60 protein-coding genes and 1 riboswitch (1 of these 61 running past the window's edge) are annotated in these 57671 nt (G+C 39.9%); of the genes, 31 read left to right on the top strand and 29 right to left on the bottom strand.

Annotation, left to right across the window (positions count from 1 at the left end):
• Positions 1-1945: the 5' portion of a heavy metal translocating P-type ATPase gene (locus tag LY11_RS14085; RefSeq protein WP_111634307.1), read on the bottom strand. It extends 446 nt beyond the left edge of the window; only the first 1945 of its 2391 coding nucleotides appear in the window; its start codon is at positions 1943-1945; the stop codon falls past the left edge of the window.
• Positions 1946-2196: 251 nt separating this feature from the next.
• On the opposite strand from LY11_RS14085, the gene LY11_RS14080 reads away from it, so the two are divergent.
• Both LY11_RS14080 and ribB read left to right on the top strand, forming a co-directional pair.
• Entirely contained in the window at positions 2197-3513 is a 1317-nt protein-coding gene (locus tag LY11_RS14080; protein WP_111634306.1) for a sensor histidine kinase, read from the top strand.
• A gap of 44 nt (positions 3514-3557) precedes the next feature.
• Positions 3558-4208, top strand: a complete 651-nt coding sequence (gene ribB / locus LY11_RS14075; RefSeq protein ID WP_111634305.1) for a 3,4-dihydroxy-2-butanone-4-phosphate synthase — start codon at positions 3558-3560, stop codon at positions 4206-4208.
• A 294-nt stretch (positions 4209-4502) separates the two neighbouring features.
• On the opposite strand, the gene LY11_RS14070 is transcribed toward ribB, so the two are convergent.
• Positions 4503-5375 (bottom strand): LysR substrate-binding domain-containing protein, encoded by an 873-nt coding sequence (locus tag LY11_RS14070; protein WP_111634304.1) that lies wholly within the window; start codon positions 5373-5375, stop codon positions 4503-4505.
• A gap of 156 nt (positions 5376-5531) precedes the next feature.
• On the opposite strand from LY11_RS14070, the gene LY11_RS14065 reads away from it, so the two are divergent.
• The gene (locus LY11_RS14065) at positions 5532-6746 is read left to right on the top strand and encodes an MFS transporter (protein WP_111634303.1); all 1215 of its coding nucleotides are present in this window, start codon (positions 5532-5534) and stop codon (positions 6744-6746) included.
• A gap of 42 nt (positions 6747-6788) precedes the next feature.
• Here LY11_RS14065 and LY11_RS14060 read toward each other — a convergent pair whose 3' ends face one another.
• From LY11_RS14060 to LY11_RS14050, 3 genes are read right to left on the bottom strand one after another with little or no spacing between them, the layout of a single operon-like run.
• Entirely contained in the window at positions 6789-7187 is a 399-nt protein-coding gene (locus LY11_RS14060; protein ID WP_111634302.1) for a DUF1634 domain-containing protein, read from the bottom strand.
• Between the two features lie 5 nt (positions 7188-7192).
• Positions 7193-8026 carry a sulfite exporter TauE/SafE family protein gene (locus LY11_RS14055; protein ID WP_111634301.1) on the bottom strand — a complete coding sequence of 278 codons (834 nt, stop codon included), beginning with the start codon at positions 8024-8026 and terminating at the stop codon, positions 7193-7195.
• Positions 8027-8050: 24 nt separating this feature from the next.
• A complete protein-coding gene (locus LY11_RS14050; protein WP_111634300.1) occupies positions 8051-8701 on the bottom strand; it encodes a FadR/GntR family transcriptional regulator in 651 nt (216 codons plus the stop codon).
• 143 nt (positions 8702-8844) lie between these two features.
• Positions 8845-8932, top strand: a riboswitch (TPP riboswitch).
• A 60-nt stretch (positions 8933-8992) separates the two neighbouring features.
• Between LY11_RS14050 and thiS the strand changes: the two genes are divergently transcribed.
• From thiS to thiH, 6 genes are read left to right on the top strand one after another with little or no spacing between them, the layout of a single operon-like run.
• The gene (thiS, locus tag LY11_RS14045; protein ID WP_111634353.1) at positions 8993-9196 is read left to right on the top strand and encodes a sulfur carrier protein ThiS; all 204 of its coding nucleotides are present in this window, start codon (positions 8993-8995) and stop codon (positions 9194-9196) included.
• 40 nt (positions 9197-9236) lie between these two features.
• The gene (gene thiC / locus LY11_RS14040; protein ID WP_111634299.1) at positions 9237-11120 is read left to right on the top strand and encodes a phosphomethylpyrimidine synthase ThiC; all 1884 of its coding nucleotides are present in this window, start codon (positions 9237-9239) and stop codon (positions 11118-11120) included.
• Positions 11121-11714 (top strand): thiamine phosphate synthase, encoded by a 594-nt coding sequence (locus LY11_RS14035; RefSeq protein WP_111634298.1) that lies wholly within the window; start codon positions 11121-11123, stop codon positions 11712-11714. It abuts the gene before it with no gap.
• A gap of 3 nt (positions 11715-11717) precedes the next feature.
• Entirely contained in the window at positions 11718-12368 is a 651-nt protein-coding gene (locus LY11_RS14030) for a thiamine phosphate synthase (RefSeq protein ID WP_111634297.1), read from the top strand.
• Complete coding sequence (locus tag LY11_RS14025) at positions 12362-13126, top strand: thiazole synthase (RefSeq protein WP_111634296.1); 765 nt, start codon at positions 12362-12364, stop codon at positions 13124-13126. Before LY11_RS14030 ends, LY11_RS14025 begins: the two co-directional genes overlap by 7 nt.
• The gene (gene thiH / locus LY11_RS14020; protein ID WP_111634295.1) at positions 13119-14234 is read left to right on the top strand and encodes a 2-iminoacetate synthase ThiH; all 1116 of its coding nucleotides are present in this window, start codon (positions 13119-13121) and stop codon (positions 14232-14234) included. The genes LY11_RS14025 and thiH overlap by 8 nt, the downstream gene beginning before the upstream one ends.
• Positions 14235-14329: 95 nt before the next feature.
• Here the strand turns inward: thiH and LY11_RS26915 are convergent, their stop codons facing one another.
• Positions 14330-14533, bottom strand: coding sequence for a hypothetical protein (locus tag LY11_RS26915; protein ID WP_211321553.1), 204 nt, complete (start codon positions 14531-14533; stop codon positions 14330-14332).
• A 37-nt stretch (positions 14534-14570) separates the two neighbouring features.
• On the opposite strand from LY11_RS26915, the gene LY11_RS14010 reads away from it, so the two are divergent.
• Positions 14571-14756, top strand: a complete 186-nt coding sequence (locus LY11_RS14010; RefSeq protein WP_111634294.1) for a hypothetical protein — start codon at positions 14571-14573, stop codon at positions 14754-14756.
• Positions 14757-14770: 14 nt separating this feature from the next.
• Here the strand turns inward: LY11_RS14010 and LY11_RS14005 are convergent, their stop codons facing one another.
• Positions 14771-14950 (bottom strand): hypothetical protein, encoded by a 180-nt coding sequence (locus LY11_RS14005; RefSeq protein WP_111634293.1) that lies wholly within the window; start codon positions 14948-14950, stop codon positions 14771-14773.
• A 100-nt stretch (positions 14951-15050) separates the two neighbouring features.
• Here LY11_RS14005 and LY11_RS14000 point away from each other — a divergent pair, with 100 nt between their 5' ends.
• Entirely contained in the window at positions 15051-15392 is a 342-nt protein-coding gene (locus LY11_RS14000; RefSeq protein ID WP_111634292.1) for a hypothetical protein, read from the top strand.
• A 9-nt stretch (positions 15393-15401) separates the two neighbouring features.
• Here LY11_RS14000 and LY11_RS13995 read toward each other — a convergent pair whose 3' ends face one another.
• The 3 genes from LY11_RS13995 to LY11_RS13985 all read right to left on the bottom strand — a co-directional run bounded on the left by LY11_RS13995 (position 15402) and on the right by LY11_RS13985 (position 19113).
• On the bottom strand, positions 15402-18068 hold the full coding sequence (locus LY11_RS13995) for a carboxypeptidase-like regulatory domain-containing protein (RefSeq protein ID WP_170132685.1): 2667 nt from the start codon (positions 18066-18068) through the stop codon (positions 15402-15404).
• Positions 18058-18858, bottom strand: a complete 801-nt coding sequence (locus tag LY11_RS13990; protein WP_170132684.1) for a GLPGLI family protein — start codon at positions 18856-18858, stop codon at positions 18058-18060. Before LY11_RS13990 ends, LY11_RS13995 begins: the two co-directional genes overlap by 11 nt.
• Before the next feature lie 69 nt (positions 18859-18927).
• The gene (locus tag LY11_RS13985; protein ID WP_111634289.1) at positions 18928-19113 is read right to left on the bottom strand and encodes a hypothetical protein; all 186 of its coding nucleotides are present in this window, start codon (positions 19111-19113) and stop codon (positions 18928-18930) included.
• 381 nt (positions 19114-19494) lie between these two features.
• On the opposite strand from LY11_RS13985, the gene LY11_RS13980 reads away from it, so the two are divergent.
• Complete coding sequence (locus LY11_RS13980) at positions 19495-22191, top strand: alpha-L-rhamnosidase-related protein (RefSeq protein ID WP_211321552.1); 2697 nt, start codon at positions 19495-19497, stop codon at positions 22189-22191.
• Between the two features lie 31 nt (positions 22192-22222).
• Here the strand turns inward: LY11_RS13980 and LY11_RS13975 are convergent, their stop codons facing one another.
• The 3 genes from LY11_RS13975 to LY11_RS13965 all read right to left on the bottom strand — a co-directional run bounded on the left by LY11_RS13975 (position 22223) and on the right by LY11_RS13965 (position 25683).
• Positions 22223-23293 carry a hypothetical protein gene (locus LY11_RS13975; RefSeq protein ID WP_111634288.1) on the bottom strand — a complete coding sequence of 357 codons (1071 nt, stop codon included), beginning with the start codon at positions 23291-23293 and terminating at the stop codon, positions 22223-22225.
• Positions 23294-23298: 5 nt separating this feature from the next.
• Positions 23299-25086 carry an HSP90 family protein gene (locus LY11_RS13970; protein ID WP_111634287.1) on the bottom strand — a complete coding sequence of 596 codons (1788 nt, stop codon included), beginning with the start codon at positions 25084-25086 and terminating at the stop codon, positions 23299-23301.
• Between the two features lie 87 nt (positions 25087-25173).
• Positions 25174-25683, bottom strand: coding sequence for a hypothetical protein (locus LY11_RS13965; RefSeq protein WP_111634286.1), 510 nt, complete (start codon positions 25681-25683; stop codon positions 25174-25176).
• 193 nt (positions 25684-25876) lie between these two features.
• On the opposite strand from LY11_RS13965, the gene LY11_RS13960 reads away from it, so the two are divergent.
• The 8 genes from LY11_RS13960 (at position 25877) to LY11_RS13925 (ending at position 34170) form a co-directional block, all read left to right on the top strand.
• Positions 25877-27145, top strand: a complete 1269-nt coding sequence (locus LY11_RS13960; protein WP_111634285.1) for an NAD(P)/FAD-dependent oxidoreductase — start codon at positions 25877-25879, stop codon at positions 27143-27145.
• A gap of 80 nt (positions 27146-27225) precedes the next feature.
• Entirely contained in the window at positions 27226-28554 is a 1329-nt protein-coding gene (locus LY11_RS13955) for a cytochrome ubiquinol oxidase subunit I (protein WP_111634284.1), read from the top strand.
• A 3-nt stretch (positions 28555-28557) separates the two neighbouring features.
• On the top strand, positions 28558-29577 hold the full coding sequence (locus tag LY11_RS13950) for a cytochrome d ubiquinol oxidase subunit II (protein WP_111634283.1): 1020 nt from the start codon (positions 28558-28560) through the stop codon (positions 29575-29577).
• A 30-nt stretch (positions 29578-29607) separates the two neighbouring features.
• On the top strand, positions 29608-30222 hold the full coding sequence (locus tag LY11_RS13945; RefSeq protein WP_111634282.1) for an HAD family hydrolase: 615 nt from the start codon (positions 29608-29610) through the stop codon (positions 30220-30222).
• A 7-nt stretch (positions 30223-30229) separates the two neighbouring features.
• Entirely contained in the window at positions 30230-31432 is a 1203-nt protein-coding gene (locus LY11_RS13940; RefSeq protein ID WP_111634281.1) for a DUF763 domain-containing protein, read from the top strand.
• A 187-nt stretch (positions 31433-31619) separates the two neighbouring features.
• Complete coding sequence (locus tag LY11_RS13935; RefSeq protein ID WP_170132683.1) at positions 31620-32315, top strand: AcvB/VirJ family lysyl-phosphatidylglycerol hydrolase; 696 nt, start codon at positions 31620-31622, stop codon at positions 32313-32315.
• Complete coding sequence (locus LY11_RS13930) at positions 32303-33271, top strand: NAD(P)H-quinone oxidoreductase (RefSeq protein ID WP_111634279.1); 969 nt, start codon at positions 32303-32305, stop codon at positions 33269-33271. The genes LY11_RS13935 and LY11_RS13930 overlap by 13 nt, the downstream gene beginning before the upstream one ends.
• 122 nt (positions 33272-33393) lie before the next feature.
• The gene (locus LY11_RS13925) at positions 33394-34170 is read left to right on the top strand and encodes a DUF3050 domain-containing protein (protein ID WP_111634278.1); all 777 of its coding nucleotides are present in this window, start codon (positions 33394-33396) and stop codon (positions 34168-34170) included.
• A gap of 12 nt (positions 34171-34182) precedes the next feature.
• Here the strand turns inward: LY11_RS13925 and LY11_RS13920 are convergent, their stop codons facing one another.
• Positions 34183-34773, bottom strand: a complete 591-nt coding sequence (locus LY11_RS13920) for a hypothetical protein (protein WP_111634277.1) — start codon at positions 34771-34773, stop codon at positions 34183-34185.
• 114 nt (positions 34774-34887) lie between these two features.
• Here LY11_RS13920 and LY11_RS13915 point away from each other — a divergent pair, with 114 nt between their 5' ends.
• The 3 genes from LY11_RS13915 to LY11_RS26910 all read left to right on the top strand — a co-directional run bounded on the left by LY11_RS13915 (position 34888) and on the right by LY11_RS26910 (position 37450).
• On the top strand, positions 34888-35379 hold the full coding sequence (locus LY11_RS13915) for a GNAT family N-acetyltransferase (protein ID WP_111634276.1): 492 nt from the start codon (positions 34888-34890) through the stop codon (positions 35377-35379).
• Between the two features lie 276 nt (positions 35380-35655).
• Positions 35656-36273: an RNA polymerase sigma factor gene (locus LY11_RS13910; RefSeq protein WP_111634275.1), complete on the top strand. Its 618-nt coding sequence runs from the start codon at positions 35656-35658 to the stop codon at positions 36271-36273.
• Between the two features lie 118 nt (positions 36274-36391).
• Complete coding sequence (locus tag LY11_RS26910; protein WP_211321551.1) at positions 36392-37450, top strand: YXWGXW repeat-containing protein; 1059 nt, start codon at positions 36392-36394, stop codon at positions 37448-37450.
• A gap of 82 nt (positions 37451-37532) precedes the next feature.
• Here the strand turns inward: LY11_RS26910 and LY11_RS13900 are convergent, their stop codons facing one another.
• Positions 37533-38366 carry a CvfB family protein gene (locus LY11_RS13900; protein ID WP_111634274.1) on the bottom strand — a complete coding sequence of 278 codons (834 nt, stop codon included), beginning with the start codon at positions 38364-38366 and terminating at the stop codon, positions 37533-37535.
• Positions 38367-38484: 118 nt separating this feature from the next.
• Between LY11_RS13900 and LY11_RS13895 the strand changes: the two genes are divergently transcribed.
• From LY11_RS13895 to trxA, 4 genes are all read left to right on the top strand, one after another.
• On the top strand, positions 38485-38997 hold the full coding sequence (locus LY11_RS13895; protein WP_111634273.1) for a DNA-deoxyinosine glycosylase: 513 nt from the start codon (positions 38485-38487) through the stop codon (positions 38995-38997).
• A gap of 54 nt (positions 38998-39051) precedes the next feature.
• Positions 39052-40221 carry an MFS transporter gene (locus tag LY11_RS13890; RefSeq protein WP_111634272.1) on the top strand — a complete coding sequence of 390 codons (1170 nt, stop codon included), beginning with the start codon at positions 39052-39054 and terminating at the stop codon, positions 40219-40221.
• 25 nt (positions 40222-40246) lie between these two features.
• On the top strand, positions 40247-40714 hold the full coding sequence (locus LY11_RS13885; protein WP_111634271.1) for a DinB family protein: 468 nt from the start codon (positions 40247-40249) through the stop codon (positions 40712-40714).
• Positions 40715-40828: 114 nt separating this feature from the next.
• Complete coding sequence (gene trxA, locus LY11_RS13880; protein WP_111634270.1) at positions 40829-41125, top strand: thioredoxin; 297 nt, start codon at positions 40829-40831, stop codon at positions 41123-41125.
• Between the two features lie 118 nt (positions 41126-41243).
• On the opposite strand, the gene LY11_RS13875 is transcribed toward trxA, so the two are convergent.
• From LY11_RS13875 to LY11_RS13835, 9 genes are all read right to left on the bottom strand, one after another.
• On the bottom strand, positions 41244-42077 hold the full coding sequence (locus tag LY11_RS13875; RefSeq protein WP_111634269.1) for a hypothetical protein: 834 nt from the start codon (positions 42075-42077) through the stop codon (positions 41244-41246).
• Position 42078: 1 nt separating this feature from the next.
• Positions 42079-44619 (bottom strand): TonB-dependent receptor, encoded by a 2541-nt coding sequence (locus LY11_RS13870; RefSeq protein ID WP_111634268.1) that lies wholly within the window; start codon positions 44617-44619, stop codon positions 42079-42081.
• Positions 44620-44659: 40 nt separating this feature from the next.
• Positions 44660-45655 (bottom strand): FecR family protein, encoded by a 996-nt coding sequence (locus tag LY11_RS13865; RefSeq protein ID WP_111634267.1) that lies wholly within the window; start codon positions 45653-45655, stop codon positions 44660-44662.
• A gap of 20 nt (positions 45656-45675) precedes the next feature.
• On the bottom strand, positions 45676-46281 hold the full coding sequence (locus tag LY11_RS13860; RefSeq protein WP_111634266.1) for an RNA polymerase sigma factor: 606 nt from the start codon (positions 46279-46281) through the stop codon (positions 45676-45678).
• Positions 46282-46288: 7 nt separating this feature from the next.
• Positions 46289-46771, bottom strand: a complete 483-nt coding sequence (locus tag LY11_RS13855; protein WP_111634265.1) for a CHRD domain-containing protein — start codon at positions 46769-46771, stop codon at positions 46289-46291.
• Between the two features lie 49 nt (positions 46772-46820).
• Complete coding sequence (locus LY11_RS13850) at positions 46821-47849, bottom strand: glycosyl transferase (RefSeq protein ID WP_111634264.1); 1029 nt, start codon at positions 47847-47849, stop codon at positions 46821-46823.
• Positions 47842-48642 (bottom strand): methyltransferase, TIGR04325 family, encoded by an 801-nt coding sequence (locus LY11_RS13845; protein WP_111634263.1) that lies wholly within the window; start codon positions 48640-48642, stop codon positions 47842-47844. The genes LY11_RS13850 and LY11_RS13845 overlap by 8 nt, the downstream gene beginning before the upstream one ends.
• A 110-nt stretch (positions 48643-48752) precedes the next feature.
• Positions 48753-49970 (bottom strand): GAF domain-containing sensor histidine kinase, encoded by a 1218-nt coding sequence (locus tag LY11_RS13840; protein ID WP_111634262.1) that lies wholly within the window; start codon positions 49968-49970, stop codon positions 48753-48755.
• A 10-nt stretch (positions 49971-49980) separates the two neighbouring features.
• On the bottom strand, positions 49981-51243 hold the full coding sequence (locus LY11_RS13835; protein ID WP_111634261.1) for a prephenate dehydrogenase: 1263 nt from the start codon (positions 51241-51243) through the stop codon (positions 49981-49983).
• Between the two features lie 231 nt (positions 51244-51474).
• Between LY11_RS13835 and LY11_RS13830 the strand changes: the two genes are divergently transcribed.
• Positions 51475-51849: a YybH family protein gene (locus tag LY11_RS13830; RefSeq protein ID WP_111634260.1), complete on the top strand. Its 375-nt coding sequence runs from the start codon at positions 51475-51477 to the stop codon at positions 51847-51849.
• Positions 51850-51919: 70 nt separating this feature from the next.
• Here LY11_RS13830 and LY11_RS13825 read toward each other — a convergent pair whose 3' ends face one another.
• Together LY11_RS13825 and LY11_RS13820 are read right to left on the bottom strand one after the other, a co-directional pair.
• Complete coding sequence (locus LY11_RS13825) at positions 51920-52321, bottom strand: PIN domain-containing protein (protein WP_111634259.1); 402 nt, start codon at positions 52319-52321, stop codon at positions 51920-51922.
• A complete protein-coding gene (locus LY11_RS13820; protein ID WP_111634351.1) occupies positions 52321-52560 on the bottom strand; it encodes a hypothetical protein in 240 nt (79 codons plus the stop codon). Before LY11_RS13820 ends, LY11_RS13825 begins: the two co-directional genes overlap by 1 nt.
• A gap of 252 nt (positions 52561-52812) precedes the next feature.
• Here LY11_RS13820 and LY11_RS13815 point away from each other — a divergent pair, with 252 nt between their 5' ends.
• Together LY11_RS13815 and LY11_RS13810 are read left to right on the top strand one after the other, a co-directional pair.
• On the top strand, positions 52813-53652 hold the full coding sequence (locus LY11_RS13815) for a helix-turn-helix transcriptional regulator (protein ID WP_111634258.1): 840 nt from the start codon (positions 52813-52815) through the stop codon (positions 53650-53652).
• Between the two features lie 65 nt (positions 53653-53717).
• Entirely contained in the window at positions 53718-54485 is a 768-nt protein-coding gene (locus LY11_RS13810) for an MBL fold metallo-hydrolase (protein WP_111634257.1), read from the top strand.
• On the opposite strand, the gene LY11_RS13805 is transcribed toward LY11_RS13810, so the two are convergent.
• Both LY11_RS13805 and LY11_RS13800 read right to left on the bottom strand, forming a co-directional pair.
• A complete protein-coding gene (locus tag LY11_RS13805; protein WP_111634256.1) occupies positions 54482-55402 on the bottom strand; it encodes a glycosyltransferase family 2 protein in 921 nt (306 codons plus the stop codon). The genes LY11_RS13810 and LY11_RS13805 overlap by 4 nt on opposite strands.
• 29 nt (positions 55403-55431) lie before the next feature.
• Positions 55432-56073: a YceH family protein gene (locus LY11_RS13800; RefSeq protein WP_111634255.1), complete on the bottom strand. Its 642-nt coding sequence runs from the start codon at positions 56071-56073 to the stop codon at positions 55432-55434.
• A gap of 584 nt (positions 56074-56657) precedes the next feature.
• Here LY11_RS13800 and LY11_RS13795 point away from each other — a divergent pair.
• Positions 56658-57140 carry a hypothetical protein gene (locus LY11_RS13795; protein WP_111634254.1) on the top strand — a complete coding sequence of 161 codons (483 nt, stop codon included), beginning with the start codon at positions 56658-56660 and terminating at the stop codon, positions 57138-57140.
• A gap of 194 nt (positions 57141-57334) precedes the next feature.
• Here LY11_RS13795 and LY11_RS13790 read toward each other — a convergent pair.
• On the bottom strand, positions 57335-57671 hold a 337-nt coding region (locus LY11_RS13790; RefSeq protein ID WP_146610846.1), incomplete at its 5' end, for a transposase.

Here is a 57671-nt window from a genome sequence, read left to right as displayed (position 1 = left end):
GAGTTAGTGAATTCCGGTCATGGTCCTGATCTCCTGATAATAAATGGAGGTCAGCAGTCTGGCCTAACTTTAACGCTAAAGGCTTAAATCCTGTTCTCCAGCGCTGGGCAGAACGGAAATAGCCGCAATAACGCGTTTCTATTAAAATATGAACCACACTACCGTGATCCTCTGCTTTCAGACCCAGGTAGGCAGCACTGCCTAGCTTTACCTCATGGCCATCTACACAGCCACTAATTCCGCGGCCTACTTTTTCCATATAGTGCTCCACTTGAAATAATGGAGTTTCAGCTAACCACTTCACGAGTTCACGGCTCAAGGGATGTCCTGAATTTCTGGCCAGATCAAAGACTAATTGACGCTCATACTGATCAAGAGTCCCATCAAATTCAAAACCTGCTGATTCCGGATTGGTAATCGTACCTGTTTTATCAAAGACGATGGTATCTATCCGTGCAAGTTCTTCTATGACAGACGTATTTTTTAAATAGAATTTATTCTGATCAAATATGCTGAGTACTGCCGCCAGTGTAAAAGGGGAGCTTAGGGCTAATGCACAAGGACAGGCGATAATCAGTACTGCTGTAAATGCGGCCACAGCTTTGTTTACGTCCGTATTTATCCAATATAAACCTGCTGCCAGCGCTATAGCCACCAGCACGATGCTAAAGTAACGACTCGCCGTGTCACTGAAAGTTTTTATAGGATCTCTTTCTCCCGAAAAGGCTTCGTTATTCCATAATTTGGTTAAATAACTTTGAGAAACGGGCTTAACGACTTCTAATTCAATGGCACCATGGAGTTGTCTTCCTCCTGCATAAACGATCTCCCCTAAAACTTTTTCTACCGGAATAGATTCACCCGTTACAAAGCTGAAATCAAGTTTCGCATCCCCTTTTAACAGGATGGCATCGGCAGGAATAATTTCATTGCTGCGGATCAGAATGCGGTCACCGGTTTTCAGTTCATTTAATGGAAGTGGTTTTTCTTTGCCATCTTTTAACTGTGTTACTGCTACAGGGAAATAAGAACGGAAATCGCGTTCAAAGGAGAGGTAATGGTAGGTGCGCTTCTGCATCCATTTGCCAATCAGCAGGAAAAATACAAGAGAGCATAGGGTATCTACAAAACCAGCACCTGTTTGGGTAATGATTTCATAAGCAGAGCGGATAAACATGACTGCGATACCCAGTGCGAGTGGGAAATCGAGGTTCAGAATACCGTTTTTAAGATTTGTCCAGGCGGAGATAAAATAATCTCTGGCGCTATAGAGCAATACTGGAATGGCGAAAGCAAGATTGATCCAGCCGAAGAAGTTTTTAAAGTCTTGTTCCAGGCTGTTCAGGCCAAAATAATCTGGAAAACTTAACAACATCACATTGCCGAAACAGAATCCTGCAACTGCGATTTTAGTGAAAAGGTTGCGTTCGGAATGATCGGTTTGCTGTTTTTTGATCATATCCTGTAGACTAATCAGGGGTTCATAGCCGATTGCGTTTAAGTTTTCTACAACCTCACGGAGTGAAATTTGTTGATTTCTGAAAGTAATGCTGACTTGCTTTTTTAGAAAATCTACTCGCGACTGTGCGATAGCGGGATTGATTTTATGCAAATGTTCGAGCAGCCAGATGCAGGAGCTGCAGTGGATCACCGGGATGAAAAGTGTAATTACAGTAACTTTTGCATCGGTATAATCGACCAGTTCAGCGGCAATTCCGGGCTCGTCCAGATAGTCAAAATGTAACGTTTTCTTCTTTTGGGAGCTCCCAGGCACGTCATTGTAAAGATAATAGCTGGAAAGATTGTGTTTGGAAAGAATCTGATAAACACCTTTACAACCCAGGCAGCAAAATTGTTTATCGTCCGCAGGATAGGGCTTTTCCGGAAGATGATCACCGCAGTGAAAACATTGTGTTTCCACAGTTAAGCTATTTGTTTCTTTCATGCTGAAATTCTTTCCTCCAAAAATGGGGGCATAATCTCAGTTGTAAAATGATAGCAGAAACCTTAAAAAGTGACGCATGTCACTTTTATTTCCATAACTTTATATTTTATTTCGTGAAATTAAAAACTATTGCTCATCGTAGGCTCTTATTATAGGATGGAACTGGCATTTGCAACAGAATATATCGCGAAATGAGCAAAATCGTTAGCAAATGATAGCTTCATCACAACCGAGAAACAATTTTATTATTGATGAAAAAAGATAAAATGCAGTTATGGTCACAACTTATGGGTAGTCCTGATACCTATACGCTGGAAGCAATCATATTTCATACTGCCTGCATTTTTACTGGTTTGCTTTTTACTTGCAGCGTAGTCTTTAACTACCTGATTGGGTTATATACCTTGTCATTTTTGCTGGTGCCGGCGGTATTTGCTGTTGGTTTTGTTTACTATTTATCGAAATTTAAATACAAGCTTAATCTTGCGGTCACCATTTTTTGTGTATTGGGGAATTTGTTATTTATAGCTTTTTTCCTGAAGAATTCTGGTATTAATGGCCCTGGGTTAGTTATTTACTTGCTTTTCTTCTTCCTGGTGATCAGTATTGTACCTAAAATTCAGCGCTTTGCCTGGATGTCTGTTAATATTATTGTGGCACTCAGTCTTATTCTTTTTCAATACCGTTATCCTGAGTTGGTACCGGTTAATTATGAGGATAACCTGAGCAGACATCTGGATTTTGGCTATGTATATTTCTTTACTTTAATTATCATTTATTTCATTCTGACGAGTATTATCACAAGTTATAACCGGGAGAGGCTGTTGGCGGAAAAACGGGCTGAGCAGCTGGAGATTGCGAATCAGTCGAAGAATAAGTTATTTTCTATCCTGGCGCATGATCTGCGGTCACCGTTAAATTCTATCCAGAGTTTTCTGGAAATTTCTATGGAGGTTGAAATTGAGGAGGAGGAAAAGAGAAGTATAAATTCGAGTTTGCTGAAGGAGACGAAGTATACGGGGCAGATGTTAATTAATTTGCTTTCCTGGAGTAAGACGCAGATGGAGGGGGCGATTGTGAAAATGCTTGTGCTTAATTTGGAGTGGGCTTTGGAAACGACTTTGCTTTTACAGACGAGTCTTGCGGAGGAGAAGGGACTGATTTTGAACAATAAGTTATTGCAGAATTTGTATGTGATTGCAGATAATGATATGCTGGAATTGATTGTGCGCAATTTGCTGAATAATGCCATTAAATTTACTCCGCCTGGTGGACAGATCACGATTTCTTCTGAGGTTCATGGCAAGGAGTGCTGGATTAAGATACAGGATACAGGAATTGGAATTGATACGGTTGATTTTGATCGTATTTTCTCGTTAAATTCTCAGAGTACTTATGGGACGAATCAGGAAAAGGGTGTGGGTTTGGGTTTGGTTTTGTGTAAGGAGTTTATTGAGTTACAGGAGGGGAGGATCTGGGTGGAGAGTACGTTAAATGTGGGGACTACTTTTTTTGTGAGCCTCCAGATTTCTTCGCAGAATGATTTGTTTGCTTTGCATTTGAATTGAAAATTTAATTAGTCACCTTTGCACGGTCAAAAAAATTATAATATATGGAAGATCATTATGAGCTGTCCCGTTTCGGAAAAGGGTTTAAGGAAAGAGTTGAAAATGCGCTGGACTGCCTGAAAAAGGGTAAAGGGGTACTGGTTGTTGATGATGAGAGCAGAGAGAATGAGGGTGACCTGATTTTTCCTGCGGAGTCTATGACGGTATCGGATATGGCTTTAATGATCAGGGAGTGCAGCGGTATTATTTGCCTTTGTTTGAAGCCTGATAAAGTTGATGCTTTGGAGTTGCAGCCTATGGTACAGGTGAATACGAGTAAGTATCATACGCCGTTTACGGTTTCTATTGAGGCTAAGGAGGGGGTGACTACCGGGGTTTCTGCTGCGGATCGTTTACAGACGATCAGAACGGCAATTGCTGATCAGGCCAAGCCTGGGGATCTTTCCAGACCTGGTCATGTTTTCCCTTTAAGGGCTAATGAGGATGGGGTTTTCGGCAGACGTGGTCATACTGAGGGGAGCATTGATTTAGTGGTTCTTGCTGGGTTTAAGCCGGTAGCAGTTCTTTGTGAGCTGACTAATGAGGATGGTACGATGGCAAGGCTGGCTGAGATTTCTGTTTTTGCAGATAAGTATGAGTCTACTGTGGTTTCTATCGAAGATATTTTCCAGTATCGTTTATCATTGCTGAAGTAGATTTTTACGCATTCTATAAACGTAAAAAAAAGGAGTATACTATGTTCGGGCGACATTGCCTTCGCTGAAGAAGCCCGGAACGCATGCCCTTCACATTAGTACACTCCTTTTTTTTACAGTTTCTCCTGTTGCAGGATGGATAGCCGGAGAAACTGTATAGTTTAATACATAGCTTGATTCATAGCTTTTTGGATAACCAGGGTGAATAGCTTTTTGGATAACCCCGATGGATAGCTATTTGGATTACTTGTTATATGGCTTGATTCATAGCTTTTTGGATTACCTTTTACATCACTACACCACTTTCATAAATTCTTCGACGAACAGCATTGCTGATTTTTTACGGTAAACTCCTTTTTGCCAGAGGATGAAAGCCTGTTTGTAGAGTTTTTTATCTGAAATTGGTACGGCAGCAATGTTTTCCCACGTACTTATTGCCTTTTCATTAATGATGGTTGCCCAGTTTCCGGATTCAACCATGGATAGCAGGGAATGTACATCGTTCATTTCGATCCTGGTATTGGGCGTAATATTGTTTTTTCTAAAGATTTCATCGAATAGGTCCCGCGAGCTAAAACCTTTGCTTGGGAGAATCAGATCGAGTTTTCCGAGTTCTTTTAAGGAGATTTTTGGCAGTTTGGCCAGAGGGTTTTCTTTAGAAATCGCCATAATGATTTTGGAAGAGAATACGGGCTGCATTTCAAAGCCGCTGCTATCACGCTGTTCATGAAAGGCCAGGATGATGTCCAGATCTGCCATTTTTAGTTTGGTTTCCAGTTCACCGGCTGTTCCGTATTCGATGTGGATCATGATACCGGGGTATTTCTCAGAGAATGGGGTTAAGGCTGGCAGCAGGAGGGAGCTGAAAGCGTAGGTTACCCCGATTTTTAGCTCTCCGTTCACCATATTGGCGAGCTCAAAGATGGCTTGCCGGGATTTTTTGATGTCGAGTATAATTTGTTGGGCATGTACCAGGAATACATTACCGGCTTCTGTTAGTTTTACTTGTTTGCCCATCCGGTCGAACAGGAGCATGCCTAAGTCTTCTTCCAGTTGTTTGATTTGCTGGGACAAGGTAGACTGCGTAACAAAGCAGGCCGCTGCGGCATCTGTAAAGTGCAGGAGTTCTGCAGCTTTAATGAAGTAATTGATTTGTCTGATTTCCATAATCGATCGTTAAAACTAATCAATATCATTAAAACTATCAATTTTATAAATAGATAGTTTATGCCGAAATTTGTAATAGACTTTCTAAGGAAAAGCTGAGCGGCAAAATAAGCACAGCTAATCTGGTTCAGGTCTTCAAAATTGTAAAGTAATATCATGAATGTTTTTCGGTCACTAAAATCACGTAATTTCAAACTCTTCTTTTATGGACAATCAATTTCCCTTGTAGGCACATGGATGCAAAAGACGGCGGTCAGCTGGCTGGTTTATCAGCTTACAGGATCAGCAGTTTTATTAGGGGTAGTTGGTTTTGTAAGTTTGATTCCTTCGTTGATTTTATCACCTTATGCAGGTAGTCTGGTAGACAGACATAACCGGTACCGTATTCTGGTGATTACACAGGTAGTCTCCATGATCCAGGCAGGGGCACTGGCAGCAATTATCTATTTTGGGTATAATAATATCCTCTTTATTATCGGGCTGAGCCTGGTTCAGGGAATTGTCAATGCTTTTGATGTAACCTGTAGACAGTCACTGATGGTAGAAATGGTGAATGATAAAAATGATTTGCCAAATGCGATTGCACTGAATTCTTCTATGGCCAATTTTGCGCGTATTGCAGGGCCGGCTGTTGCAGGGATTATCCTGAGCACATTCGGTACTGATATTTGTTTTCTGGGGAACTTCCTGAGCTATATTCCGGTACTGATTTGTTTATTCATGATGCGTTTGCCTGCTCAGATTATTACGAAATCAACTAAAAGCATTTGGGTGGAACTGGAAGAAGGTTTCAGGTATGTATCGGGGGATAAAGAGCTAAGCAGCATGATTATGATGATCGGGATCAGCAGTCTTTTTGTAATTCCTTTCAATACACTGATGCCGATCTTTGCTAAAGATATATTCAATGGGGATGCTAAAACTTTCAGCTGGTTTGAAAGCGCAGCGGGTTTGGGATCAATTATCAGTGCGATTTACCTTGCCAATTTAAAAGACAGCAGCACCATGATCAAATTGACCACTATTGCAGGTGCAGTAATGGGAGGTAGTTTGTTATTTCTTGCTTACGCGCCGCAGCTGCCTATTGCACTTGTTTTTATGGGATTGTCAGGCGTGGGTATGATGGCACAGTCTTCAGCAATTAATACTTATATTCAAACACATGCCATTCCTGAAATGCGCGGACGTGCTATCAGCTACTATGTAATGGCTTACCAGGGATTGATCCCTGTAGGCAGTCTGCTGATTGGATGGGTGGCACATTTAATTGGCCCAAGACCAGCAGTATTGATTGAAGGTTTGATAGGAATAGCGGCTACTGGCATCTTTGCCTATTACAAAAGCAGACAAGCAGCAGTTAAAACTATATAATTATAGTAAATGCGCGTATCATTAAGATACGCGCATTTCGTTTTAAATACTCAATCCTCCGAAAGTACTGAACAGGATAATTGAAAGTACGATCAGCGTGATCAATACATACAACTTATCTCTTTCCAATCCGAATGCAACCAGGGAGAATACAATTCTTATAATCGGGGTCGCTATCAGAATGACAACACCCAACTGGATGATTTCTTTGGCACTGCCGTCCCCTAATCCTTTAAATATTCCGGTAAGGCTGGTATAACCTTCGCCTTCCCCATGGAAAGTACTGTAGTCAGGAAGACCCGAACCCTGCTGAAACAGGTACCAGATTCCTCCGATAATGGCCACAAGACCTGAGATTAATACCCCGTACCTTAAAACCTGACCGATCAGCTGCTGCATATCGTAGTCGGTTACCCTTTTAGTGTCTTTATTGTGATTCATGTTTCCTAGAATTTATGATTAAAACCATTGTAGATCATGTTGAGCGCGATGGCTGTGATCGCGAAACTGAAGATGATCTTCAACCATTTAACGTCGATCTTCATCAATAGCTTTGAGCCCGTGAAAGCGCCGGCAAGTACACCGATAATTACTGGAAAAGCAATTCCGGGATCAATGTAACCTCTTTGTAAATACACTACCGCACTCGCTGCAGCAGTTACCCCAACCATGAAATTACTGGTTGTTGTACTTACCCTGAACGGAACACGCATGGCACTGTCCATCGCCAATACTTTTAAAGCACCAGAGCCTATCCCTAATAATCCGGAAAGCATCCCCGCAAGGGCCATGATAGAGAACCCGCCACCTATGTTTTTTAGTTTATAGTCTACTACACCGTCTTTTGTAGGATAACTGCTGTTTAATTTAAGCACGTAGGAAAGCTTACTGCCTTCTGCCAGTGCACCTTCATGTTTCTTTCTCAGGGTCATTGCTGCCGAAAAGATCAAAGTCACACCAAATAAGATCGCTACGATGTTAACAGGCGTGTAGATCGCCAGTATCGCTCCCATAACGGCACCTGCGGTTGTCGCAATCTCCAGGAACATCCCAAGGCGGATATTGGTGATACCTTCTTTGACATAAGCACTTGCCGAGCCGGAAGAAGTAGCAATTGAAGCCACCAGTGCCGCACCGATAGCGTAACGGATGTCAACATGAAAGAACAGGGTCAGCAAGGGTATAATTACCACGCCGCCGCCAAGACCAGTCAGCGAACCAGCAAGTCCTGCAAGATAAGCCCCCAATAACAGGATCAGGGTAAAGGTTAAAATTGTCATGAGCTGTATAATTAATAAGAGTTTTTAATAATTGTTATCTAATAATGTTTTGATAAGCTGTTCCGCGGCTTCCTGATCTCTGTTCACAATCGCAGTTGCCAATTCTTCATGCCAGGCATGGCTTCTGGCAAAATAAGCCATGTTTTGCTCCTTGCGTTTAGTGAAGAAATCGCGGATTACTGCAGTGAAATTTTGATAAAGATCAATTAATACCTTGTTTTTTGAAGCTTTCGCAATGCTGATATGAAAAGCGATGTCTGCATCAGTGCATTTTTGCTGCTGATCGGTATCAATAGCTTTTTTTCGCTGCAAAAGATGATTTTGCATGGCAGTCAGATCTTCCTCAGTTCTGTTCAGACAAGCGAGTTTTACGATTTCTTTTTCGAGTAAAGAGCGGACCATATTAATTTCTTCGAAGTCTGCCCGGCGCAAACGCTGCGCAAGCGTTTCCTCTTTTACTTTTGAAGCGACAAAAGTACCTGAACCTTGCTGTACTTTAAGGATGCCGGAGATAGCCAGCGTTTTAATCGCTTCCCTGATGGTAGAGCGGCCAACCTCATAACGCTCCATCAGTTCAGGTTCTGATGGGATTTTTGTACCTCTTTTGAGTTTTCCAGACGCAATATCGCTTTTGAGCGCGGCGATTACTTTGTCTGATAAATTGATTCTCTTCATGATTTAAACATCTGATGTTTCAAAGGTATATAATCATAGTATACATCTGATGTTTGTAATGTAAAAGTGACAAGCATAACTGTTTTTTCGGAAGGTGATTTTTTAATAAATTTCTTTTCTTATTAAAAATGTTATAGGTTTACAAAAAACTTTAGGGGTGCCTTGTGCTGAGATATACCCTTTGAACCTGATGCAGTTAGTACTGCCGAAGGGAAAAGTGAAGCCACAACTATGTTGTAGGTTTTCCATTCCTTATACAGGTCATTCCTATCGTTATTAAAAATGAAAAGAATGGAAATTACTGTAAATCATCAAACTTATTCTATTGCCGGTTCGTGTTCTGTCATACAGCTGTTAACTGCTGTTTTACAGGTTTCAGGGAGCGGTATTGCGGTGGCTGTTAATCAGTCGGTCGTGTCTAAATCTGACTGGTCTGTATACCATCTTCAACCCGGAGATCAGGTCATGCTGATCAAGGCAACCCAGGGTGGATAATCATTAATTTCTGTTCGCAACCTCACAAAATCATATCACGATGAAAGTAGAAAAAATTCCAGATGGCCAGGTCATCAGCAGAAAGCCGTTCCCGGCCTCCCGTAAAGTTTTTGTAAAAGGTGAACTTCATAATATTGAAGTAGCCATGCGTGAAATCAGCCTTAGCGAAACCAAAATACATAATGGTTTTGGCCTGACAGAGAAAAACCCATCCGTAACAGTTTATGATACCAGCGGACCTTATACAGATCCGAATGCTCATATTGATGTTAAAGCAGGGTTGCCACGAATCAGAGAAAGTTGGGTAACCGATAGAGGTGACGTAGAAAAACTGGATCAGGTTACCTCTGCTTATGGTGCGCAGCGACTGGCAGATCCCTCTCTGGATCATTTGCGTTTCGCTTTTCAGCATCAGCCATACCGTGCAAAAGCAGGGCAGAATGTATCTCAGATGCACTATGCGAGAAAAGGGATCATTACTCCTGAAATGGAATATATCGCGATCAGAGAAAATCAAAGAATAGAACTCTGGAATAATGAAAAAGGAGAGCAGGCCGAAGCGATGAGTCAGCAGCATGCAGGAAATAGCTTTGGTGCAAATACACCTAAGGGGTTGATTACACCAGAATTTGTACGTCAGGAAGTGGCCTGCGGCAGAGCTGTTATTCCATCAAATATCAATCACCCTGAATCTGAACCTATGATTATTGGCCGGAATTTCCTGGTTAAGATCAACGCAAATATTGGTAATTCAGCAGTGACTTCCAGTATTGAAGAAGAGGTTGAAAAAGCAGTATGGGCATGCCGCTGGGGTGCAGATAATATTATGGATCTGTCAACAGGTAAGAATATCCATGAAACAAGAGAGTGGATTATCAGGAATTCACCAGTTCCGATCGGGACAGTCCCAATTTACCAGGCACTGGAAAAAGTGAATGGTAAAGCTGAGGACCTGACCTGGGAGCTGTTCAGGGATACCTTAATTGAGCAGGCCGAGCAGGGAGTTGATTACTTTACTATCCATGCCGGAGTATTGTTGAGATATATTCCATTAACTGCAAAAAGGATTACAGGTATAGTGTCAAGAGGTGGATCAATCATGGCGAAATGGTGTTTAGCGCACCATCAGGAGAGTTTTCTATATACCCATTTTGAAGAAATCTGTGAGATCATGAAAGCCTATGATGTTGCCTTTTCATTAGGTGACGGACTAAGACCAGGATGTCTGGCCGATGCCAATGACGCAGCACAGTTTGCAGAGTTGGAAACATTGGGTGAGCTGACCAAGATTGCCTGGAAACATGATGTACAGACCATTATTGAGGGGCCGGGCCACGTGCCGATGCACATGATTAAAGAAAATATGGAAAAACAGCTGGAACATTGCGGCGAAGCCCCATTTTATACTTTAGGGCCGCTGACAACTGATATTGCACCCGGATATGATCATATTACTTCAGCAATTGGAGCGGCGATGATTGGCTGGTACGGAACTGCCATGTTGTGTTATGTAACGCCAAAAGAACATTTGGGCTTGCCAAATAAGAAGGACGTAAAAGACGGCGTAATCACTTATAAAATTGCTGCACATGCGGCAGATCTGGCGAAGGGACATCCCGGAGCTCAATACCGCGACAATGCTTTAAGTAAAGCCAGGTTTGAGTTCAGATGGGAAGATCAGTTTAACCTTTCTCTTGATCCGGATACGGCAAAAGAATTTCATGATGAGACACTTCCTGCTGACGGTGCTAAAATCGCTCACTTTTGTTCCATGTGCGGCCCGAATTTCTGTTCGATGAAAATTACGCAGGATGTGAGGGAATATGCAGCTAAACAAGGTTTGGACGAAGCTGCGGCGCTGGCAAAAGGAATGGAAGATAAATCGCGTGAGTTCACCGAAAAAGGAAGTGAAATCTACTTATAAATGGAACTTATAGTCATCACGCGCCCGGATTATTTTGAAGGAGAGGGAGAATTGATTAATGCCTTGTTTGATGCCGGGCTTCAATTACTCCATCTTCGGAAACCGGAAAATGATGAAGCTAAATTTATGAAGCTGATGGAGGTGATCAATCCGGTTTATTACCCGGCAATTTCCATTCATCAGCAACATGAACTGGCAAACAGGTTTTCAATCCGCAGACTTCATTATCCTGAAAAACTATGGAAACATACGAGTGAACAGCAAAGAATAGCACTTTTTGCAGATGACTTTCATTTAAGCCGTTCTGTTCATGAATGGGGGCCACCAGCAGATACAGCCTTTCTGGATTATGTGCTGTTCGGGCCAGTATTTAACAGTATTTCTAAAGTGGGTTATCAAAGTATAGTGGATAGAGATTTTAGTTTGTCTGCAGTACCAGAAGGACTAAAGGTCTTTGGTATTGGAGGAGTCACAGCAGACTTGTTCCAGGAATTGCAGCGGATGAATTTTAACGGTGCAGCCGTTCTTGGTGCACTTTGGAATCACCCGTCCGGCGCAGTAAAAGAATTTGAAAAAATGATTAAATCATTATAAGACATGTTAATTGATCAGTTACATTATATATCACAGCCCCCTGAAAATGGGACACACCTTACTGCGATTGAGAAGGTATTACAGGCGGGTGGTCAATGGATACAACTGCGGGTTAAAGAGCAACCGGAAGATGTGGTGCTTGAACTCGCTGTTCAGGCCAGGCTTTTATGCGAACATTACGGTGCAAAGCTAATTGTCAATGACTATCCGGAACTGGCTTTAAAATCAGGCGCTTATGGAGTGCATCTTGGATTAAATGATATGCCAGTAGCACAGGCAAGGGCTATCCTGGGAAAGGATAAATGTATTGGTGGAACAGCTAACACTTTTGCAGATATATGCAGCAGGGTAGAAGAAGGTGCAGATTATATTGGATTAGGGCCTTTCCGTTTTACGACTACTAAGAAAAATTTAAGCCCGGTTCTTGGTCTTGAAGGTTATCAAAAGCTGATGGAACAAGTACGTGAAGCTGGTATACAACTGCCTATTATAGCTATTGGTGGCATCACAACTCAGGATATTACCAGTATTCTTCAAACAGGGATTTATGGGGTTGCAGTCTCTGGATTACTCACACAAGGGGTTGATCTGGCTGGGAATATGAGCTTGATCTATCAGAAATTAAACCTTCATTCAAAACAAACGATATGTTAACTATTGCAGATAAAGTATTTAACTCCCGTTTATTTACAGGGACGGGGAAGTTTAGCTCAGCAGAAATCATGGAGCAGGCATTACTGGCTTCTGGTTCGGAGCTGGTTACTGTAGCCTTAAAAAGAGTTGACCTGAAGGATCAGGAAGATGATATTTTAAGCCGTTTAAATTACCCGCAGTTTAATTTACTGCCCAATACTTCGGGTGTAAGAAATGCAAAGGAAGCTGTCTTTGCAGCACAGATGGCCAGGGAAGCATTAGAGACTAACTGGATTAAGCTGGAAATTCATCCCGATCCTAAATATTTAATGCCTGATCCGATTGAGACATTAAAAGCAACGGAAGAATTAGCGAAGCTGGGCTTTATTGTCTTGCCATATATTCATGCTGACCCGGTATTGTGCAAGCATTTAGAAAGTGCGGGAACTGCTGCGGTTATGCCTTTAGGATCACCAATTGGGAGTAATAAAGGATTGAAGACTATCGACTTTCTGGAAATTATTATCAGTCAGAGTAACGTTCCCGTGATTGTGGATGCCGGGATTGGTGCGCCTTCGGACGCTGCAAAGGCTATGGAAATTGGTGCGGACGCGGTATTGGTGAATACAGCAATTGCTGTTTCCCGAGATCCGGTTAAAATGGCTGAAGCCTTTAAAATTGCAGTCACTGCCGGAAGGATGGCTTTTGAAGCTAAACTGGGTTCTATCAATTCATATGCTGTATCAAGCAGCCCGTTAACTTCTTTTCTGGATGACTGATAACTTCACTACACTTTTTAATACTTATAGCTGGGAACGGACTAAACAGAGTATTTATGAAAAAACTTCGCAGGATGTAGAGCGGGCTTTGGGGAATAGTAAACGGACTTTGGAAGATTTTAAAGCGTTAATTTCTCCTGCGGCAGCTCCATATCTGGAACAGATGGCACAGTTGAGCAGAATGGCCACCTTGAAGCGTTTCGGGAAAGTGATGCAATTATATGTACCACTTTATCTTTCTAATGAATGTAATAATATTTGTACGTATTGCGGGTTTAGCCTGGACAACAAGGTAAGGCGCAAAACATTGTCTCCTTTAGAGATTATGCAGGAGGTTGCGGTGCTGAAAGAAATGGGTTATGATCATGTGCTTCTGGTTACTGGTGAAGCGAATCATACGGTTCATACCGAATATTTTAAAGGGATACTGGAACTTTTACGTCCGCATTTTGCGCTGATTTCAATGGAGGTACAGCCGCTGGATACGGAAGATTATGAGGTTTTGATTCCTTTGGGGTTGAATACGGTACTGGTTTATCAGGAGACTTATCACAGGGAGGATTATAAAAAGCATCATCCGAAAGGAAAGAAATCAAATTTTGAATATAGGTTGGAAACGCCCGACAGGTTAGGAAAAGCGGGGGTACATAAGATGGGATTGGGGGTACTGATCGGATTAGAGGATTGGCGCACGGATTCATTTTTTACAGCGCTTCATCTGGGTTATCTGGAAAAGAAGTATTGGCAGACGAAGTATAGTTTGTCTTTTCCGCGATTAAGGCCGTTTAGCGGAGGGTTAGAGCCTAAAGTTGAAATGTCAGACAGAGAGTTGGTGCAACTGATTTGTGCTTATAGGTTGCTGAATGAGGAGGTTGAACTTTCTATTTCTACAAGGGAGTCAGTTGTTTTTCGGGATCATGTTATTGGTTTGGGAATTACTTCTATGAGCGCGGGGTCCAAGACGAATCCGGGGGGGTATGCGGTAGAACCGGAGTCGCTGGAACAGTTCGAGATCAGTGATGAAAGGACACCGGGAGAGATTAAGGATATGTTGAAGGAAAAGGGGTATGAGACGGTGTGGAAGGATTGGGATAGGCTTCTCCAATAATAAAAAAACTTATACTATGTTCGGGCGACATTGCCTTCGCCGAAGAGGCTCGGAACGCATGCCCTTTACATTAGTATAAGTTTTTTTTTATTGGATCAGTGGGGGGAGTTGTTGGAAAAGAAAGAAAGAAAGAAAGAAAGAAAGAAAGAAAGAAAGAAAGAAAGAAAGAAAGAAAGAAAGAAAGAAAGAAAGAAAGAAATATTGGGCAGCGGTGTACGGGGTTGTTCTTCCTTTTCGATGAGCTTACTGAGGTAGGTAAACAATAGCTCAATTTCCTGATCATGTTTCATTAACGTCATTCTGTTTTTTGACCATGATCGGGGCGAGTATGAGACTATGGCAGATCTCCTGGATTTTAAACTTAATTTTTCTGAATTTATTCAATGTGCTTTCTTACTTCAGGAGTTGGAATCAATCCTTGATGAAGGGAAAAACAGTGAGGAATTAGAAGAGCTGGTTAAAAGGGGGATGGATTCTATTAATCCGCTGATTTTTGCGCTGTATCCATACGAATTATTCTAACACTATAGGTTGTTTTATCTCTTGGACGTATTGATCATAATCACCATAGTAATACCCAGTATCAGGACAATAATAATAAATATCCACATGGCTATGGTATCATTTCTGGTGTTTTTTCCTCTGATGTGATCTTTAGACCAATCGAAAAAATCTCCTTTTGAATTTTTGTCTTCTTTAATTGATTCATTGTCCATATTCAAAGCTATAAGAATAAATTTAGAGAAGTATGATAAAAGCCTTTTAAGGGAGTCGTCTGATTAGTTTTTTGTAACGTAAAATTCTTAGATTCGCGGCATGAATTTAATAGACTTTACACTTCCGGAAATAGTTTTTTTAGAGCCAAGTGAGCATCTTGAAGATGAAATGGGTGGACGCACAGTGATACAGCATACGGGCTCCCATACGATCATGGAAGTTATAGCAACGGATGAGGTTGAGGGACTTAATTTTAAAGCCGGGACTAAAACTTATGAATTTGAATATCTAAACCTGTATGGCGTAGTCGAAAATCATATTTTTGCAGTGCATTTTACTTTGAATGAAGGAGATCTGACTGACGTATTTAAGCAATGCGCAGAATGGTACAGGGCCTATTTGAGCTGGGAGGACAGAAACATCCTGGAAGATGAAGAATAAGAGGCGATTTTACCACCTGAAATAAACTCCTGCCATTACGTTCGCCGGTCTGATCATAGCGATGTTGGAAGTATATCCAGCTCCGTCATATAAGGTATAGGCGTAATTCTTTTTATTGAACAGATTGGTGCAATCTAAATTGATTTCTATGTTTTTGCCGGGCATATAACGCAGGCCTATATCTGCGAAAATTAAAGAGACAGATTTGTTGACTGATACCTGATTATAAAAATAATCAGTTCCGGCTTTCACATTCAATTTTTTGTTGATAATCAGTCCTATCCCAAGACGCTGGTTTATCCTGTCAAGTATTAAAGCAGTTGGCGCACTGGAAACGAACAGACTGTTTCTGGAGAAATCACCTGTGTAGGAGAAATTGCACCAGCTGGAAACTTCGGCGTTGAAACTTGGTGTGATTTGAAGAGTATTGGTCTTATTATTTAATAGTTTGTTTTGCTGGATCAGCTCTCCCTCTGTTGAAGTATAACTGACTGAAATAGCAGCAGTAGCCTTCCAGTCATCAATTCCCTTGCTCAAGCGGCCAGATAATCGCCAGAATGACTTTTGGTTGTTTTGAAGGATGATTTCACCTACACTTATGAAACCTGAAAAACTACGCTGACTTAACTGGTTCAGTAACGTAGGCGCGTAGATTCCGGATAAGTTTACAAATAAAGATTTGACCGGGTTACGGTAACTTAAACCTGCTGAATAAGATTGCCTTCTCTGGATTAAAGGTGTTCTGTTTCCGAGTTCTAAATAACGGTAGCTTCTAAAAATGAAACCCTGATTTAAGCGGTCAGCATTTCCCGGATCGTTTGATAAACTCGCCTTGAAATTAGCGGTCCAAAGAGGATTGAACTTGTAAAAAAGCAAAAACTCCGGATTGAAATATAGATAGTTTTCCTTTTCAGCATGTTCAGTTAACCTGTTATTGATTTTTGAATTGTAAAGGTTGATAGGCAGGGTCAGTGAGAGGTTGATCTTTTTAGCATTGTAACGGATGGTTGGTTTAATATAATAATCTGATAATTGCCATTGCAGTTCATTCCTTAATGAATCTTTTACTGGATACGACATCGGCAAATGCTGAATTTCAGTATTTAGATTTTGTATAGTCGCTTTAATCCCTGCCTGATAATCAATGACCCAACCTCTAAAACCGCGGCTATAAGAAATATTGGTATGACTGAAAAGTGTACTTGTACGGGCAAACTGAGTAAAAGGCATTGTCTCATCATCAGGAGAAACAACAAGTTCCTGTGGTAAGTAATTGTATTGGTTAAAAGAATTAAATTTAAGCGTGCTTTTACCAAGAGTTTTTAGCCAGTTAAGATCATTTTCAATTAAGTGATAAGGTGTTTTTCCTATCTGATTATTAGGACTTGTTCCCGTATTGCTTATTGCGCTTCTCTCCCAAAACAGCTGAGCTCTGAACTTATCTTTTAAATAAAAATTCTCTGTATTCTTATTTAATTCCGCAGAACCCTCAGCACGGTTTCTTTGGATAATAGTATTATTGTTTTCTTGAATACGGACAAAATTATTATCAGTTAAATAGTATGCTGTTTCAGATTGGTTATTACTTTTTAGCTGATCATTGATATAGCTTATGTTAGTTCTTAACTGATAATCGTGTTTTAACTTTCTTACTGTATTTATTGTACCAAGATAGCTTCGGTTGAAAAGAATACGGTCCTCATTAACCGGGGGAGCACTTTCAGATAACTGAATCAAGTTACTCTGTTCCGCATTATTATCCTGTCCGTTGATCAAATCTTCCAAAGTATGAGATTTTAATTCAGTACTTATATTCTGGCCTGTGTTATTACTTTTGAAAAGATTCAGGCTCTGACTTGCTCCAGCTATCTTCATGGCCATCAAATTGGCTTTCCATAATGGAAAAGGAAGTCCGGCTCCCAATTCCAAGGTACCTAACCATTTTCCTTTAGCAGAGTTTTTTAGTTTTAAGTTTAGCGCAGCTTTATCAGTGAAAGTTGTGGATCTTAAAGCTTTTATCGGCTGGTGGCCTTCCAGTACTTCAACACTGCTTACATCTTTAAATGAGATATTGTTTGCAGCCAGACTGTATTTACTATCAAGCAGATCAAGCCCTTCTATATAAAACTTGTTGATTGCTTTTCCGTTATATAATATCGTTCCGTCTGCCTGTACATCTATGCCAGGCATTTTTTTAAGGACATCAGCAATACTCCGGTCCTGGTCACTGGCAAAAGAAGAAACATTATAACTGATTGTATCATTGTACTGAATAATTCGTGGTGGTTTAATCAGGACCTCCTTTAAATTGCTGATCTCTTCTCTGAGAGATAAATTGACTTGTTGTGTGTTCTTATTTTCCAGTTCCAATGATCTGGTTTGATAGCCTAACATGGAAACTTTAAGCAGAAAATCCCTGCCATCGAAATTAAGCTGAATCGAGAAATACCCTTTTTCATTGGTTGTAGTATAGGCCAATAAATTTTTTTCGTCTTTTGGAAGTAACGTAATGATTGCCCCTTCAATAGCTGCTCCTGTATTTTCTTCTTTAATATATCCATTCACTGTCGCCTGTGCAGCTGCATTCGCAAACGAACAGCATAGGATTAGTAAGGGGAACAAGAAATGGCTGAAAACTACCTGGCAGCCATGGAAAAAGAAAAATTTAGTGTTCAATTGGATTATATGGTCTTTCTTTTTTCTGATTATTTCCACTAGGTTTCAAAGTAACCGATGTATTACTGTTCATAAATGCAAGAGGATCTTTTTTCATTTTTTTATCCAATTTAAAAAAATCCGTCTTTGTCAATTCAATATATTCTTTTTGTTCCAAACTTATAGGCTCGTCTTTCTTTATTTTCCTTAGTCCAGCAATCTCAAATACATAATTTTTATTGTTATCTTCTACTTTAAGGATCAATCCCGGAAGACCACTGAATTTCCATGGTCCGGTGCTCACTGGTATTTCTGTAGTAAACCAGGCAGTGTACTTTCTTCCTCCAAAGCTACAAGTGGCTTTCTGTGCATTATAACCTAAAATAGTCTTTTTCTCATTTTCAATAGCCCATTTCTGAAGTTTTAAAATCTCCTCATACTTATAAGAATCGGACATCAGCTTTTCAATTACTGTTATTTTACCTTCCGGATAGTTTTTGTAGATCTGGTACTCCATCCCCTTTTTTCCATACTTGGCCCGTTGCGCTAAAATTTGCAAAGATGACATCCCATTTTTAACATCGACCTGGATCATTGAATCTACTCTGAAAGTGTTATAGCTGTAAAATTCTGATAATTTATGCCCAACTTTGAGAATCATAAAATCTTCTTTGGTTTGATTGGGACGCAAAGTGTCTGGTACCCATGTTAGTTTATATTGGCATTCAATCGAAGTCTTGTCTATTATTTGTGCATTTAAACAAAGCGAAAAAGCTATAAAAGAAATAAGAATCAAGCAGGTTTTTATCATATAAATATATATTAGAAATTTAATAAATATTGAGAGGGACATCATATGGCCCCCTCAATAAAATAACTACTAGCCGCAATCTAAATCGTCCAGTGCTAAAGCTACATCAACTATGTCTTGCACGCTACATCCATCACATGATCCTGAATAAGAAGATCCACAAGATGTTTCAATTGTAAATTCAGTTGGGGTAGCGGCATTTGCTGCAAATGATGCACATAACAGGAGGAAGGCTCCTAATACAATTTTTTTCATAATTTTGGTTTTAAGTTGATAAAATGGTTGTTTAGCTTTTATGGATCGGCCAATCCCAGGCAAAAGCTTACCTCCAGTAGCTAACTGAATATTTTTTATATTATAAGTTGATAATTTTTATTTTGTCTTCAGTGGCATACCAATTTTTGAGTTATATTCCTGTTGTTATTACGAACGGATAAATTTGGTTACCTGTATTGATTTTTTTTATATCCTAAAATAATATTAAATAGTTTGGTGTGCAATTTTATTACGTCAAACGCTTGATTATTTAGGTAAACCATATCGGGTCAGTTGTCTGACTGAATTTTAGCACTTGAAATATGATACCTGTAATTTTAAACCACCTGTTGGATTATAAATTATATTTTTGTGTCGTACATGAAACAGATAATGAATTTAAGCCCTTATAAAATTGCTATTTTTATAGCATTACTGCTTTCTTTCACAGCCGCCATGGCCCAGAAGCCTATGAACAACATATATCAATCTGACGCTTATACCTTATCAAAAGATAGGGTTACACAAGGAGCATTCCAGGCCATTGCACTTTCTCCGGCAGCTTTACATTCTAACTATCAAAGTCCGGTTAACCTGGACATCAGCCCAAACCTGTCTTTTAAATTCAGTATCAATGGTAAAGACAATGAAATGGCTTCTGGAAAGAATCATGAAGTTAGTATCCTTGCCGTCAATGGCAGATTTGAAACCCCTGTTATTCGCTTTGGTCAGCAATTAAAACAGCCACTATCAAAAGGTGTATTTCTTAAGCCGGATACTAAATTCACCATCAAGCTGGATATGCGTGAAGTACTCGCTGCTTTTGCTTCCAAAGGTTTTTATACCACTTATGATGGCACAAAGATTTACAAAGCAGACTTTAAAGGTGTTTTTGTAGCCGGGAGTATCAGCCCGCTCATCTGGGATTTTGATAACCTGGGCAATCATAAAGAACTGGAATTAAAAGATACGGACGGTGACGGTATTTATACCGTTACACTGGAAATGAATAAAGCTCAGGAGAAAAAAACTACAGCCTCTTCGTGGAAGTTATCAAAAGATATTTCCGCTTTTCCTCAATATAAATCAGCTGTTCCAATCATGGATGCACTTTATAACCTCGGTTTGGAGGAAATGGAGAATGCAATAGAACCCGACAGCACTTTCAGAACAGGTAAAGAATGGGCAGGGGTATGGACAAGGGATATTAGTTATAGTATTATACTATCTATGGCGACCTTGCAACCCAAAGTTGCCCAGAACAGTTTGCTGCGGAAAGTTAAAAATAATCGTGTCATTCAGGATACAGGGACCGGAGGATCATGGCCAGTTTCTTCTGACCGGATGATCTGGGCAGTTGCAGCCTGGGAAGTTTATAAAAATACAGGTGATCAGGCATGGCTCACCAAAGCTTATGCGATTATTAAAAACTCTGTTGAAGATGATCTGAAAAATGTCTACGACCCGCAAACAGGTATGGTCAGAGGTGAATCTTCTTTTTTAGACTGGAGAGATCAGACTTACCCTAAATGGATGCAATCTGCAGATATATATGCTTCAGAAAATCTCGGAACGAATGCAGTTCACTATCAAACCAATAAAGTACTTGCCGAAATGGCGGTACTGCTAAAAGATAAGCAGGCAGCTGAAAAGTATGCAGGTATTGCCGATCAGCTCAAAGAAGGGATCAATAAACACCTGTGGATGCCGGAAAAAGGATATTACGGGCAATACTTATACGGCAGACAATTTAAACTTTTATCGCCACGTTCAGAAGCTTTGGGAGAAGCACTCACTGTATTATTTGATATTGCGGATGCAGGGCAGCAGAAATCCATAGTCGCAAAAACACCAGTCACTAAGTTTGGTATCCCCTGTATCTATCCGCAGATTCCAAATATTCCACCTTACCATAACAATGCGGTATGGCCTTTTGTACAAGCCTACTGGTCGCTTGCTGCGGCAAAAGCAGGAAATGCAGAAGCTCTTATACAGAGCATGAGTGCAATTTATCGCCCTGCAGCACTGTTCCTGACCAATAAAGAGAATTTTGTGGCTACCTCTGGTGACTTTGCGGGTACACAAGTCAATTCAAGCAATATGTTATGGAGCCTGGCCGGAAATATCAGCCTGGTTTATAAAGTATTATTTGGGATGGATATGCAAGCAGACGGCCTGGTCTTTAAGCCATTTATTCCTGAAGTACTCCAGGGAGAACGGACACTTACTAATTTTAAATACCGCAAGGCAGTACTGGATATTAAATTGAACGGATACGGGAATCAGATTAAATCAATTACGCTTGACGGCCAGCCTTTGCCACAGGCGATGATCCCTGCCCATCTAAAAGGAAAACATCAGATTGATATTGTGCTGGCTGACCATAAACCGGAGCAGGGGAAAGTTGCGAACGCTGCAGACTACTTCTCTGTTGCTGCACCCTCGTTGAAAAAAACCAATATGCTGATCAGCTGGGAAAAGGTAGAAGGAGCCGAAACTTACCAGGTGATCCGTAACGGGAAAGAAATCGCCAAAACTCAGGAATTGAACTATACCGCCAAAGAAAGCGGAGAATACCAACTGATTGCTGTTGATCAAAATAAGGTCGGCTCATTTGCAAGTGAACCTGTTTTAATCACAGAAACCAAAGAAATACAAACTGTTGCTATGGAAACCGTAGCCGCTAAATCCACGCTCCCTTACCAGGGATATACCACGAATGGTTTTATTGAGATCAGTAAAACAAAGAATAAGAAAATAACCCTTCAAGTTAATATAGTCGAAGCAGGCACCTATGCCATTGATTTCAGGTATGCCAATGGAAATGGGCCAACCAATACAGAGAACAAATGTGCCATCAGAACATTTAATGTGGATGGCCAGTTTGCAGGAACCTTTGTCTTCCCGCAACGCGGAAAAGAAGAATGGTCTGACTGGGGCTTTAGTAACGTAAACGCAGTGAAACTGGCTAAAGGGACACATGAATTTCAGCTTTCACTGGAAAACTGGAACGAAAATATGAATGGTGAAATTAACCAGGCTATGCTCGATTACCTGCGACTGATGAGGATAAACTAATTAGACAGGATAAACTAATTAGAAAAAGCCCTTAAAGGGCCTTTTCTAATTGTAAAGAGAAATTCGAATTCCCATTGCGTTCATCAAATAGCTGGCTGAGACTAACAGCCTGCTGCGCATAAAAACTATATAAATCTTTGACTTGATAACTATTGGAAGGATTGTAAAGTGAATGCGGATATGGCAATTCAAGAATAACTGTCTTCAGCTGATCTTCCAGTTTTAAAGCTTCAGCCACGTGCATCGAGAAGAAAAACTTAAGATTGGCTTCACACTCCATTGCCCATGGCAGATACCTTTCCAGGTAATTCCATCCAGCAGGTTTATCGGTATGGAAAAGATAGACAATCAGCAGTCCCATAGAAGTGACCAATGATGAATCAGACTCGTTTCCCTGTAACTCTTCCTCCGCTTTCAAAAACAGCCCGGCGGCTTCCCCGGTTCTGTTATCTTTAATCGCCATATAACATAAATTGCACAGCGTAATGAAAGGCACATGCGCACAACTATACTGCTTTTCAATTAACGGAAGCGCCCTGGTATAAGCGGCTTTAAAACCGCCCTCATTGATTAAAAATGAAACCTCATTGTCCATTTCACAAGCACTGCAATCACTCATTCCATCAGTCGGTAAAGCATTCATTAAATCCAGATATTTTCTGCTTTTTACCCGGTCTTTTTGACTGAGCGCTTCATGAAGATGTTTCGTATAATAAGACCGGAGATTATAGCCTTGTTCCTGTATTCTGCGCTTATAATCTTCCAATACTGCTTTAATCTGTTCCAGGGGAACCTGCGGATTAGAAAATAATTCACCAATGATCCATTTATATCTCCATAATAAGGTACTGGCAGCGTAACTCTCAGGATCTGCGTCAAAAGCATTCAGCATCCAGCTAAAAGCACTTACAAAATATGGCCTGTCTGCAAGCCCCCATTGCTTATTCAGCAGATTTAATCTCAATTCATAACCTAGCGCAGTATCCTCATGCGCATCTGCAAGCTGAATTGCTGCGACTAATAATTTTTGAGCATCCTTTGGATTTGTACTGTCCAGATTCGCATTATCCGTTAATTCTTGTATTTCTAAAGTATAACTCATTGTCTTTATAGATTGATAAAATTTTCCATACCCATAATCACCAGGTTATGAAGTGCTTCATTAAATAAGTTCATTTCCCGGTCACTCACAGGGTATTTCCCTAACATCAATGCCTGAACATATAAAATGTGGATAATAGAAGGAAATAAATAAGGGTCTTTGATCCCCAGAATACTTTTAACCAGTTTATTGTCTACATTAAAACATAGCAGCGGCTGAATGACTTTGGTTTTTTTAGTAAACATGCCAAGGGTAGCTTCCAGCGGATTCAAACTTGAAGAGCCCTGAGTACTTTTAGCGTTAATGTCTTCGTAGGCACCAATATAAATTGCGGGCGTATCTACAGGATTAAAATGCTTAAGACTACAATTGCAATTTAGGGGCTGAAGTACCACGGCCGCCCTGTTCTCAAAATCTACCAGTTCTGCCGAATTTTGTACGTCAACCGAATGAAAGGTATTCAGCAGGCTTTCAGGTGATATTTGTTCTATCTTCAAATCAGGATGCAGCTGACTAATCTTTTTCAGCAGGTCTTCTTCAAACGTATAACCCGCATTGATAACCAGGATACCCTGCGAACCCGCGATCCGGTGGATCTGTTTAAAATCATTTACATTAGGCGTATAATAAACGGTTTGTTCCAAATGCCTGATGTCCCTGTAACTCTTAGGCCCTTTGTTGGTTTCAAAAAGGAGGTCATCCATGAACACTAAAAGCAGCTCATGATCTTCTGCAGCAATAGCTTTAAGGTGAAGATAATGCGTACTCACCAATCTCTGGTAAATATCAGGATCAATCATATCTATGGTTTTAAGATAAGATTTGATGGAGTCTGAAATCTCATTCTTAGCCGCTTTGAGGGTGTCGTTATAAACCAGTGATTCTCTGGAAGCAGTTGCATCCAGACCGTCTGCATTGAAGATACAGCGGATAAAGAATGCCCATTTAGGTAAAAGATGACAATCATCCTCACTCATAAACATGCGCTTTAAATAGAGTTTGTGGCTTTGTTTTCCGGTAAACTGTGTTTTATGCAGGGACACAAAAGCCACACCTTTAACGCCTCCATGAGCAGCAGAAATAGGAAACGCATCCAGAAAACCAGTATTAAATGTCTTTTTCCCAATCGCAAGCAGTTCTTCTTTAGACGTTTTCGGATCAAGCCAGCGCGCTCCGGATTCGTTAACCCAGCTCATTTCTGAATTGTAATGCAGGTAAACCGGCATAGGCAAAGCCTCTCCGTAATATTCTAAATTTCTGCGGAAAGCATCTGGTTCGAACAAATGTTTGAATTCATCTTTAGGGAGCAGGATTACCTTGGTCCCAATGGGTCTTGACTCCTCAACTTCAGTAATCTGGTAAGTCCCATCAGATTTTCCCGTCCACCTTACCGCTTTTTCGCTTAAAGCAGAACGTGTTTCTACGATGATCTCATTACTGACCACAAAACATGAAAGTAAGCCAATACCAAACTTCCCTATATAATCTTTAGCTTCAAAAGCCCCGCGTTTGGAACTTTCCCCGATCACTGCCAGGAATTGATGGATCTCTTGCTCTTTTAATCCGATACCATTGTCCTCAAAGATCATTTCTGCTCTTTCGCTATCTGGTAAATAAATGCGCAGATAACCCTCATGGTCTTCATGAAGGGTTCTGAAGGCTGTTATTGCGTCCACACCATTTTGTAAAAGCTCCCTTACAAAGGTATTCGGGTTGCTGTATAAATGCTCAGACAAGAGGGAAATCATTCCCTTCAGATTGACCTGAAATAAATATTGTTGATTTTCATTCATGTTGATAAATTCAGTACATAGTACAACTATGCTTGCATTTCAAAATGTCAGCGGAAAAAGATTTTAATGCGGATGAACTGCCGGCTGTTATTTCGGCTCGTTCAGTGGGCGGCGCAAAAAGAAGTATTCACTCTGATGCGCTGCATAATCCTGAAAAGCTGCAGAAGCCTCAATACCTTCAGGGGTCTTTTTAAAATTCTCAGGTGTAATATATTTCCAGGTTACCCCGTTTGACTCCTCTAAAGAGATTATTTCAATGGGAAAATTCAGTACAAACTCATTCAGAAATTCCAGTTTGTTTGCTGTCCATTCCTTTGTGCTTCCTAAATTACGTGGCCATACATATAACTTGTGCGCTTCCAAAGCCTTTCCGTTATCGTCTATAAAAGTTGACTGCTTCAAAACCAGATCACTAATTTTTACTGTGGCAATGTCACCTCTAAAAGAATCCCCCTCAGCTGTGATCAGTATTCCTTTTGCTGTTAAAAAAGGAACACTCGTCCCCTCAGGATGTACCTCTTCTAAATGGTCAGTAAATACATAATGGCCTTTTTTGAATGTTAAAACATTTGCTGATGGTTGATCTTTGCTGCTCATTTTGAATTTTTTGTAAACTTAAACCTTTAACGTCAGTAATAGTAATAAAATTCTATGCGGAGGAAGCTATTTTATTTTGACCTCTATTCCGCAAAATTTTATTCTGTTTTCTAAAACATAGCACGTTTGTTGTTGTTCTAAGGCTAGTAAACATATTGTTTAGAATTGATCTGATCTTTAAAATTTCAATCATATGCCAAAGAAAGTAGTCATTATAGGTGGTGGATTTGCGGGTGTGAACCTTGCTAAAAAACTTGCAGGTAATGAATCATTTGATATAACACTCGTAGATAAAAATAATTATAACTTTTTTCCGCCGCTGCTTTACCAGGTAGCTACCGGTTATCTGGAAACCTCTAACATCACTTACCCGTTTCGTAAACTGTTCAGAGGAAAGAAGAACTTTATGTTCAGACTTGGAGAACTTGAAGAAGTCTTGCCAGAACAAAAGCAAGTCATCCTTTCCACAGGCCCTGTCAATTACGATTATCTTGTTTTTGCCACAGGCTGTGAAACCAACTATTTCGGAATGGACAATGTAGCAAAACATGCTATCCCCATGAAGACAGTTGCTGATGCCCTGCAAATGCGGAATACCTTGTTAGAGCGTTTAGAAGAAGCTTCCCGCTCAACAGATCCGGCAGAACGTAAAAAACTGCTGACTGTGGTTGTTGCAGGCGGCGGCCCTACAGGGGTTGAAATCTCAGGAATGTTTGCTGAAATGAAAAGGACGATCCTGGCTAAAGATTATCCGGAGCTCAAAGGCGCAGGCGGTGAAATCCATCTTGTAGACGGGCTGAAATCAGTACTTGCACCAATGAGTGAAAAATCACAACAATACACCTATGACACCCTGACCAAAATGGGCGTTAAAGTAAAGCTGAATGTGATGGTGAAAGATTTTATCAACGATACCGTTCATTTCGCTGACGGAAGTACGATCGAAGCTAAAAACCTGATCTGGGCAGCCGGAGTAACCGCAATGACTTTTAAAGGTATGCCAGAAGAAGCCTACGGAAAAGGCAAAAGACTACAAGTCGATGAATTCAACAAAGTAAAAGGACTCGAAGATATTTATGCTATTGGCGATACCTGCATCCAGTTAACTGACCCCGGCTTTCCACAAGGACATCCGCAACTGGCACAAGTCGCCCTTCAACAAGGAGACAATGTAGGTAAAAACATGGTCCGGGTAGAAGAAAACCAATTTCCTAAAGCATTCAGTTATGTAGATAAAGGGACGATGGCGATTATTGGTAGAAATAAAGCTGTAGCCGATCTGCCGAAACCCAAGCTGTTTTTCAGTGGATTTATTGCGTGGGTAATGTGGTTGTTTATCCATTTGATCTCCTTGATTAATTCGGGAAACAGGGTCAAAACTTTATATAACTGGATGATTGCTTACTTTACCAGAGACCAATCCTTACGAATGATCGTCAGACCGGCAAGCAAGAAACTATAAAGCTGCTAATATTACAATTATAAGGCAATTCTGACCCCTGGATTCATGGCTTCATACGCCATAACTATTACATTTGCTACATGGATGATTTCTTAGCCGCACGACTCCAAATGGCCTTTTCATTAGGCTTTCATATCGTTTTCTCCTGTATCGGAATGGTGATGCCATTTTTCATGTGTACCGCCCATTATCTTTGGTTAAAAAGGAAAAAAGCAGTCTACCTCGATGTCACAAAAGCATGGAGCAAAGGAGTAGCCATTTTCTTTGCCACAGGTGCAGTTTCAGGAACTGTATTGTCTTTTGAACTTGGCCTGCTCTGGCCCAAATTTATGGAACACGCAGGCCCGATCTTCGGGATGCCATTTTCATTGGAAGGAACAGCCTTTTTTATTGAAGCCATTGCACTTGGATTTTACCTGTACGGATGGAACCGCTTTCATCCCTGGTTTCACTGGTTTACCGGGGTTATCGTAGGGATCAGCGGGCTGCTGTCAGGGATTCTCGTTGTTGCAGCCAATGCCTGGATGAACAGTCCTGCGGGCTTTGATTTCGTTAACGGGCAATACCTGAATATCGATCCGATGAAAGCCATGTTTAATGAAGCCTGGTTTTCACAAGCACTACATATGTGTGTTGCCGCCTTTGTATCCACAGGTTTTGCCGTTGCAGGAGTTCATGCCCTGATGATTTTAAAAGGTAAAAACGTAAATTTTCACCGTAAAGCATTTCAGATCGCAGCTATATTCGGGACTGTAGCTGCCTGTCTCCAACCCATTAGCGGTGATATTTCAGCGAAGGATGTCGCAAAGCGCCAGCCCGCAAAACTTGCCGCAATGGAAGCTCACTTTCATACCGAAAAAGGGGCAGGATTAATCATTGGAGGGATTCCGGATACCGCGACAAAAACAGTTAAATACGCATTAAAAATACCTAAAGCCCTGAGTTTTATGGCTACTGGTGATTTTAATGGAGAAGTTAAAGGACTGGATCAGTTCGCTAAAAAAGATCAGCCGCCAGTTGTAGTTGTACACTATGCCTTCCAGATTATGGTAGGCCTGGGGATGGCTATGTTAGGTCTGGCCATTATTTATTTCATCGCCCTGATTAAAAAGAAAGGCTGGGCAGAGAGTAAATGGATGCTCAAGCTCTTTGTTATTGCAACTCCTATGGGTTTTCTTGCACTTGAAGCAGGCTGGACAGTTACCGAAGTCGGCCGTCAGCCATGGATTATTTATGGCGTGATGCTTACTGCCGATGCAGTTACCCCAATGCCCGGAATTGCCTACTCATTTTATCTCTTTACAGCCGTTTACATTTCACTCGCCATTATTGTGAGCCTGCTGCTATTCCGCCAGATCACGATGGTCGATAAACTTTATGATTCTTCCACTGATAAAAAAATACAATAACCTATGGTATACGTCGTAATAATTTTCCTGTGGACTGCCATTCTGTTATATATCTTATTGGGAGGGGCTGATTTTGGTGCTGGGATTATAGAACTCTTTACTTCCAGGGCCAATAGGCCAAGAATGCGTAAAAAGATGTATGAAGCCATTGGCCCCGTTTGGGAAGCCAATCACATGTGGCTGATCATTGTGATCGTTATTCTTTTTGTCGGTTTTCCTAAAATATACACCACCGTTTCCATTTACCTGCACATTCCGCTGGTTTGTATGCTCATGGGAATTATTGCCCGCGGGACCGCCTTTGTTTTCAGAAATTACGATGCTGTAAAAGATGATATGCAAAAAGTATACACCCCGATATTTGTGATTTCAAGCGTAGTTACCCCTTTCTTTTTAGGGATTATCGCTGCAAGTGCCGTATCAGGACAGATCGATCTGCAAGCCAAAGATTTTCTTTCAGCCTATGTTTTTAGTTGGTTAAGCTGGTTTTCAGTCAGTGTAGGTGTCTTCACTGTTACTATATGTGCCTATCTGGCCAATGTATTTATCATCGGTGAAGCAGAAAATGAGCAGGACCGGCAACTATTTACCCGTAAAGCAAGACGTACCATTTTTGTGGTTATGGCAGCAGGCGGATTAGTGTTTTTAGCCGCACACTCAGAAGGCATTCCCTTATTGAACTGGATTTTTAGTGATGTTCCGGGAATTATAGCGCTGATTATGGCGACGATTTCACTCGTTATTACTTTTGTCCTGCTAAACAGGAATAAACCGGTTATGTTACGGCTATTGGCTGGTTTTCAGGTAACGATGATCCTTTTTGCCGCTACTTACAGCCATTTTCCGGATATTATCCTGCTGAAAGGCGGAGACAATCTTTCCTTACTAACTCATCAGGGGCAATTTAAGACCATAGAAACCCTTGGTTATGCCCTGTTGATCGGCAGTATTTTTATTTTACCAGCTTTGGTTTACCTCATTTATAGCTTTCAGCAAAAGAAGGGAAGTACCGAAACACACTAAGCCTGCTTAACAGGCGTTAAATATTACTTTATGGAAGAGACTAATTTTTCAAGACTCAGTAAACTGACTGAGGGAGATTACGAAGCATTTTTATACGATTGTGACGGGACACTGGCCGATAATATGCCTGCACATACCGAAACTTATGTAGCCATAGCCAAGCAATACAACGTGGATATGGACCCTGCAATTATAGATGAACTGGCAGGGTGGCCCATCTTAAACGTAGTAGAAGAACTTAATCTACGCTACCAGGCTGATATGGACCCGGCAGAATTCACTGCCAGAAAAGCAAAACTTTATTTCGAAGAATATCTTCAGAAAGCATTGCCGATCACTTATGTCGTTGAACACTTAAAAGCGAATGCAGGTAAAGTACGTATTGCTGTCGTTTCAGGCGGAGATCGCAGAGCAGTGCAGCATACGCTGGATGTAGTTGGCGTGAGTGACTATGTAGAAGCTATGGTTTGCGCCGGAGAAACACCCAGAGGTAAACCATTTGCAGATCCATTTTTAAAAGCAGCTGAACTATTGGGCGTTGACCCGAAAAAATGTTTGGTATTTGAAGACGGAAAGCCAGGAACAGATGCTGCGGAAGCGGCTGGAATGCACTGGGTAAGAATCGATCAATTTAAGTTCGGATAATATAACAATGAAAAGGTCAGGGACAGCAGATTTACCCCTTCACTACGGCCATATTCCGAAATGGCTTTCCCTGCGGATGTCACGTCTTGGACTGGCTATTACGGAAGCTATTATTGCAGAATATGGTACTGCCGAAGTATTGCGCAGACTAAGTGACCCGTTCTGGTTTCAAAGCCTGGGCGCAGTCATGGGAATGGACTGGCATTCATCAGGTATTACAACCTCGGTAATGGGCGCTTTGAAAAGTGCAATTAATCCGCTTTCCAAAGAACTGGGAATCTATATCTGCGGAGGAAAAGGTAAATCTTCCCGCCAAACCCCTCAGGAACTACTGTATTACAGTGACCGTAACGGACTTAATGGAACAGAACTTGTACGTTGCAGTAAACTAAGTGCAAAAGTAGATAATACCGCTATACAGGACGGTTTTCAATTGTACATGCACAGCTTCATTGTCAATACGGACGGTTTGTGGACCGTGGTTCAGCAAGGTATGCAGGACGGAAGTTCTACTGCCCGCCGGTACCACTGGCATTCCGCAGAAATGAAATCATTCGTTGATGATCCGCATACCGCAATTTGCGGGGTTAACCAGGGGACAATTATGAATATGGTTACCCAGGCAGCACAACCTGCCCGTGAATCTATGCTGTCTATGACCACAGAACATCCTTCGCGCATGATCGCTGAAATACAACAGCTGGTTTTACCAAACCATCATGAGGTTAAAGCCAAAGACGTTGACCTGAAGCGTTTGGGTGCTATGTTATGGCTCACCCATGAAAAACAGCCTGCCGATTTCGAAGAGTTACTGCTGCTGGAAGGAATGGGGCCAAGAACTTTACAGTCTATGGCTTTGGTTAGTGAAGTAATTTATGGTACACCATCCCGTTTTAAAGATCCTGCGCGTTTCTCTTTTGCACATGGAGGTAAAGACGGTCACCCTTTTCCAGTACCACTGAAAGTTTATGACCAGACGATCAGTGTTTTAACAAAGGCAGTTCACATGGCAAAAATCGGAGAAGCTGATAAACTGCAGGCTATTCAGAAACTGGGAGAATTATCCCGGCAGGCAGAGCAAGATTTTATTCCGAATGATAATTTTGAGGAACTTCTTGAAAGAGAAAGGAATAACTCCTGGAAATATGGTGGGAAAACTATTTTTGGTGATGCTAAACCGCCTAAAGGAGGTCAATTAGACCTGTTTTAGACATTATTTCTCTATATTTAAGCGAGTCTGGTTTAATTTTAGAAAACCGTTAAACTATAATTGACGTTTGTTGTCATAAATCCGTCTTGTACACTGAATCTATAATGTTTTTGAAGCTATAATGAGTTACTGGCAACGAGGTTTATGCCTTATTTACATTTTTCTTTTTTCCGGATGCGGAATCCTGATGAAAACCAGGGCAACCAATCACCATGGAGTTGAAACTGACGACTTTAATCTCCCGGTAATTAACTACCCAAGCGCTATTCCATCATCCAAAAGATTGCTCCTTCTTTTCTCCGGAGACGGGGGGTGGCTGGATTTTGAAGATCAGTTGTCTACAGGTTTTGCACAAAAAGGATTTTATACCATTGGCTTTAACTCCAGAAGCTATTTCTGGGACGGTAAAACACCGCAGCAAACGGCAGATGATATTGCCTTATTAATTTATAAATACTCCACCCTCTATAATACCAGGGTGATTTATCTGGCAGGTTATTCTTTTGGCGCAGATGTGGTTCCTTTCATCTATAACCGCTTGCCAGAGGCGATGAAAAACAAGGTTGTGGCATTAGAACTGATGTCTCCTTATTCTACTTCAGACTTTAAGGTTCATACGTCCGATCTGCTGAATTTAGCGGGTGATGACAGACAATATAAAGTTCAGCCGGAAATTGAGGCTGTAAACGTCCCTGTTTTCTGTTTTTACGGAGAGAAAGAAGACCCAAAGCCAATGGAGAAATTACAGAAGAAAAATTTTACCTTAAAGATCTTGCCGGGCGATCACCATTATGAGGTTTCCTCTCATCAGGAAATTTTTAAAGCGTTGCGCGGATTAAGAAGAAATCAATTTTTTAGAGAACACGGATTATGGATGCTATAGTAATTACAGAAAAAGGCGGGCCTGAAGTTCTTAAATTAGAACAGGTAGCTAAACCTGTACCCCAGGGAAACGAGGTTTTGATTAAAATACATGCTGCAGGGTTAAACCGGAGCGATATTATGTCCAGAAAGAGTAATCCCTATGGAACAGATACGACCAGGGAAATCCCCGGATTGGAGATTTCTGGTGTTGTAGAAGCGACCGGTCCACAGGTGAAACGCTGGAAAACCGGTGACCGTGTTTGTGCACTGATTGCTGGCGGGGGATATGCCCAGTACAGGGCCGTAGATGAAAGATTATGTCTTCCTGTGCCTGACGGTTTGTCTTTTGAAGAGGCTGCAACTTTGCCGGAAACCATTTTTACCATCTGGTCTAATGTCTTTAAGGATGCTGGTTTTAAAGCCGGTGAGAACTTTCTGATTCACGGAGGAACCAGTGGAATAGGGGTAACTGCTATCCAAATGATTGTCGCTATGGGCGGTAAAGCCTATGCAACAGCTGGTACAGTAGAGAAGTGTCAATTTTGTGAAGACCTTGGTGCAACGATAGCTGTGAATTATAAAACAGAAGACTTTGTGGCGCTGCTTAAACCTATGGGGATTGATGTGATCCTGGATATGACAGGAGGAGATAATACTTTGAAAAACATGGAGATTCTAAATCCTGACGGGCGTATTACTTTCATTAATGCGATGAATGGCGCTAAATCAGAGATTGATATTTTGCAGATGATGAGTAAAAGGCTTACCATTACCGGCAGCATGTTAAAGCCCAGAACAGACGATTATAAAGCTATGCTGGCAGTGGAGATTGAGCAGGTCATCTGGCCGCTGATTGCAGCAGGAAAAATAAAACCGGTCCTTTATAAAGTATTTCCATTGGCAGAAGCTGCAGATGCACAAATATTAATGGAAAGCAGTACGCATATCGGCAAAATCGTATTAAAAGTAACGTAAACGGGGGTAATCCTCTTTGAAAAGTAATTTATTCTTCGGAGAGCAAAAAAAAACAATTAGGAGGTGTAAAAACATATCAATTACTAATTACATTTGTGACTGGACCATCATAAAAAGCAGCAATGAATCATCACATCGCAAGAATACAGCAGGTAATCGAACCTTTAAGACAAGAGATTATCAACCATAAAGTTTATTCAGTAATCAATAATCTGGATGACCTGAAAGTTTTTATGCAATACCATGTTTATGCGGTATGGGACTTCATGTCATTGCTTAAGTCTTTACAAATTGGTTTAACTTGTACAACTACACCATGGTTTCCTGTGGGAAATGCAAATACAAGGTATCTGATCAATGAAATCGTTGCTGGTGAGGAATCAGATGTAGATGGAGCAGGTATCCGTAAAAGTCACTATGAAATGTATCTGGAAGCGATGGCACAATGTGGTGCCGACATTACAGCGATCCATAAATTTGTAGAGAATTTAAAAGAAACAAGGTCATTGACTACTGCCTATGCAGCAGCAGGTGTACCCGAAGAAGCACGTCAGTTTGTAGATTTTACTTTCAAAGTCATTGACAGTAAACAGGCGCACTTACAATCTGCCGCTTTTACTTTTGGCAGAGAAGATCTGATCCCGCATATGTTTATTTCTATCGTTGGTGATTTGAATAAGAAATTCCCTGATCAGCTGTCTCTGATTAAATATTATCTGGACAGGCATATTGAGGTAGATGGGGATCACCACAGTCATTTAGCACTGGAAATGACTGCTGAACTTTGCGGAGAAGATGAAGCAGCATGGAAAGCCGCAGAGGAGGTTACAATAGCTTCATTGCAACAGCGGATCAATTTATGGAACGGTGTTTATAACGAAATTACAGGGGCTAAATAGTCCCTTATTCCCTTAATCATACAAATAAGTCCTCTTGAACTTCAAATCTGATAATTTGACATATCCAAAAAGCTGCTTCCCATTTGACATCAGGGTCGCGAAACCCCAGTCTCCTTCAAAAAGCTCTTCTATATTAATGACTTCGGGCGTATTGGCAAAACCTTTCTTTCTCGACTTATCATCCGGTTTACTATAGAAATAACAAATGTCTGCAGAAACAATGTATTCCCCGGTTACGTTATCAGCAATTTTGGCGTAAATACCATTGAAACGCTCTGTTAGCTGATAATTATCACAATCCTGGAAACTGGCTTCTATTGAATCTTTCAGAAAAAATAAGGAAACTTTGCATAGCAGTGATTTTTTCTCTGACTTTATCGTGGTTTTATTATCTGTCAATATACCCGTTCCTGTGAACTGACCATAAGTTCCAGCCTTATTATTCCAGTTAGCCAACACATTTACTTCCACCTGATCGTCTGTTCTCCTAACTGATATATTGCCCGAAGTACCATTCTCCTTATTTATTAATTTATAAGTAGCGGACTGAGAGAATATTTTTTGAGAGGAGAATAAAAGGACGATAATAAAGATATATTTCATTAATTATTAATATATAATTTGATTTTTATTCTGATCAAAGATAACAAATACTCATGACCATATGTTTTTAAGAATGGCTTTTATTTTTTGAGCAATTTAGCTAGATTGGGCCCTATGAATATAATAATAAGAGAAATTCAGCCACAGGATAACGCTGCGATGGCGGTAATTCTAAAAACAAGTCTGGAAGAGTTTGGTCTTAACATTCCTGGAACAGCCTATTTTGATGAGAGTACGAATCATTTGTACGAATCGTTCCGCGTTAAAGGAAGTAAATATTTCGTAGCTGAACAGGAAAATGAAATTTTGGGAGGAGTAGGATTGTATCCTTCAGACGGACTTCCTGAAGATACAGTGGAACTGGTAAAAATGTACCTTGCTTCAGCGCACAGAGGTAAGGGACTGGGTAAAACATTAATGCAAAAGTGTATAACCTTAGCGGAAGAATTGGGCTATAAAAATATTTACCTTGAATCGATGCCGGAGCTCTCTGCTGCGGTTTCTGCTTATGAGAAACTCGGCTTTAAACTATTAGATAAGCCGATTGGTAATACCGGACATTATTCCTGTACAATCTGGATGTTATATGAGATCAGCCCCTGCTAAATCTGCTGACCTTATTTTAGTCAATTGAGTAGTCAGTATAGCTAAGTGTTTGTTTATAAGGTGAATGAATAAATTGAACAAAATTTTAATTTATGGAATCAATTTATCACCCTAAGTAGATTTAAACCCCTATTTGAGTTAGGCGGGTTTGAGTAAAATGTGGTTGTTCAGTCATTATAACATAAATAGACGTAGTGAAATGGCACACTTGTGGATTATTTAATTAATAGTGTAATAAAATACGCGATTATTTAAATAAGTACTTAATCACAAGCTATGCTTTTACTCATTGTAGTCTTCCAGGTAAAGACAAATCCACAGCCTGCAATTAGTATTGCCAGTAGCCAGGAAAAGGAATTGATAAAAGATCTGAAATTGAAGAACATGAGGGCATTTTCTTTCTTGTATCAGCAATATTCACCTGCGCTGTTATCCATCATTATAAAGATTGTGAAGTCCAGAGAAACTGCTGAAGATGTGCTGCAGGAAACATTTACGAAAGTGGCATCCAGAATTGATCAGTATGATGAAACTAAAGGCCGGTTATTTACCTGGATGGCAAGGATTGCAAGAAATAAGTCATTTGACCATATAAAGGGAAAAGGATCGGCTAACAGTGCCAAAAACGTAAAAATAGAGGAGATAATGGATTTGGTAGAAATGAATTATGTTTGCTATTACAATCCGGATACTATCGGAGTCGGGCAACTGACCACAACATTAAATCCCTTCCAAAAAGAAGTTTTAGATCTGGTCTATTTTCAAGGCTATTCACATGCTGAAACCGCAAAGATTCTGAATATTCCAATTGGTACAGTTAAAACCAGGATAAGAATTTCCATCCTGACACTGAGAAAATATTTTACTGTGCCATTGGTGTTTAATTTATACTGATTTAAGGTGATAGACAGGATGTTCATTAAAATTTTCTAATCAAATTTTAATGAAATTCTAATTTAAACTATCCCCGGTTCTTTAACTCCTATAGCTATGAAATTTAAAACTCATACTTATGAAAAAGATTGCTAAAATTAGTCTTTTGCTCTTAGCAATGACTTTTGCCCGGACTGCCGCTTTCGCGCAGATCAGTGTAGGCATTAATATATCTGCAAGAATTGCCCCGCCAGCACTTCCGGTTTATTCACAACCCCCTTGTCCGGCAGATGGCTATTTATGGACTCCCGGTTACTGGGCTTATGACGATGCTGACGGTTATTACTGGGTGCCAGGCGTATGGGTACATCCGCCACGCGCAGGTGTATTGTGGACCCCGGCTTATTGGGGCTTTGATGGTGGTATTTATAGTTTTCATTCAGGTTACTGGGGACCACACATTGGGTTTTATGGTGGTATCAACTATGGCTTTGGCTATAGTGGCTCAGGTTTTTATGGCGGAAGATGGGAGGGAGGCTCCTACAGGTATAATACCGCTATCACTAATGTAAATACTACTGTTGTTCATAATACTTATATCAATAAAACGGTTATCAATAACAATACGGTAAATAACAACCGTACAAGCTTTAATGGTAAAGGAGGGGTGAATGTTCAGCCACGTGAAGAAGAACGCAGGGCAATGAACGAGAATCATATACAGCCAACTGCTTCTCAATTGTCTCATCAGCAATCTGCAGGAAAAGATCACAATCAATTCGCCAATGTAAACCATGGCAAACCTGCAAATCCAGCAATGGAAAGGATACACGGAAATAGAGGCGGCAAAAACAATGGAGGCGGTAACAACAATGGAGGTGTTAACAACCATCAGGCTAACGGAGATAATGCAATGAAAAGTGACAGGCAAGCTAATGCTGCTAAATCACCTCAGCAATGGCATCCTGGAATAAACAGACATCCGAATACTGCGCAACAACAATCGCAATCTCTGCAACCACAATCTCAACAACAACAGTCTCAACAACCACCACATCCTAATCAACAACAGCAACAACATCGTAATCAACAACCGCATATTAATCAGCAACCACACCCTAATCAGTCACATCCGCAACGTGAAGCTCACCAGCCGCATGAAGGTAACCCGCACCGGGAAGAAAGGGAACATAGATAACATTCAAAAAGAAGGCCCCTTATAATTTTATAAGAGGCCTTTTAAATGTTATTTAAATAATAGTTTTACTCAAATAATAATGTTATTCAGATAATAACCTGATTTCATGATCGCCGATGGTAATCAGACGCTCTTTATAAAGCGCACCAGTTGTTTTCTTGAAAGCTTTTTTGCTGATTTTCAACAGGTCATAAACCTCTTCTGGTGAACTTTTATCACCTAAAGCGATCAGACCCTGGTTGTCTTCCAGCATTTTAATCAGGACTTCTTTAGTATCCAGAATATGACCATAGCCCATAGGCTGTAAACTCAGGTCAATCTTTCCTTCTACTCTAACCTTTTTAATCCATCCTTTTCTTACTTCTCCAGGATTAAGCTGATCAAATAATTCATTCTGATATAATAATCCTATATACTTATTATCAACAATCGCATTGTAACCTAAATCACTGCGGTCGGCAATTAATAAGCTTACCTCATCACCTTCTTCAAAATTTATTTCTTCCTCTTCCACATAATTTGTTAATCTGGATGAAGCCACCATACGGTCATTGCTATCATCAAGGAAAACATAAACTACATGTTTATCACCCTTAAACATCGGGCGTTTTTGTTCTTTTTCAGGTACATATACATCTTTATCGATACCTATATCCATGAAAACACCATTCTCACCATCTTCAACAACAGTCAGGTAAGCAAAATCGCCTACACAAGCCAGAGGTTTCTGTGTGGTTGCATGCAGTTTTCCATCTTTGTGCATGTAAATAAAAACATTGATATTATCTCCAATTTCCGCATCCTTAGGAACGTGGTTGTAGGGCAATAGCGCTTCCTTATCGCCATCAGACAGTATTAGTCCTGATTCTGTCTTGTTTATAATTCTTAACTCGTTGTATTGTCCTATCTGTATCATTGGTATTTCTTAATATTCAATCTGCAAAGGTAGCAATATCAGCAAGAATATGAGAACATCTTTCCACCACATGTGTTATAAATATATCATTAAACACGAATCATATCCGGTATAAAAAATGAACAACCCAATTCTTCCTCCACTGAAAACTGCGTTTCCGCCAATCGTTGATCAAAACTGTAAGCTCCTGTTACTGGGCACTATGCCTGGCGACCGTTCTTTGAGTCTTCAGCAATACTACGGACATGCAGGCAATCATTTCTGGAAACTGATTTATACACTTTTCGGACAACCCGTGGAGCCTGATTATGAAGCGAGGAAAATATTTTTGCTCGATCATGGAATTGCACTATGGGATGTGCTGGAATCCTGCACCTGCGAAGGCAGTCTGGACAGTAACATTAAGAACGAAGTAGTCAATGACTTTGCCGCCTTTTACAAACAATACCCTGCTATCACAGAAGTATTTTTTGATAGCAGAAAAGCTGAGCAATTCTATCTTAAACACGTGAAGAAAAGTGAAGACAAAAACTATCATTTGTTACCTTCTCCAAGCCGGGCCAATGCTTCAAAAACATTTGAACAAAAACTGGAACTATGGAAAGAGCTTTTGCCCTATGTTAAAATATAAGAAGCAATAATTTAACGATTTAAATATAAACTGCTTCTTATATTTGCAGTATAAATGAAGGATACAATCACCAAAAACAAACACAGAATATTTTTAAGCCTCTTTTTCTTTATGTCCGGATTCAGTTTTGCAACCTGGGCATCAAGAATTCCAACCATCAAAATGGCCTTTGGCTTTAATGAAGCTGAACTCGGGACAATTTTACTGGCTATGCCCATTGGCTCTTTAATCGGTTTGCCAATTTCAGGCTGGCTGGTTTCTAAATATCACAGCCGTGTTCCACTTGCCGTAGGTTATGGCTTAAACGCAGTTGCACTGGCCATTATCGGGTTTTCTCAAAATACCTTTAGCCTGGTTGTAGCAGTGGTGCTGTTTGCTTTTACAACCCGGATTTTCAATATTTCAGTCAATACGCAGGCCATTACCCTGCAGAAACAATTCAGTCAGAAGATTATCGGCTCTTTCCATGGCTTTTGGAGTACTGGCGGAATTGCCGGAGTTGCCTTCTCTACACTGTTACTGGCTTACAACGTTTCCCTGCAAATGCACTTATTAATTGTAGCGATCTTGTGTTTGCTGATTACTTGTTATTCGTATCAATTTTTGCTCAAAGGAGACCGGTCTGAAAAAGGGAATAAGATTATTGTGGGTAAACCCGATCCGTATATACTATATCTTGGATTTATTATCTTTTTTGCTGCAATATGCGAAGGAGGAATGTTTGACTGGAGCGGAATTTATTTTCAGGAAGTACTGCATGTTGAAATCTTTACTTACGGCTATTTAATCTTTATGACCTTTATGGCCGCATCAAGGTTCCTTTCCGATCTGATTATTGCAAGAATTGGAATGCCGGCGACCTTTCTGATGTGTGCACTGCTTGTGGTATCCGGAATTTCACTCGCCATTATTGTACCGCAGTTCTGGCCGGCTATGATTGGCTTTTCAATGGTTGGTTTTGGTACAGCGGCTGTAGTCCCGATGAGTTATGCCTTAGCAGGTGCTTCCAAAAAATATTCGGCAGGAATGGCAATCTCAATTATTGCCACTTATGCTATTACAGGGATGCTGCTTGGACCTCCGATCATCGGGTACCTTGCGCATGCTTTCGGGCTGAGGATCGCATTTATTATTTTTGGCTTCAGTGGCTTAATGCTGATACCAATCTCGCAGTTATTCTTTCGGTATCAAAAGAAGATGGCAGCTATACCTGAGGAAGTTTAACAACTGAATAATTTAACTAAAATATATGGATCAGATCATTGATAACGTCAGACAAGTCAGAGCAAATTTTATTGAAAGTATCAGTGGGTTATCTGCTGAACAATTAAATGAAATACCAGAAGGATTTAACAATAATATCATCTGGAACATGGCGCACCTGGTTGCTGCGCATCAGGGGATCTCTTACATCCGCGCGGGACTGGAAACTTTCGTAGACAAAGAATTTTATCTGAGTTATACCGGAGGTACTAAACCAAATGGTTTGGTTTCTGAAGAAAAAATTGCAGAGATCAAGCTCTTATTAATCTCTACACTCGATCAGTTTAAAGTAGACTATCATAACCGGATATTTGATAACTATAAAGGATGGACTACCCGTTACGGCGTTAATTTAAATAGCATTGACGATGCCACAAACTTCCTTAGTTTCCACGAAGGCATGCACTTAGGCTATATTATGGCACTAAAAAGATTAATCTTTAAAAATATTTGAGGTCATACATAATAATATCAAATTATAAGCGTCTATATATTTGAGAGCGTTAATTTAGATGGCGGGGATACTGCGAGAGTGGGATCCCCGCTTCTTTTTTAAACAAATATCCTTATGGCAAACTTCGCAGAAATTATTAAATCAGATAAACCAGTATTGGTAGATTTTTCTGCCGAATGGTGTGGTCCCTGTAAAATGATGGCTCCAATCCTGCAGCAACTTAAAGGCATGCTGGGTGAGCGGGCGACAATTTTAAAGGTTGACGTAGATAAAAATCAGACCGTTTCCAGTAAATATCAAATCCAGGGTGTACCCACTTTAATCCTTTTCAAAAATGGAGAAATTAAATGGCGGCAGTCGGGCGTAATTCCTGCAAATCAATTACAGGGAATTATAGAAAGACACTTATAGAATGATAATACGGTACTTGTAATTATAGTAATAATTAAGGAATAAACTTATAATTATTGCAATAAACGTATACTTATAATAAAACATGTGTACGCAAATAACTCTTTAGCCGACTATATTACAATTCCTTAGCCTTGTATTTTCTTAAATCTATGTCTGTCACATAGAAATATCCCTGTGCATTTCCCGATACATTACCCTGTGCATTGACCGGAACACTGGAAAAAAGACCGCTCCAATCCGTCTCCAGGAAAACGTCATAAAGGTATCTTGCATATCCTTTGGAAAGAGAGAACTTATAAATCGTGATCACATCTTCGCTCAGTAAATTAAAGTCACGTTTAAGGTTATTCAGGGGATATAAAGAATTGGGAGAACCTAGAAAATGGGTGTAATTGTAATATTGTACCCCGTCAAACCTCGAAGGATTCCAGACTGGTATTCCCGTATAATTTATCCACCATTTATTAGGATTAAGATAACCAAAAGTATGTTTTGGTATCGTTCCGTCATAAGAACCACTACTATTTATCTTTACCTTCAGTGGTAAAAAGTCATCTACAATATTGACAACCTGCCTTAGCGTATCAACCGCGGTATAAGTCTTCGCATTAAAAGTGACGGTCAGTGTATAAGCCTTATTGTAATTCGGACTGTTGTTATTGGTTGCCGAATATACTCCGGGTGTTGTTGTCTCTTTAAAGATAATATCCGTCTTACTATCATTTACAATAACAACTGCTTTTGAAATTGCTGCCGGCATTACACCCAGCGTTAAAGAAGGCTTGCTCAATTTAATAAACTGAGTTTTCGTTAACGTATTAATTCCCCCCTCTACAGCCAGATCATATTGGTGCTTAGGCTGATCAAAGGAAACCTTATCGTCCTTTTTACAAGCGCTGAATAGCATTGTACACAAAACCAAAACCAGGAGATCAAACTTTGTTCTCATATTAAAGCTTAAAACTATATGAAACCCAGGGAGAAACTCCAAACGCGTATTCCAGAGAACTTTTCTGATCAATAGAAGAGTCTGTAGTCAAATGATAGTATAAAGGATTTTTTCTATCGTATAAATTGTATATCCCTACAGAAATCGTGCTTGATAAAGCTCTTTTTTTAGATAACCGGGTCTGGAAATGATACTGGCCCGAAACATCCATTCTGCTGAAATCAGGGAACCTCGAAGTATTTCTGCCCTCATAAATAGGAACATTAATCCCGTCATGCTGATAATAACCTACTGGCAGTGTCAATGGTCTGCCCGTTGAATAAGTGAAAAATGCCTGAACTGAAAACTTCGTATTGAAAAGATAAGACGCACTCAATTTCAGCTCATGGGGAATATCATAATTTGCAGCAAACCTGTTCCCGTCATTAATCCCCTGAATTGTTCGGAAAGCCCTGGAATAAGTATAAGCCAGGCTGCCTGTAAGCTTACCCGTTGTTTTAGTAATTTCTGCCTCAACTCCATAAACATCAGACTTACCTGCTTTAAGCTGATTTCTAATGTCTGGATTTTGAATGATCTGTGCATGACCAGTCAAATCCAGCTGATTGTGTAATTTTTTATAGTATCCGCTTAAAGAGAAAAAGAAACCATCTGGTGAATAATTGTAGCCGGCTGAAAACAGATCTGAGCGCTGCGGGGCTATGGTCGCAGAGGCAGGGACCCAGGGTTCCAGAGAAGAAAATGCCAGTGTACTATTTTGTATCAATTGCAGATATTGGAAACTGCGGTTATAAGTAATGAAAAGTCGCTTTTTATCATTTAATAAGTAACTTAAATTGACCCTGGGTTCCGGATTGATAAATGTTTTGTAATCATTCTGTTTAACCCTGTTTCCCTGCTGATCAAAAATATCAAGGCGTTCCTCTGCATTCTGGAAAAGCCCAAGTCGAAGGCCATAATTCAGTGTAAACGAATTATCAAATGAAATTTCCTGGTTATAATAAACAGCAGATTCTACAGATTTATCTTTTGCAATATTAAACTCGTTGCTTTCCTTATTCTTTGTCTGCCCGGGTGTAAACTGATGGTAAGTTGTTGAAATACCGAATTTGATCAGGTTGACCGGAGTATTGTAAAAAGTATAATCCGCTTTGACAGTCAGATCTCTTACCCCGGTACTCCATTGACTTTTTTGAGACAGGGTGTCTGAATTCAGATCCAGCAGGTTGCTGTAATTGCTGTAAATTGCGGAAGCATTCATAAACAACCTGGAATTAAAAATATGATTCCACCTTAAGGTAGAGGTCAGATTTCCCCAATCATTACGGAATGAATTCTCTGAAAGTAACCTGTCCTGACCAGCATAGACCGAATAAAACACACTATTGTTCTTATTGATCCTGTAGTTTGCCTTCGCATTGATGTCGTAATAGATAGAATTAGGGTTGAATAATTTGAACTTGCTTCTAAAAACATCAAGTAAACTTCTTCTGACGGCAAAAATAAATGACCCCTTATCTTTAACAATAGGGCCTTCTGCTGAAATACGGGCAGATAACATATTGATCCCCCCATTGATATGAAACTCTTTGTTATTACCTTCAGCCATACGGTTAACGATAACAGAAGAAAGTCTTCCGCCAAAATTAGCCGGAATATAATCTTTATAAACCTGTATATTATTGATGGCATCAGGATTGAAAACAGAAACCAGACCATACAAATGTGAAGGATTATAAACCACTGCTTCATCCAGTAAAATCAGGTTCTGATCAGAATTTCCACCCCGGATAAACAAACCCGAACTGCCTTCAGAAATTGATTTTATGCCATTTTGCATCTGTAAAGCCTTGATCACATCGGTTTCACCCGCATAATAAGTTTTCATTTCTAAAGCCGCCGGACTGTAACTCTGCTGATTTTGTAAGATTGGATTCGGCGTAACCGTTTGCGTAATCTCTACCTCAGGCAGTGAGTTCGTTTGTGCGGAAAGCTCTGCTTCGAGTTCCGTATTTTCAGTCAGGTGAAGTGTTTTTCGCTCAGTTTCGTAACCCAAATTAGAAATCAGTACCTCATAAGACCCTTTTGGTATAGTTAGCGAATAAAAACCATACTGATTAGTGACTACACCTACCTTAAGTTTCGGAATAAATAAAGTAGCGCCGATTAATTCTTCCCCGTCCTCCTGATTTCTAATATGGCCATGAATCGTACAGCTATTGGATTTTGATTTTGTGATTACAATATTATTTCCAATCAGGTTGAATGTCAGTGATGTACCCTTGAAAACCTTTTTAAGGACCGAAGCCAGCGGAGCATTCACGAAATTCATTTCAGTTATCTGGTAAGCTCCAGGTAAATCAGACTCATAGGAAAAAGTTATCGCATAGTCTGTTTGCAACTTAGCAAGTACACTGACCAGGGAACCTTTCTTTAAATTGATACTTACCGGGCGTTCGAGGATTGTTCTTTTTTGGGCATAAACTCTGCCTGTATGCGATAAACACACAAAAAGGAGCAATGCAAAAACCTTATATAACATACATCTTTGAGCAGGGAACAGAAGTCGTTTGGAAATTTAGTTATTTTTCGGCTAAAATATAACTTCCTTCTTCATTAATGACCTGACATTGTAAAGTTGCAGCGATAACTTTTAAGGCGCTATCCGGTGTTTGGTAGTGCAGATGTGCGGTTAATTTTCGGTTTTCCAGGCTATCCCCATCAATAGTAATAGAGTTTTTATAAACTCTGCTGAGTTGTTTAACTACCTCATTAAGAGGTGTTTCTGTAAAGATGAACTCTTTATTTAACCACGATTTGTAATTAATATCTGTATTCTTTTCGGCTGTAAGTTTACCTGTAGCAGAAGAATAGCGGCCTGTAGTACCCACAGTAAGCAGTACGGATTTCGAGGCTAAAGGCTGTTGTAGTGCAACCTGTCCTTCTTCGACAGTCAGTACAATATCCCGGTTACGTTTAGAAATGTTAAAACTTGTACCCAGATCCAGCGCATGTACATCACCAAGGTCTACCAGGAAAGGGTATTTAGTCTGGTGGATAACTTTAACAAAAATTTCTCCGTTTAAGAGCAGGATCCTTCTGTTTGTTTTGAAGCTTCCGGCAGCATATTTTATCGTTGCACCGCTGTTAAGCTGCACTGAAGTGCCATCAGGCAGGGTGATCATTTTTGCAGCAGCGCTCTGGTCATTGCTGATTACTGTATAATTGTTTTTATTAAAATAATAATAGCCTAAAGACATCACCAGCAGTACAGATGCTGCGATACCATACCAGATTTTAGTATGTGTATTTCTTTCTTTTTGCTTCCACGCATATTCCAGGTTATCAATTTTCTGATCCAGAGATTCCCACGATGATTCTGCAGTATATGGTTGAGTATTGTATAGTTGATTAATATTTTGCTCTACCTGAACAAATCCCTGGTATGTTTTCTCATTCTGATCACTTGCAGCCCTCCAATTCTCCAGTAGGATTTTGTGCGCCGGACTGATTGTCTCTTCGAGATCATCAAGAATCAGGGAGTAAATAAACTGTTCGTTACTTTCAAATGCTTTCATGGTATAATTGTATACTGGATCTAATATTTATAAAGTATCAGAAGCAGCAATAATAAATTTTGCTGTTGTTTTTCCAATAGTTCTCTCAATTTCTGAAAACCGTAAGTCAAATGATTTTTAACTGTTTTAATAGATATATTCATTTGCATTGCGATTTCCTGTTGTTTTAATTTCCCAAAACGGCTTAAATACATCACTTCCCTGCATTTTGGGGGCAAAATAGCCAGTGCGTCCTCCAGATTGTTCAGCAAAGACTCTTTTTTATCCCGTTGTTCATTTTCAACCTCGGGATCACTTTCCACTACCAGGTAAGCATTTTGCTTTCCGTTGTTAATCTTTTCTTTTTTAATGAAGTTCAGAGCGGAGTTAACCACTGCTCTGGACAAGTAACTTTTGATGGAATACTGAACGGTAAGCTGTCCGGCTATTTTCCAGATCGTCAGAAACACATCATGTACAATTTCTTCAGCAACCGGCGCTTGTCCAACATAACGGTAGGCCAGCGCAAACAGTTGTTTGTAATACTGTTTATACAGTTTTTCAAAAGCCTTTCGATCATGCGTTTTCAGCGCCGCGATCAATGCCCGGTCTTCATCTGGAAGAGAGTGTTTTTGTTCCTCGCTCATCCGGCCGCTATTTTTGCTTAAAGGTCAGTACTCCTGAAATATCCGGTGAATCAGATACCGTATTCATGGCTACAAACCATAATCCTTTTAACAGGTTTCTTTCCTGCAATGGATTTAAAGTGAGCCTGCCGGTAATTTCCAATTCGGAGATCTGTCCGTTGCTTTTGTATATTTCCTTGACCAGTTCTCCAACTGATCCTTTGATGCCGCTTCTCAGCGTAATTATAGTGGGTGCAATTTTCTCAAAATTAAGCGTATAGATCAATTGCTTAGTACCCTCATCATATGTTCCTTTTAAAATGCCTGTACCTTCAGCATTTGTATTCGTCCCTTTTTTGTCAATCCTTGCTGTAATTATATAACTTTTTACCGGCGGGTTAATTTTTGTTTCCCCGGTTGACGCTTCTTTTTTGCAGGATGACGACAATACGGCCATCAAAATTAATACCGCTCCAAAAACCTTATATAAGCTTGATTCCCTAACCTTCATTCCATTTTATACAGGAGGCTAAAATACTAATTATAGCTTAAACGTATTGTTAATTAAACCTAAATGTTCTCCTGCTCAGGAATCCGTATTCCAGCGCGCGCTTACTGTGAAAATTCTTGTAATAACCTAATAATGTGAATAAGACATACTTTCCGGTATTTAGTTTAATCCAAATGTTATCTTCTGATAATTCATGCGCTGTTTTTTCGGCATTAACCTGGTATATTTCTGCTTCGGCAACTGAAAGTGCTTTGGTATAAGGCTTATAAATGTTCTTGGTTACCTTACGGTCCAGATAATAATCAGGAGAAGATAAACTATAGGCATTACCTGTAATGTACTGGAAATTATGAAAATGATAAAAAACCAGATCAAAAGATGTCTGCGTATTCAGCTCTTTACCTTTAACCTGTTTCCCCTTAGTCGCAAATTCATATTGCTGCACATTCCATGGAGCAACGCCTCCGCCAATATTTTTTAAGACATGAACAGTATCAAAACGGGTAGTCCAATCATCCAGGTACTTCTGATCGCCAAACTTATTATCTTCAAAACGATTGAAACACCATTCTATACACGCATCAACCCACCAGTTCAGGACTTCCATACCTGCCTGTGTATTTTTAAAAGTCATGAATTGCACACAATAAATACCGCTGGTTAAGGACTGATTATAACGCGGCGTATATCTGTGTTCGGTAATCAGCACTGATTTTTCACCCATTTCATCAATTAAACAAGCAGGATCACTAAAAAATAACAGATCTGCATCGATATAAGTACAATGATCCAGCGTATAATTCTCTATGCAATACTTCACAGTGGATGATGCACAAGTCCAGCAGTATTCTCCTGCAGTACGGTCAGCTTTTATTGCAAGCAACCGATCATTTTCAAAGGTAGATAAGCTGATGATGCTCGCATTTTTAAGTGCCATTTTTGTAAGCACATCAAAGCAGTAAGTATCAAAAGCGAAAATATACAGGTGGAAATCGTCAGAATTCTGTTCCAGTGAATTATACATCGCGATTCCGCGGGACAAATAAGTTGTGTTAAATAAGGTGCAGAAATTAAGCATATTTTGATTTATTTACGAAGTAAAATCCTTTGTTATAGCCAATTGGCTTATGGTCAATTGAGAGCACTGCTTCTCCCGGTACATAAGATGGAAATTCACAGATGGTCTTGTAACCGGCGGTGAAATGGTTTAAAAAACGTTTTTCCTGGAAAAACCAGGAAGGATAAGCTGCGCTGTAAATTTCAGGAGGCACGACTTGTAGAGTCAGCCGGTCTTGCTCCCCATGGTGAAAAGTAGTCCGGTCAAAAACCACAAAATCGAAATTGAAAGCTGCTAGTTTTTTAAGAAAGACGTGAGGTTCCGGAAGATATTGAACAGAGCCAGATAATAAAATCAAGTCTGGTTGCTGAACTTTCAGGCAAGCCTCGATAGATGGATAGAATTTTAAACAATCATCCTCAAAATGTTCCTGGCCAGCAGCCACATAATGCTCCTGTTCCACAATATTCCAGCTGGCACAAATGTCTTTTCCGGCAAAGCCTTTAGTTTGAAAGTAAGTGCTGCCTAATGATCCGCCAAAATCAAGAATATGAATTGGCCGTTGAAGCAGGGCAGCGCTGCGGAATAAACAGCTTAATAAAGGGAAAGGGTGTTCTATTTTGTCAAAAACAACCGAATCACGTTCATAAACAGCCGTGCCATTTTTAACCTGCAATAAAGCATCCCTGGTTTTATTGAGTATGCTTACTTCGTTATAACCACCGACAGAATCGACCAGGTCATCCCAGTTGGAATAATTTCCAGACCAGCCGTAAAGTGATTTTTTAGATTTAGAAGAAAATAATTTGAACATTATGGGCTTTGAATAATCGATTTTTCATGGACATGACAACCGATTATTCAAAAAGTCCTATAAGGAAATCCAGAATTATTTTTTTATTTGAAGAAGGCCTTTAAAAAGGCCTAAAGATGACGTTGTATCAAAGTGATTTCAAAGATAGTTCCATTTCCGATTTCAGAATGGATGTCGAAATTTCCATGTAAGCTATTCACCAGGTGTTTAACCAGTGAAAGCCCGAATCCATATCCTTTTTCTCCAACCGTACCATTTGTTGTGGCAGTTTTTCCATCCATAATACAATTGATAGTTTCCTGATCCATTCCCACACCAGAGTCTTCAACTTTAATCTTTAATTGATATTGACCAACATCTACTTCAAGATCAAGATCTACTGCGACAGTCCCGTTCTGCGGGGTAAATTTCATCGCATTAGAGATCAGATTTCCGGTAATCTGGAGCAGCTTATTTTTGATAAAGGGGATATGTTCATTTTTTTCATTGATATGAATCCGAAAAGTGATGTTTTTATTCATCGACTGCGGCAAATACAAACGCTCCAGTTTCTCTTTAAATATCAATAGATTAAATTCGTCGTTTTTTAAAGCAGGGGTTTTTCCTTCGGTCAGAATTTCATCAGCAAGTTCAAGGACAGACCTGCCGCTTTTATGAATCATGGTGATAAACTCTAAAACCTCGTCCAGGTTATTGTTGTTCCCTTGTTCTGCAATGACTGCTGCCAGTCCGACGATACCAGCAATAGGCCCTCTGATGTCATGTGCTACCTTTTTCTGGGTTTCTCTGACCTGATCTAATTTATGTTTAAGACCATCAATAGCTTTTAATGCTTTTAACCTGTTGACCACTTCGCCGGCAACAATTTTCAGCAGCTCAATCTTTTCAGGACTTTGTTCTCTCAGCCTTTGATCCATTACACAGAGTGAGCCGATATGAGATCCATCAGAAGTTGTTAATGGAACACCAAAATAATAACGCAGATTAGGCGGGCCGCTCACCGCAGGAAATTCTTTAAAACGATCGTCAGCCGACATATCAGGGACTTCAAAGTATTCCTCTGTAGACGATAATGAGACTGTATATTGACAAACCGTTTCTTCTCTGGGATTTTGAACTACACCATCAAGCCCGTAACTGGAATAGGTCCACTGTGTAAAACTATCAATTAAATTAACCAAAGATATTTCTGTACCGGCGATCTTCGCTGCTAAATGAGCCAGATCCTTGAAATTATTCTCCATGCAGGAGTAGTCGATGTCAAATTCTGCCAGAGTTAATATACGTTCCTGTTCATTTTCAGGTATAGGATGCTGAAACATTTTCATGTAATGCTATTTATGAATTTCTGTTTAACCGGGTGATTAATTCTGCACTTTGTAATCTGCCTTGTTCCAATCTGTCATTAAAGAAGTTTTTAGTCTGATCAAAATGTTGTTTATAGCCGTTAATATCTCCATAACCAATAATAGATGACCATTCCCTTACCGAAGAGTGGAATTCCAGATCATCTGCCCGGATCTGCTTGTCATAAAGGGCAGCGGCAATAGATTCTTCCAATAACTCTTCGTTTCTGAACAGGTATTCTACAATGCCCAGACGTAAACGGAAGGGGGGAGTCTGACAAATCAGGTTGTCGTATGGATTGATTTTCAGGTGATACCAGGCATCAGCCATGCTGAGCAGGCTTAAATGTGAATTTGGCGTATGTGGTGCTCCGGTTCCTGAAAGGGAAAATTCTTTCATGATCTGGTTGTCCAGGAGCAGAAATTGTTTGTCCTCAGGAAAAAGAAAATTCTTAACTTCTTTAATACGCTGGCGGAATTCTGTTTCTTTCTCCATAATCATCAGCTTGAAAAGCTCTGATTCTGATTGTGCGTAACGCTTGATCTGGTGGCGTGCATATGGATTCATAATAGCCAGACCTGCATAGATGTGAGATTTGTAACTGAAAATCCGCAGCATCGTTAAAATCTTTACATTATCGATTCCACCCAGGTAAGATGGGTTTTCCCAGGGGAAGAATCCCGCTTCTTTCCATGCTGTGCCCATACTTTCAAAACCCATGTGGGTGACTGCCTGTGTATCGGCTACGATTTTGTCGTGTTCATGGTAATCTTTCATTTCTACGATGTCAGAACCTAAAACTTCCAGCAGATCTGTCATTCGGGTATAAGCAGCTGCATCACAGCGGTGTGGGATAACGATTAGCGTTTGTCCTTTAGGGTCAAAGCCGGGGCCGTGTAAGGAATGGCAGGTAATAATATTGACATCCTTCGGTAAATATTGTTCAAAGGCGGCGATCTCAGGATGTTTTACAGAAGTCTGGCCGGCAACGATAGCGCCATATTTGGTGGAAGCTCCATAAAGGGCAACTACTTCTGCTATTTTTTCAGCTTCCACGGCATAAAATATCACGTCGCATTTGCGGGATACCGCATTTCCGTCGATTAATACTTCTATACCTAAAGGAGACAATTCCTCTTCCAGCTTTTCTCTGAAGACCGGGAGATCAGCACCGCAAACCCGATGTCCTGCTTTAGCAAAATGTTTTGCATAAAGTTTGCCCATGTCCCCCAGGCCAATAATTCCTATATCCATTTCAATATTATATACGGCAAATAAGCGAAATTATGCGGAAAACGGAACGATTATCGTCATTTTTATCGCAAGAGTCAGGGTAGTAATTATTTGTAAAGAAGTTTTTTTATGTAATGATTTATATTTGTACTTTATTTATAAAATAAGCAGGCGTGTATTTTTTTATAGTATCCTTTTTACAGGCTTACTAAGTATTGGGGAAACCGTTTGAACACAGCAAATATATTCAGGATGGATCAAAAACAAAACGAGATTAATAGTATCCGGGTTTCCCGTGAAAATTCGAATGCTGCGATTCTTAAAGGGGATGCAGCAGGTGTTGCACAGTATTGGATGGATGATATTATTGTTATTTCTGGGGAAGGTGGTCAGTATGCAGGGAAAAAACTGTTGCTGAAAGTGTTTACAGAAATGTTCCAGGAAGACCGCCCTGTTTTTGAACGGATTCCTTCGGCGATTACGATTGGAGATAGCGGGGTGCTGGCCTGGGAAACAGGGGAGTGGAATTATAAAACGGAAAAATTCAGAGGTAATTATTCAGCGATGTGGCGGAAAGTTAAAGGGAAATGGCTAACGCAGTCTGAGCTTTTTGTTTCGCTGGATTAGGTGTCAAAGGTTGTTAACTAAGATTTTTTTGAATGGAGAGAGGAGAAAAGCTAAGAAATATCGGTAACTTTTATCGCTGGTACCAATTTTCAATCTGAATATCTTCTATTCGTTCAAAATCTTTCACATTATCCGTAACCAAAATCAGATTATTCTCAACAGATGTCACTCCAATTAATAAGTCAAATTCATCATTAATTGGTTTACCCATTTTACGTAGACGAACTTTTTCTTTTGCATAGCGATTTATAGAGCCAATTATTGGTATTATAGATAATCCATTAACAAAATGATCAACAGCCTTATGAGCTTTTTCCTGATTATCACTATTTTCTGCGCCAAATCTTAATTCGACAACAGTAATTTCAGAAATGAAGAAGTTCTTTCTTCCCTTTTCCCTTATTATAGAAACAAGGTCAAGTTTACCCCTTAAATAGAATACACAAGTACTAGTGTCTAAGAGGTACTGCATTAAAATTTGAAGTCTTTGTCTTTGAAACTTCTGGATGCCTTGATTTCTTCAGTAATAGTTTCAGCGGATTTATCTTCAGGAAATGCACCAAAGGATTTGAAAAATTCTTTTTCCTTTGTGTTCTTTTCTTTCTTTAGTGACTTTGTCAGGCGTTCTATTAGTTCTAATTTGGTAAATGAATCTAATCCTTCAAACAAATAAGAATAAGTATCTATAATATTTTTTGTCGCAACTGTCATAATTCTTAGTTTAATAAGCATGTTAACAGAAAACTGCTCTATACAAAAATAACAATAAAAATCCGCAACTCTTTGATAAATGTACAGTTCATCTTACAATTCATAATTAATATTGTACTTGATTATCTGACTGGTAATGAGATGTATTATGTTGTTTTTAGCTGATCAGTAGTTTTCTAATAGTTAAGAAAACCTGAATTTTTACTATGATAAGACCTACTAATTGTTTAGATTTAAAAACATGAACGACTGATGTCTGCTATTCATAACTTTTATCCCCCGGAAGCTCTCCGCAACCATGTGAAGTATTTCTGGTGCCTGGAAGCTAATACCCTGAATAATAGCAGCAAATGTTTTCAGATTTTTCCTGATGGTCTTCCCGGATTACTCTTTCATCACTATGACGGTCAGCAGGTTCTGGAACTCCCTGATCAGCAAAAACTACCTTCCTCATTTATATATGGCCTTTCAACCCATGCTTTTACCAATTACACCAATCACCAGTTTTCTGCTATAGGTGTAAGTTTATATCCATGGGCATTGAACCAGCTCTTTAAGATCGACAGTGCTGAATTTACCAATAAAATGGTCGCCATGGACGATCTTACCGCTTTTACCCTAAATGAAAGACTGTTTCATACGCCTGGCCCCGATACCGCAATTCAGCTCCTTTCCCGTTATCTTATTCAAAAAGTCAACTGTGCCCGTGGCGAAGACCAGCTGATAAAAGACTCGATTCGGCAAATCAGTCACAACCCTGGTAGTTTAATCCGTGATTTAAGCAAACATTACCAACTGAGCGAAAGGCAGTTTGAACGCCGTTTTAAGCAGACGACAGGTGTTAGTCCCTACCAATATTCCAAAATCCTCAGGTTTCAAAGATCCTTGTCAAAACTTAATCTCCATACCACGGAAAACCTTTCTGATGTTGCATACCAATCAGGATTCGCAGATCAATCTCATTTTATCCGGGAATTCAAACAATATGCTGGTCTTACGCCGAATTCATACCTGAAGATAAAAAAACAAAATCAGCACCTGCTATCCGGGCATATTCATCAAAATATTCCTCAGCGGATTTTATTGGTTTAAATCTGTCGGTTTTATGCTATCACAACCAGCAGTAATTTCAGAGTTTTGAATAAAAATTTCAGCTCATGGTTAAAATACATCATATCAATTGCGGCTCTTTACAAAGAGATCCTGAAAGTCTTAAAGTGTTGTGTCACTGTTTATTATTGGAAGACGCAAACGGTCTTGCGCTCGTGGATACCGGAATAGGTATTCAGGATATTTTACATCCGCTGGAAAGAATTGGCAAAACAATCATTAACCAGGCAGGTTTTAATTTTAACATTTCGGAAACCGCTATTTCAAAAATTGAAAGATTAGGATTTTCGAAGGATGACGTTAAACATTGTATTATAAGCCATCTTGACCCGGATCATATCGGCGGGCTCGCAGATTTTCCTCAAGCCACAGTACATCTGTCTGCCATTGAACTACAAAGTTTTCTGGAAGGCCATTCGCGCTATCGCCCTCAGCAATTCGCACATCGGCCTTTATTAAAGCTATACCCTGAATTTGATGAAAGCTGGTTCGGTTTGGCCGCAAAACGTGCAGACCTGAATTTTGAATCAGCAGTTTATTTAGTATTTCTTCCAGGACATACTTTAGGACACTGCGGCGTTGCGATTCAGCAAAAAGATAAATGGCTGTTATACGTTGGTGATGCTTATTATTTAAGAGAAGAACTTTTTACAACAGCTCATCCGGTGGAAGAACTGGCTGCATTAATGGCTATGGACAATAAACAACGTATCACATCTTTGGAAAACCTCAGGATGTTTGCTCAAAAATACGCGGAGGAAATAGAACTTTTTGGTTATCATGATCCATCGGAATTAACCGGAGCAATCCCTTAAAATCGACGGCCGATTGATGTTTTCAATTGTTTAAAAAGTCTTGAAGCTATATTTTTACGGCGCGCAGGCTGGTTCAGGTTTCTCATGAAATCTGCAAATGCAAGATAGGCCTGCGGATCTGCAATAATCTCAGTTTCTACCATTATTGCAGAATCAGACAGTGTCACGTCATAACTATTACTTTGTCCGCAATGTGTTCCACTGGCATCATGACCAATGTTTCTGACTAATGATTGGCCAGGATAGAGCGTTAATTTTTCTGAAAGAAATGCAGAAGCATACCACCTGATGTCCCAATGCGTGGTATTGCCAGTTGCCTGCTGCTCCAATGCTTTAACATAAGGATAAGAGTTGTCAAAATCGAACTCTTGCTGAAGATCCTGCGCTATAATTTTTTCCAATAATTTTGCCCCATCGTGCTCAAATAAGTCCCACGCTCTCTTCCATGTTGCCCAGCCCCAGCAATCGGCCCCCTTAATAAAGAAAACGTCTTTGAGCTTTTGCGGAACAGGAAAAACATAACCATGTATAGAAGCAACTTTATCCTGGTTTTCGTAAAAATCCAGGCCTTCGTTCATAAATTTTAAAAACCAGGGGGAAGTAACCAGATCATCCTCCAGTACAATTGCTTTACCATGTTTATTGATCACCTCAGTTACACCCTGAATCGTATTTTCATCCACGCCCAGATTAGTCTCACGTAAACAAATATGAATATTTTTGAAACCTGTTATACTGGTCAGATAACTTCTAAGTGCAGTAACTTTATCCTCTGCTGCAGTATCTTTTGCAGCATCAGCATAGATATACAATTCACTATCTTTTGCTAGTAAATTTTCTTTCAGTGCAGCTATAGTCTGTTGGGTATGCGATAAACGGTTATAGACAAAAAGGATGATCGGCGCTATAGTAGTCATTTATTTTTTTTACGAATGTAGAAAATATATTATTGACTCATTAGCAGGTTCAGCATTTCCTTTACTTCTTCTAGTTCCTGTTCCAGTTTAATGACCCTGTTTTCCAGGTCAGGAGAAGATTGTTGAACGGTTTCAGGCTCAGAAATTTCCTCTTCCTCTATGTCGCCCCCAAACAAATGTTTATATCTCACTTCTTTTTGTCCCGGTTTTTTAGCCAGCTGTTTTACATAAAAAGGTTCTTCCTGTGCCAGCTTATGCAAGATTTCCTGCACTTCTTCGATAGTTTCAAATTCATATAATCTTGCCGAGTTCGTATTGATTTCACCAGGAGTTAATGGGCCACGTAACAGCAATAAACAAATTACTGCCAGTTCGGCCGGGATCAGGGGATAGGCAATAGCAAGATTGTGCTTATATTTTGTGCTTCTGCTGCTGCCACCCATAGCTGTACTGGTTAAACCTTTAATTTTTAAAGTGTTTAAAGTCAGGGTAACCGTTTCTTCATCATAATTGACAATAGGATTTCTTGATGTTTTCTGATTGCAGGCAGTAGTCAACGCAGAAATCGTCATGGGATAATAGTCTGGTGTAGTTCTGCTTTTTTCTAGTAATACACCTAAAACACGCTGTTCTGCTGCGTTTAATAGAATTAAAGGCTGGTTATTTTCCATGTAATAAATATAGAAGAAGCAGTTAATATTTGATGTAAATTTTATTAAATTATATTATTATAAAGGGACAGATGTCCCCAATAGATGCGCTAAATCATTTTTATATCAAAAATTATATAGATTGTTTATCATTTTTATAAAAAAGTTATATCTTTATTTTCAGTCAGGTTTAAAACACTCAATGGTTATAATTCGCTCTCAAATGTTTGAATTATTACTCATGTTTTTCATTTGAATTCTGTTAAACTAATTAACAGATCAAATTTTAAAAATATGCAGTTTAATAACTGCGCAAGAAATAGGCTTCGGCTTATAAATAGGTAGTTAATAAAAAAATGCTGATGGATGTCAGCATTTTTCTTTGTTACCTGTTTCATCAAACTGTAGCGTTATTCCCCAATATTTTTCATAAGCTTAATTATTAATTAGTTGATTTTCAGAATGTTGTTTAGTGTGCCGGCTTTTGGCATCATTATGAAACTATACCATTCAGATTAAATAACTGAATTATATACACAACAGTAGCGAAATATAGATTTACCAGAATTGAAAATTTCGAATGCTTAAACACAAATCTTAAAATTATGAAAAATATCATTTTAACAGCCGCAGCATTATTAGCAATTACAGGTATATCAACAGTAAAAGCATCAGAAACTAAAACTCCGTTAACAGCTACACTAAAAATGGATAGCGCAGCTACCATGAAAACAGACAGTGCAGCTACTATGAAAATGGACAGTGTGTTTGCAATGAACACAGACAGCGCAGCTACTAGGAGAACAGATAGTGCATCTACTATGAAAATGGACAGCGCAGCTACCATGAAAACAGATAGTACAATGAAAGTTAAACAAGACAGTTCACAAAAAGTACCTGTGAAACTAGAACAACTTCCTGCACCAGTAACTACAACTTTAAAAGCAGATGCTTACAAAGACTGGACACCAACAACAGCGTTTTTAGTAACTGCAGCAGATAAATCACAATTCTACCAAATTGATGTGACAAAAGGTACTGAAAAAGCCTTCATCAAAATCAATAAAGATGGTGTAGTTGTTCAATAGATAATATTACAACACGTTTTAATATCATAATGGGAGCCGGATTTTATCCGGCTCTTTTTTGTATAAAAGGGTTTAGTTTCATGCGCTGCAAGGCAGGCAGTTTGCCTGAACGTATCAGGTAGCCTATAAGTAATGCGATCAGCATGACACAGCTATTTAAGGATCAATACCAAAACTTGTGGGGCTGAATTAAGTTAGGCGTAAATCTGAGATAGTCTGTACAAGAAAAATTCGATATTTCTCACCCCCCTGAATTGGGATCTAAAAGCTTTGAGTTTGGCATTGAAAGCTTCGGCAGAAGCATTGGTAGATCTGTTGTCGAAATAATTCAAGATCGTTTGATAGTGATTTTCAATGGTTCTTGAAATGGTATTAAAAGCTTTAAATCGCGCTTGCCTTACCTTTTCGTGCCATCTGGCCAGCCTGGCCAAACCATACACTTTATCGGTAGTTTTTTCAAAGATATTGCTAAGGTTCATACTTAAATCATAGGCCTGCTTCAGATCCGGATAACGCTCAAATAACAGATCT

It is taken from the genome of Pedobacter cryoconitis (genome assembly GCF_003259615.1).
Classification (GTDB): Bacteria; Bacteroidota; Bacteroidia; order Sphingobacteriales; family Sphingobacteriaceae; genus Pedobacter; species Pedobacter cryoconitis.
Note: the sequence above shows the minus strand (reverse complement) of the source record. Positions and strands in the feature narration are given on the sequence as shown.

Coding starts and splice junctions, on each gene's coding strand:
- LY11_RS14080 (WP_111634306.1), top strand. CDS start 2,197: ATGAAAAAAGATAAAATGCAGTTATGGTCACAACTTATGGGTAGTCCT.
- ribB (WP_111634305.1), top strand. CDS start 3,558: ATGGAAGATCATTATGAGCTGTCCCGTTTCGGAAAAGGGTTTAAGGAA.
- LY11_RS14070 (WP_111634304.1), bottom strand. CDS start 5,375: ATGGAAATCAGACAAATCAATTACTTCATTAAAGCTGCAGAACTCCTG.
- LY11_RS14065 (WP_111634303.1), top strand. CDS start 5,532: ATGAATGTTTTTCGGTCACTAAAATCACGTAATTTCAAACTCTTCTTT.
- LY11_RS14060 (WP_111634302.1), bottom strand. CDS start 7,187: ATGAATCACAATAAAGACACTAAAAGGGTAACCGACTACGATATGCAG.
- LY11_RS14055 (WP_111634301.1), bottom strand. CDS start 8,026: ATGACAATTTTAACCTTTACCCTGATCCTGTTATTGGGGGCTTATCTT.
- LY11_RS14050 (WP_111634300.1), bottom strand. CDS start 8,701: ATGAAGAGAATCAATTTATCAGACAAAGTAATCGCCGCGCTCAAAAGC.
- thiS (WP_111634353.1), top strand. CDS start 8,993: ATGGAAATTACTGTAAATCATCAAACTTATTCTATTGCCGGTTCGTGT.
- thiC (WP_111634299.1), top strand. CDS start 9,237: ATGAAAGTAGAAAAAATTCCAGATGGCCAGGTCATCAGCAGAAAGCCG.
- LY11_RS14035 (WP_111634298.1), top strand. CDS start 11,121: ATGGAACTTATAGTCATCACGCGCCCGGATTATTTTGAAGGAGAGGGA.
- LY11_RS14030 (WP_111634297.1), top strand. CDS start 11,718: ATGTTAATTGATCAGTTACATTATATATCACAGCCCCCTGAAAATGGG.
- LY11_RS14025 (WP_111634296.1), top strand. CDS start 12,362: ATGTTAACTATTGCAGATAAAGTATTTAACTCCCGTTTATTTACAGGG.
- thiH (WP_111634295.1), top strand. CDS start 13,119: ATGACTGATAACTTCACTACACTTTTTAATACTTATAGCTGGGAACGG.
- LY11_RS26915 (WP_211321553.1), bottom strand. CDS start 14,533: ATGACGTTAATGAAACATGATCAGGAAATTGAGCTATTGTTTACCTAC.
- LY11_RS14010 (WP_111634294.1), top strand. CDS start 14,571: ATGGCAGATCTCCTGGATTTTAAACTTAATTTTTCTGAATTTATTCAA.
- LY11_RS14005 (WP_111634293.1), bottom strand. CDS start 14,950: ATGGACAATGAATCAATTAAAGAAGACAAAAATTCAAAAGGAGATTTT.
- LY11_RS14000 (WP_111634292.1), top strand. CDS start 15,051: ATGAATTTAATAGACTTTACACTTCCGGAAATAGTTTTTTTAGAGCCA.
- LY11_RS13990 (WP_170132684.1), bottom strand. CDS start 18,858: ATGATAAAAACCTGCTTGATTCTTATTTCTTTTATAGCTTTTTCGCTT.
- LY11_RS13985 (WP_111634289.1), bottom strand. CDS start 19,113: ATGAAAAAAATTGTATTAGGAGCCTTCCTCCTGTTATGTGCATCATTT.
- LY11_RS13980 (WP_211321552.1), top strand. CDS start 19,495: ATGAAACAGATAATGAATTTAAGCCCTTATAAAATTGCTATTTTTATA.
- LY11_RS13975 (WP_111634288.1), bottom strand. CDS start 23,293: ATGAGTTATACTTTAGAAATACAAGAATTAACGGATAATGCGAATCTG.
- LY11_RS13970 (WP_111634287.1), bottom strand. CDS start 25,086: ATGAATGAAAATCAACAATATTTATTTCAGGTCAATCTGAAGGGAATG.
- LY11_RS13965 (WP_111634286.1), bottom strand. CDS start 25,683: ATGAGCAGCAAAGATCAACCATCAGCAAATGTTTTAACATTCAAAAAA.
- LY11_RS13960 (WP_111634285.1), top strand. CDS start 25,877: ATGCCAAAGAAAGTAGTCATTATAGGTGGTGGATTTGCGGGTGTGAAC.
- LY11_RS13955 (WP_111634284.1), top strand. CDS start 27,226: ATGGATGATTTCTTAGCCGCACGACTCCAAATGGCCTTTTCATTAGGC.
- LY11_RS13950 (WP_111634283.1), top strand. CDS start 28,558: ATGGTATACGTCGTAATAATTTTCCTGTGGACTGCCATTCTGTTATAT.
- LY11_RS13945 (WP_111634282.1), top strand. CDS start 29,608: ATGGAAGAGACTAATTTTTCAAGACTCAGTAAACTGACTGAGGGAGAT.
- LY11_RS13940 (WP_111634281.1), top strand. CDS start 30,230: ATGAAAAGGTCAGGGACAGCAGATTTACCCCTTCACTACGGCCATATT.
- LY11_RS13935 (WP_170132683.1), top strand. CDS start 31,620: ATGAAAACCAGGGCAACCAATCACCATGGAGTTGAAACTGACGACTTT.
- LY11_RS13930 (WP_111634279.1), top strand. CDS start 32,303: ATGGATGCTATAGTAATTACAGAAAAAGGCGGGCCTGAAGTTCTTAAA.
- LY11_RS13925 (WP_111634278.1), top strand. CDS start 33,394: ATGAATCATCACATCGCAAGAATACAGCAGGTAATCGAACCTTTAAGA.
- LY11_RS13920 (WP_111634277.1), bottom strand. CDS start 34,773: ATGAAATATATCTTTATTATCGTCCTTTTATTCTCCTCTCAAAAAATA.
- LY11_RS13915 (WP_111634276.1), top strand. CDS start 34,888: ATGAATATAATAATAAGAGAAATTCAGCCACAGGATAACGCTGCGATG.
- LY11_RS13910 (WP_111634275.1), top strand. CDS start 35,656: ATGCTTTTACTCATTGTAGTCTTCCAGGTAAAGACAAATCCACAGCCT.
- LY11_RS26910 (WP_211321551.1), top strand. CDS start 36,392: ATGAAAAAGATTGCTAAAATTAGTCTTTTGCTCTTAGCAATGACTTTT.
- LY11_RS13900 (WP_111634274.1), bottom strand. CDS start 38,366: ATGATACAGATAGGACAATACAACGAGTTAAGAATTATAAACAAGACA.
- LY11_RS13895 (WP_111634273.1), top strand. CDS start 38,485: ATGAACAACCCAATTCTTCCTCCACTGAAAACTGCGTTTCCGCCAATC.
- LY11_RS13890 (WP_111634272.1), top strand. CDS start 39,052: ATGAAGGATACAATCACCAAAAACAAACACAGAATATTTTTAAGCCTC.
- LY11_RS13885 (WP_111634271.1), top strand. CDS start 40,247: ATGGATCAGATCATTGATAACGTCAGACAAGTCAGAGCAAATTTTATT.
- trxA (WP_111634270.1), top strand. CDS start 40,829: ATGGCAAACTTCGCAGAAATTATTAAATCAGATAAACCAGTATTGGTA.
- LY11_RS13875 (WP_111634269.1), bottom strand. CDS start 42,077: ATGAGAACAAAGTTTGATCTCCTGGTTTTGGTTTTGTGTACAATGCTA.
- LY11_RS13870 (WP_111634268.1), bottom strand. CDS start 44,619: ATGTTATATAAGGTTTTTGCATTGCTCCTTTTTGTGTGTTTATCGCAT.
- LY11_RS13865 (WP_111634267.1), bottom strand. CDS start 45,655: ATGAAAGCATTTGAAAGTAACGAACAGTTTATTTACTCCCTGATTCTT.
- LY11_RS13860 (WP_111634266.1), bottom strand. CDS start 46,281: ATGAGCGAGGAACAAAAACACTCTCTTCCAGATGAAGACCGGGCATTG.
- LY11_RS13855 (WP_111634265.1), bottom strand. CDS start 46,771: ATGAAGGTTAGGGAATCAAGCTTATATAAGGTTTTTGGAGCGGTATTA.
- LY11_RS13850 (WP_111634264.1), bottom strand. CDS start 47,849: ATGCTTAATTTCTGCACCTTATTTAACACAACTTATTTGTCCCGCGGA.
- LY11_RS13845 (WP_111634263.1), bottom strand. CDS start 48,642: ATGTTCAAATTATTTTCTTCTAAATCTAAAAAATCACTTTACGGCTGG.
- LY11_RS13840 (WP_111634262.1), bottom strand. CDS start 49,970: ATGAAAATGTTTCAGCATCCTATACCTGAAAATGAACAGGAACGTATA.
- LY11_RS13835 (WP_111634261.1), bottom strand. CDS start 51,243: ATGGATATAGGAATTATTGGCCTGGGGGACATGGGCAAACTTTATGCA.
- LY11_RS13830 (WP_111634260.1), top strand. CDS start 51,475: ATGGATCAAAAACAAAACGAGATTAATAGTATCCGGGTTTCCCGTGAA.
- LY11_RS13825 (WP_111634259.1), bottom strand. CDS start 52,321: ATGCAGTACCTCTTAGACACTAGTACTTGTGTATTCTATTTAAGGGGT.
- LY11_RS13820 (WP_111634351.1), bottom strand. CDS start 52,560: ATGACAGTTGCGACAAAAAATATTATAGATACTTATTCTTATTTGTTT.
- LY11_RS13815 (WP_111634258.1), top strand. CDS start 52,813: ATGTCTGCTATTCATAACTTTTATCCCCCGGAAGCTCTCCGCAACCAT.
- LY11_RS13810 (WP_111634257.1), top strand. CDS start 53,718: ATGGTTAAAATACATCATATCAATTGCGGCTCTTTACAAAGAGATCCT.
- LY11_RS13805 (WP_111634256.1), bottom strand. CDS start 55,402: ATGACTACTATAGCGCCGATCATCCTTTTTGTCTATAACCGTTTATCG.
- LY11_RS13800 (WP_111634255.1), bottom strand. CDS start 56,073: ATGGAAAATAACCAGCCTTTAATTCTATTAAACGCAGCAGAACAGCGT.
- LY11_RS13795 (WP_111634254.1), top strand. CDS start 56,658: ATGAAAAATATCATTTTAACAGCCGCAGCATTATTAGCAATTACAGGT.